Origin of the sequence: Burkholderia sp. WP9 (assembly GCF_900104795.1) — a bacterium.
In the GTDB taxonomy this organism is placed as follows: domain Bacteria; phylum Pseudomonadota; class Gammaproteobacteria; order Burkholderiales; family Burkholderiaceae; genus Paraburkholderia.
This window is the reverse complement of sequence record NZ_FNTG01000001.1, coordinates 2299766-2357436: the sequence shown is the minus strand read 5'-3', so window position 1 is coordinate 2357436 and position 57671 is coordinate 2299766. Positions and strand designations below refer to the sequence as shown.

Genomic DNA, 57671 nt, shown 5'->3' with positions numbered 1-57671 from the left:
GGGCGTCCGCGCTGCTGCTGCGCGCGAGGCTCACCCCGGCAAGGTCGGTCCAGCGGGCGGCGTTTTCAGCAATGCTGCGAAGCGTCTCCTGCACACTCGGAGGCGGCGTGACTTTCTGCGTCGTGGGCATAGGCCGCGTGAAGCTGGGCGGCGCCCGGCGCGTCGCCGACGCCGGCATGTCGTCGCCTGAACGCGGGGCGGCCGGGAAAGCCTGCCGGGGCGCCGCGGCGCGATTGACCGAAGCCGCCGGGGCAGAGGTGCCTTGGGCCGCCACCGACGGACGACCCGCGCCGGTGGTTGAGTTGCCCACGGACCCCGCAGTCGAGTGCGAGGCCGCGCCGGGGACGCCGCGCGCCATTGCCGCCGCGTGCGTCGATGTCTGAGCCACTCTGGTTGGCATAGCCGCGCGGCCCGCGGCACCTGCCGCGCCCGCCGCAGCTGCACCACCCACAGTACGTGCCGCACTCGCAGTGCCTGTCGCGGCTGCCGAAGTTGCACCCACTGTACCCACTGCACCAGCTGCAGCCGCACCCCGAGCGAAGGCCGCACCTGCCGCGAGGCCGGCACCGAACCCTGACGATCCGACGGCCCGCTGCTCGCCAGCCGACCGACGTCCAACCTGCGATGCGCTGTCGCGAGCCGCGGCACCGGATGCACCCGATCCGGCGACCGAATCCTCCGCCGGCGCAGCCATGCGTGATCCGGAGTCGCGCAACCAGCCGGTCGGTGCGACCGGCTCGGCCGGCATCCACGCGGCTTTGTCCGGGTTGAGTGATTGCGTTTGCATCGGTACATGGCGCGGCGATGTCGTCGCTGCGCCCGTGTGCAGCACCGGCTCGGACTGCGTCTGACCGCGCGGCGCCGCCGCCCCGCTGCGCCAGCTCGCGCCGACGCCACGCGCCGACGCATCCTTGCCCGCGGCAGCCGCAGCGGCGCCCGCGGCCGCGTCGCGCCCGCGCGCGGGCGGCCGCCACACCGTGGGGCGCGCGTAACGTCCATTGGTTTTCGGCGCCATCGTATTGGTGGTTGGCGAAACGTGCGACGGCAAGCCGTCGTCGACACTGCGATGACGGCGCGCTTCCTCGTCGCGTTTGGCGAGGCCGCGCGACAGGCCGAGGCCGAACGCGCCGTCGGCCCATGCGGCGAAGTCGCGCCAGCGGAAATCGATCAGCCAGGGCAGGCTGATCAGCAGCAGCGCGAGCGCCGCGAGAGGTGTGCCGATATGCCCGAGCAGATGACCGAAGCCCGCGGCCAGCGCGTGGCCGAAGCCATTCACACCGGCCACGCCGATCAGCGACGCTTCGAGTGTGCAGCTCGCCACCAGCACGCAGACGAAGCCGAGCCAAAGCCGGATCGTGCCGGGGCCGCGCAAGCCTGCGCCGCCCGGCAGCGCGGACTTCACGAGACGCCACACAAGAGGAATGAACCAGACGGCTGACCCGCCGAACCAGCCGAAAACTACCGTTTGCATACTAGACATCAACGAATGACGGACGCGCGCAAACGCAATCCGTCGAGTTTAAACCGGCGAAGCCCGACGCTTCGAAGGCAGACGCAAGTATGCTTGCGTCCCATTGGAAAGCAGACCGGCGCGCGGCCTGCCGTCGGTGAAAAACAACGGCTGTCGGGACAGCCTTCACCCTTCATGCGGACCGTTCCGACCGTGGCGCGCGCCGCAGGCCGGTTGGCCAGTCAGCGTGCCTTGCTCTCGTCCGGCGATCCGCGCCCCGCTCATTTCGTGCTGCTGTCGAAGGTCAGCGTGTCGCCGTTGTCGAGCACCAGTTGCATCTGCTGCGGCGCGCGCATCTGCACGCCGGTGCGATCGATATGCGTCAGCGCATTGAGATACGCGCCCTCGATCTGTCCGCCCGGCGTCATGCACGCCATGCGCGTGCCGCCCAGCGTGCCGAAGCTCAGCTTGCCGTCTTTCAGCGCATACGAGCCCATATAGCGGTTGCAACCGGAAAAGCCGCTGGCGTGCCGTTGACCGGTCGAGGTGGACAACGTGAGCGTAATCGGCGCGCCCTGGTTCGCGGACGGAATCGCGCGTGCGGTGCCGTCAGCCTGTTTCCATGCGCTCAGCACCCAGCTGGTGTCGTCAAGCAATTGCGCGGCGGCGGGGTTGAAGGGGTCGGGCGCGGCGGCTTCCGAGTCGGGATGTTTCGGGATCGCGCAGGCGCTCAACAGCGCGGCGACGCTCAACGCGGCGATGGCGGTGCGCAGATGCGGGGTGAAATACGGGGTAAAGCGCGCAACACGTCGCGCGGAGGAGCTTTGGAGCATGGCGTCGTTCCTCTTCAAACTGGCGAAGGCGTAAGGGTAACGCACTAAGCTCGCCGCACGCGAGAGCATTGGCGTGCCACGAGCTTATTCAGCGCGTCATGGCGGCCTTGTACGCCGCCGTTGTGAGCAAGTTGTGCGCAAGTTGTGCGCAAGTCGTGCGCAGTCGTTGCCCGTCACGCGCGGATCAGGATGTGGCCGCCGCGAGCAAGGTGCGGCGAGGGGTCCGCATGTTAACATCGTGCTCTACCCAATCCCACCCTCATCCGACTTTTATCTGGAGACCTCATGCAGATCGGCCAACGGATCGGCACGCCCCTTTCTGAATCCGCCACGCGTGTCATGCTGCTCGGCGCCGGCGAGCTCGGCAAGGAAGTGATCATCGCGTTGCAACGGCTGGGCGTCGAAGTGATCGCCGTCGACCGTTACCCGAACGCGCCGGGTCACCAGGTCGCGCACCGCGCGTACGTGATCGACATGACGGATCGCGCCGCGTTGCGCGCGCTGGTCGAACAGGAGCGCCCGCATCTGATCGTCCCCGAGATCGAGGCGATCGCGACCGACGAACTCGCCGCTATCGAGGCCGACGCGCTCGCCGAAGTGATCCCAACGGCGCGCGCCACGCAGCTCACCATGAACCGCGAAGGCATCCGCCGTCTGGCCGCCGAGGAACTCGGCCTGCCGACCTCGCCGTACGCCTTCGCCGACTCGCTCGACGAACTGCGCGCGGGCATCGCCAAAGTTGGCTACCCGTGCGTGGTGAAGCCGGTCATGTCGTCGTCGGGCAAGGGGCAGTCGGTGCTGCGCAGCGACGCCGACGTCGAACCCGCATGGCAATACGCCATGGCCGGCGGCCGGGTGAACCACGGCCGCGTGATCGTTGAAGGCTTTATCGACTTCGAATACGAAATCACGCAGTTGACCGTGCGCGCCATCGACCCGGCGAGCGGTGAAGTCAGCACGTATTTCTGCGACCCGATCGGCCACGTGCAGGTGGCGGGCGATTACGTCGAATCGTGGCAGCCGCAGCCCATGAGCCCGCTCGCGCTCGAACGTTCGCGTGAAGTGGCGCACAAGGTCACGGCCGCGCTCGGCGGGCGAGGTTTGTTCGGCGTGGAACTTTTCGTGCGCGGCGATGACGTATGGTTTTCGGAAGTGAGTCCGCGTCCGCATGACACCGGTCTCGTCACGCTGTGCTCGCAGCGCTTTTCGGAATTCGAATTGCACGCGCGCGCGATCCTCGGTTTGCCGGTGGATACGTCGCTGCGGGCGCCGGGTGCGTCGGCGGTGATTTACGGCGGCCTCGACGAGACCGGTATTGCTTTCGAAGGTGTCGCCGCGGCGTTGGCGGTGCCGAATTCGGACCTGCGCCTGTTCGGCAAGCCGGAGAGTTTCGTCAAGCGCCGCATGGGCGTGGCGCTCGCCACGGGCGACAGCACCGACGAAGCACGCTCGCGTGCGAAGCAGGCTGCGGCGGCGGTGCGGCCGGTGTCGGCGAAGTAAGTGCCGGCGGGGCGCGCTCGGCATGGTTGTGACGAACCGCCACGCGCCGCTGGTTTCGCGCGGCCGGCATAATCGGCGCGCGCAATCTGAAATGATTGGGCTCGTCGAGCTCATCGACGTTGAGGTACGTATGGCGCTGGAAATCGGCAACAACACGCGGCGCGGGGTGGCCGGCCGTCTCGGCACACTCGGCGTGCTGTTCGCGCTGTGTGCCGGTTTGACGGGGTGCGGTCTCGCGGCCGCGCCGTGCCGGATCGCTTCGGCCGGCTTGAAGATCGTGCCGGTGGTCGGGCACGTGGCCGCCGCGCCGACCGATGCGTGCGCCGACGTGATCGATCCATGATCGATTCGCGTCGACTGTCCTGAGCCGCAGCCACGAGGCGCGGCATACCTGGGGCTTGCCTGGCATCGCCCGTGTTTGACTGGCAGCAACGATCGAGGCTTCCCATGAAGAGATGGCTGGTTGCGTTAACCACGGCGGCGGGACTGGCGGCGTCATATGGCGTTGCATGTGCCGCGCCGTTGCAGTTTTCAGAGATTCAGGCAAAAAACCGTCAGACCCACAAATACACCTGTGCGACCGGCAAGATCCTGCAGGTCACCTACTGGAACACGGCGAACGGCCAGAGCTTCGCGCTCGTGCCGGTGAAGGGCAAAGCGCTGCTGTTCGTCAACACCATGTCGGCCTCCGGCGCGAAATATCAGGCCGGCAGCTATACATGGTGGATCAAGGGCCCGCGCGCCGACCTGTACGACGCCATGGACGGCGAAAACGCGCCGCCCATGCTGTCGGACTGCGTCACCATCAATCGCTAGGCATGCGGCGGCGGGTTATCCCAACTGCGCCGCTGATTGCCTCATCATGCTCCTGCCGCGCGGCATTGGCCGCCGGCCGCACATCATTCCCGTTCGAGTAGTAAGCTGTCTGGCGTGGCATCTGCAGCGCGCTCACGTTATGCCATCAAGCCATGCCGGGCGGTGTCCGCATGGCCGTCGTCGTCTTTCGATCGTCCGTTTCCGGACCCCGGCAAGGGGTCGCGGCCCGCGTCCGTATCATCAAGCGAGACCCTCAATGAAAGCATCGGACCTGTTCGTCAAATCGCTGGAAGCCGAAGGTGTCGAGTATGTGTTCGGTATTCCCGGTGAAGAAAACCTCGATCTGCTCGAATCGCTGCGCCGCTCGAAAATCCGTCTGATCCTCACGCGTCATGAACAGGCGGCCGGTTTTATGGCCGCCACTTACGGGCGTCTCACGGGGCGCATCGGCGTGTGCCTGGCGACCCTGGGCCCGGGCGCGACCAACCTCGTGACTGCCGCCGCGTACGCGCAACTGGGCGGCATGCCGATGCTGATGGTCACCGGGCAAAAACCGATCAAGGCGAGCAAGCAAGGGCATTTTCAGATCGTCGACGTAGTGCGCATGATGGAGCCGCTGACCAAATACACGCGGCAGATCGTGTCGGTCAGCAATATCCCGGCGGCGGTGCGCGAGGCGGTGCGTCAGGCGGAAGAGGAGCGGCCCGGCGCCACTCACCTCGAATTGCCGGAAGACGTCGCGCATGAAGAAGGCGACGGCAAGCCGATACCGAAGAGCTACAGCCGCCGTCCCATCGCCGAGGAAAAAGCCGTGGCGCACGCGGTCGAGGCGATCACCCGCGCGAAGCATCCGTTATTGATGATCGGCGCGGGCGGCAATCGCAAAACCACCACCAAGATGCTGCGCGAGTTCGTCGACCAGATCGGCATTCCGTTCTTCACCACGCAGATGGGCAAGGGCGTGATCGACGAATCGCATCCCATGTGGCTCGGCAACGCGACGCTCTCCGACGGCGACTTCGTGCACCGCGCGATCGACCACGCGGACTGCATCATCAATGTCGGTCACGACGTGATCGAAAAGCCGCCGTTTTTCATGCGCAGCGGCGAGGCCGGCGAGAAGACGGTGATTCACGTCAACTTCCTCGGCGCCGAGGTCGACACGGTGTACTTCCCGCAGATCGAAGTGGTCGGCGATATCGCCAACGCCGTCTGGCAGCTCAAGGAAAGTCTCAAGGAGCGCCAGGAGCACTGGGACTTCACGCGCTTCAAGGAAATCAAGGAGCACTTCGAGGCGCATCTGATCAAAGGCCAGCACGACGACCGTTTTCCCATGTATCCGGTGCGGATCGTCAACGACGTGTACGAGACCACGCCGGTGGACGGCATCGTGTGTCTGGACAACGGCATGTACAAGATCTGGTTCGCCCGCTACTACCGCGCGCACGAACCGAATTCACTGCTGCTCGACAACGCGTTGGCTTCGATGGGCGCGGGGCTGCCGTCCGCGATCGCCACCAAGATCGTGCATCCGGACCGCAAGGTCATGGCCGTGTGCGGCGACGGCGGTTTCATGATGAATTCGCAGGAACTGGAAACGGCGGTGCGTTTGAGGCTGGATCTGGTGATCCTGATCTTGCGCGACGACGCGTTCGGCATGATCCGCTGGAAGCAGGAAAACATGAACTTCCCCGACTACGGCATGACGCTGAGCAACCCGGATTTCGTCGCGTATGCGCAGAGCTATGGGGCAAAGGGTCACCGAATCGAATCGGCGGCGGAGTTCGCGCCGCTGCTGCGCGAATGTTTCGTGACGCCGGGCGTACATGTGATCGATCTGCCGATCGACTATTCCGACAATGAGCGCGTGCTGAATCGCGAGATCAAGCGGCTGTCGGCGCAACTATGAACGGCGGGTGGCTTCACCGGCGACTGACAGGCGAGCGGAAAATGGGCGCGGCTAGTGAGCGGCACGCGAACGGCACACTAGCGGCAAGTGAGCAGCCAATGAGCAGCCAAGGGGCATGCCCCTTGCTGGCAGTCTTGCTTTTACAGCTATCGGATCAAGGAGACGCGTCATGTTGAACAAGACCTACCCGTACTATCTCGCCAACGTTGCGGTGGCCGCCAACACCGATCTCGAAGTCACCGATAAATTCAGCGGCGAAGTCGCCACCCGCGTGGCGATGGCCGACGCCGCCGCGATCGACAAAGCGATCGGCCACGCCGTCGAGGCCATGCCCGCGCTGCGCGCCTTTCCGCCGTTCAAACGCCAGGCGGTGCTCGAACATTGCGTGAAGCGTTTTCGCGAGCGCTACGACGAACTGGCGCTCGCGCTGTGCATCGAGGCCGGCAAGCCGATCAACGACTCGAAAGGCGAGGTCACGCGCCTGATCGATACGTTCAAGGTGGCCGCGGAGGAGTCGGTGCGCATCGACGGCGAGATCGTCAATCTGGAGATTTCGCCGCGCGCCAAGGGCTACCACGGCTATGTGAAGCGGGTGCCGATCGGCCCTTGCTCGTTTATTTCGCCGTTCAACTTTCCGCTGAACCTGACCGCGCACAAGGTCGCGCCGGCTATCGCGGCAGGTGTGCCGTTCGTGTTGAAGCCGGCGAGCCGCACGCCGGTCGGCGCGCTCATCATGGGCGAGATTCTGGCGGAAACCGATCTGCCCAAAGGCGCATTCTCGATTCTGCCCGCGCATCGCGACGGCGCCGATCTCTTCACCACCGACGAGCGCTTCAAATTGCTGTCCTTCACCGGCTCGCCCGCGGTGGGCTGGGATTTGAAGAAGAAGGCGGGCAAGAAAAAGGTGATTCTGGAATTGGGCGGCAACGCGGCTGCGATCGTCGACGGCGATCAGGGCGGAAAGCTCGACTATGTGGTCGACCGGCTCGCATTCGGCGCGTTCTATCAGTCGGGGCAGAGCTGCATCGGCGTGCAGCGGATTCTCGTCCACGCCAGTTTGTATGACGCCTTGCGCGAGAAGCTCATTGCCAAGACCAAATCGCTCGTAATGGGCGATCCGAAAGACGAAAAGACCTTCGTCGGGCCGATGATCTCCGAATCGGAATCCAAACGCCTCGTCGGCTGGATGGAAAGCGCGGTGCAGGCGGGCGCGAAAATCATTGCCGGCGGCAAGGTCGAGGGTGCGATGTTCGAGGCCACGCTGCTCGAAGGCGTGAAACGCGACACCGATCTGTATCGCAAGGAAGCGTTCGGGCCGGTGGCGATTCTGGAGCGCTTCGACGATTTCGACGCCGCGCTCGCGACCGTCAACGACAGCGACTTCGGCCTGCAGGCGGGCGTGTTCACGGATTCGCTCGCGCATGCGCATCGCGCGTGGGACGAACTCGACGTGGGCGGTGTGGTGATCAACGACGTGCCGTCGTTCCGGGTCGACAACATGCCGTACGGCGGCGTGAAGGATTCCGGGTTGGGGCGTGAAGGCGTGCGCTACGCGATCGAGGACATGACCGAGTTGCGCCTGATGGTGATGCGCGAGACGTGGTAGGACGGCTGTCACGCAACTGTCGTCTGAGCCCACTACGCTGCGAGCGAAGCGCGACGGCGCATGGGGGTGCCCCGAGCGCCGGCGCCCCGGCTTTCGCCGGCGTAAGCAGAAAGCCGGCACATGCGCCATGAGTGTTTTTGCTGAAGTGCTACAATACCGGCCTTTCCGGCGGGTGTTTCCGCCGGCCGGAGCCGGCCGCATTTTTTCCCGCAATACTATCGGGTCCCGTGCGGAACGCCGTGGCTCCGCCTTCATCACAATGCCCTCTGCGGTTCCGACCGCTGCCGCGCGCACGCGCAAAGCGCATTTTTAGCGAAAGCCACCATGTCCGACACAGCCGTCACGCCCAGCACTGCGACTTTTGATCAATTCGGTCTCGCGCCCGACATCCTGAAAGCCGTCAAAGAATCGGGCTACACCATCCCTACGCCGATCCAGGCGCAGGCGATTCCCGTCGTGCTGGCCGGCCGCGACGTCATGGGCGCCGCGCAAACCGGCACCGGCAAGACCGCGAGTTTCTCGCTGCCGATCATCCAGCGCCTCTTGCCGCAGGCGAGCACGAGCGCGTCACCCGCCCGCCATCCGGTGCGCGCGCTGATCCTCACGCCGACCCGCGAGCTGGCCGACCAGGTCGCCGCGAACGTGCAGTCGTATGCGAAGCACACTGCGCTGCGCAGCGCAGTGGTGTTCGGCGGCGTGGATATGAATCCGCAATCGGAGCAACTGCGCCGCGGCGTCGAGATTCTGATCGCCACGCCAGGCCGTCTGCTCGATCACGTGCAACAGAAGACCGCCAACCTCGGCCAGGTGCAGATTCTCGTGCTCGACGAAGCCGACCGCATGCTCGACATGGGCTTCCTGCCGGACCTGCAGCGCATTCTGAACCTGCTGCCGAAAGAGCGTCAGACGCTGCTGTTTTCGGCCACGTTCTCGGGCGAAATCAAGAAACTCGCTGCCACTTATCTGCACAACCCGCAAACCATTGAAGTCGCGCGCAGCAACTCGACTGCGACCAACGTAACGCAGATCGTCTTTGAAGTCGCCGAAGGCGACAAAACTGGCGCGGTCGTGCAACTGATTCGCGAGCGCAGCCTCAAGCAGGTGATCGTGTTCTGCAATAGCAAGATCGGCGCGAGCCGTCTCGCGCGCAGCCTCGAGCGCGACGGCGTGGTGGCGACAGCGATTCACGGCGACCGCTCGCAGAATGAACGGATGCAGGCGCTCGACGCGTTCAAGCGCGGCGAGATCGAAGCGCTGGTGGCGACAGACGTCGCCGCACGCGGCCTCGATATCGCCGAACTGCCGGCGGTGATCAACTTCGATCTGCCGTTCAATGCGGAAGACTACGTGCACCGGATCGGCCGTACCGGCCGCGCGGGTGCTTCAGGCGACGCCTTGTCGCTGTGCAGCCCGAACGAGCGCAAGCAGCTTGCCGATATCGAGAAGTTGATCAAGCGTCCGTTGGACGTGCAACGCCTGACGGTGGAAGCGCCGGTGCGCCACCACCATGAAGAGCGCGCACCGCGTCGCGAGCGTAGCAGCGAGGGGCGGGAAGGGCGCGAAGGGCGTGAAGATCGCGGCAGCCGTCGGCGCACGGGTGCGTCGTCTGGTTCGTTCGACCGGCCGCATCATCATCGCGCGCAACCGGTGGATGATTTCTTCCTGAAGCCGTATGAGCCGTCGCCTGCTTCGGTTCGCAAGGTCGAGGAGGCCGACGCTGCTTCGGCCGCGCCGCAGAAGTCCGCTTCCAAGCAGCCGTTGGCGGCGCTGTTGGGCGGGTTCGGAATGCCGAGAAAGTCGCCGTCGTCTTCCTGATCCAGGCGCGAATCGCGGTTATCCTGCTGCGGGTAATCCCATTCGTTTTGCCCATGCCACCGTGGCGGCGGCATAAAAGCCGTCTAGCGTTGTATGGTCCGCAGCGCTTTCCAGCTTGAGCCCCAGATGCCGCGCCGCCGCGCTCAGCGCGTCGAGTGGCTTATCGCTGTCCAGCGCCGTGGCGCCGTTCTGCTTGCTGAGTTTTTCGCCCCGTTCGTTCATGACGACGGGCACATGCAAATATTCGGGCGTCGGCACGCCCAGGCAGCGCTGCAAATAGATCTGCCGTGCCGTTGAATCCATCAAATCCGCGCCGCGCACAATGTGCGTGATGCCCGCGTCCGCGTCGTCGACGACCACCGCCAGCTGATACGCCCATTGGTCGTCCGCGCGCTTCAGCACGAAATCGCCGACCTCGGTGGCCAGATTCTGTGTCTGCGTGCCTTGCCAGCGGTCCTCGAACGTGATGATCGCGGCGTCGCCATCGGGCACGCGCAGTCGCCATGCGCGCGCCGGTTTGCCATGCAGGCCTTCGCGGCAGGTGCCGGGATAGGCGAGGGTGGTGTTGCGCGCATGCGCGTGCAGAAGCGAGTCGGCGATTTCCTTGCGCGTGCAGCCACACGGATAGATCATGCCGCCGGCCTTCAATTCCTCCAGCGCCTGCTGGTAGCGCGCGAGGCGGGTGCTTTGCCAGACAGGCGGTTCGTCTGCCTGCATGCCGAAGCGTTCGAGGGTGGCGAGAATATCTTCGGCGGCGCCCGGCACGGTGCGCGGGCCGTCGATGTCTTCAATGCGTACGAGCCACGCTCCCCGATGCGCACGTGCGTCCAGCCAGCTTGCAAGCGCGCTGACCAGCGAGCCGAAATGTAGCGGGCCGGTGGGCGACGGCGCGAAACGTCCGCGGTAGGGCATGCCGGCCTTGGCCCCGGCCCGCAAGCCTCGGCCCGATTGTTGCGCCGGCTGCGCGGCCACCATCACGCGGCGCGTGCCGCCTTGCTGTCCGGATGACATTCCGGACACGTCTTGCCCGCCACGTACATGGGCGATTGTTGCGCTTCCGGCGAAACCACGGCGCGGCAGCCGAAGCATTGCGTCGTCTTGCTGGGCTCAAGTTGAGGATTGAGCGCGGTGCGGTAGTCGAACACGAAGCAGTCGCCGTGATAGTGGGCTCCGCCCACTTCCTCGAAGTACTTCAGAATGCCGCCTTCGAGCTGGTACACGTTCTCGATGCCCACGTCCTTCATGTGGATCGCCGCTTTCTCGCAGCGAATCCCACCCGTGCAGAACGACACAACCGTCTTGCCTTCCAGATCGGCGCGATTCTGCTCGATGACTTCGGGAAACTCGCTGAATTTCGTAATGCGGTAGTCGAGCGCGTTATCGAACGTGCCGACGTCGACTTCGAATGCGTTGCGCGTGTCGAGCATCACGACGGGGCGGCCTTGATCGTCGTGACCGCGGTCCAGCCAGTTTTTCAGCGTGGGCGCGTCGACGAACGGCGCACGGCCTAGCTCCGGCCGGATGGCCGGTTTTTTCATCGTGATGATCTCGCGCTTGAGCTTGACCAGCATGCGGGTGAACGGCTGCTTGTCCGACAGGCTTTCCTTGAACTGCAAATTCGCGAACTTGCCTTCGAACAGCGCGTCGCGACGGATGTAGTCGATGAACGCGTCCGTAGCCTCACGCGTGCCGGCGACGAACAGGTTGATGCCTTCCGGCGCCAGCAGAACAGTGCCCTTCAGGCCGAGCGCATTGCAGCGCTCCGTGACGAACGGGCGCCATGCGGCGGTATCTTCGATAGTCGCAAATTGATACGAAGAGAGGTTGACGATACTCATAAGTGTCCAGCGGTAAGAGGTGACCGGCGTTGCGGAAAACGGGGCGCATTGGGCTCCCGCTTTCAGGCGCCACGCGGTACGGCCACCTCGAATGGGGCGAAACCCGTATTATCTCTCAACCCGGCGCGTTCCCCGACTCGGCCGAATGGCCAGCGGGTTGCGGTAGCGCAAATCGTTCTCGAACTTGCTGTCGATTTGCCGCGCTCAGGCGGACGTCCGCATGCTCCGCCACCTCAGAAACGCCTGTGCACGCGGCTCGCGCGTTTGCGCCCTAAGCCGGACGGCCAACGCGCGGTTTTGGCCTGAAAACTCCGGAAGGGTGGAGTTACAATGTCGCCCATGTCAGATCCCCGCTTCGTTCATCTCCGCGTTCACTCCGAATTCTCGATTGCCGATGGCATCGTGCGCCTTGACGACGTCGTCAAGGCCGCCGCCAAAGACGGCCAGGGCGCGCTCGCCCTCACCGATCTCGGCAACGCATTCGGCCTCGTCCGTTTCTACAAGGAAGCCCGTGGCAAAGGAGTCAAACCCATTGCCGGCTGCGACGTCTGGATCACCAATCCGGACGACCGCGACAAGCCTTCCCGTTTGCTGCTGCTGGTCAAGGACCGGCGCGGCTACCTGAACCTGTGCGAACTGCTCAGCAAGGCGTCGCTCACGAACCAGTATCGCGGTCGCGCGGAAGTCGAGGCCGGCTGGCTCGAAACGGGTCTCGGCGAAGGGCTGCTCGCGTTGTCGGGCGCGCAGCAGGGCGACGTCGGCCTCGCGCTCGCGGCGGGTAACGAAGAAGCGGCAAAGCGCAACGCACTGCATTGGGCGAAGGTATTCCCCGGCGGCTTTTATATCGAGTTGCAGCGCTGCGGTCAGCCCGGCGGCGAGCACTACGTGCAGCAGGCGGTCGCACTCGCGGCGTCGCTGAAACTGCCGGTGGTCGCCACGCATCCCATGCAGTTCATGACGCCGGACGACTTCACCGCGCACGAAGCGCGCGTGTGTATTTCCGAAGGCGACATTCTGGCCAATCCGCGCCGCCCGAAGCGCTTTACGTCCGAGCAGTATTTCCGCACACAGGAAGAGATGGCCGCGTTGTTCGCGGACATTCCGTCGGCGCTCGCCAACTCGGTGGAAATCGCCAAGCGTTGTAACCTCACGCTCGAACTCGGCAAGCCGAAGCTGCCGCTCTTCCCCACGCCCGACGGCATGTCGCTCGACGACTACCTCGTGCATCTGTCGAAAGAGGGCCTCGAAAAGCGTCTCGAGCAGCTTTATCCGGACGAAGCCGAACGCGCGGCGCAACGTGCCACGTACTACGAGCGCCTCGAATTCGAGTGCGGCACGATCATCAAGATGGGCTTTCCCGGCTACTTCCTGATCGTGGCGGACTTCATCAACTGGGCGAAGAACAACGGCGTGCCGGTCGGTCCGGGCCGGGGCTCGGGCGCCGGGTCGCTGGTCGCATACGCGCTCGGCGTGACCGATCTCGATCCGCTGCGCTACAACCTGCTGTTCGAACGTTTCCTGAATCCGGAGCGGGTGTCCATGCCCGACTTCGACATCGACTTCTGCCAGCACGGCCGCGATCGCGTGATCCAGTACGTGAAGGAAAAGTACGGTGCGGACGCCGTGTCGCAGATCGCCACGTTCGGCACGATGGCGGCGAAGGCTGCGGTGCGCGACATCGGCCGCGTGCTCGATCTCGGCTATATGTTCACGGACGGCATCGCCAAGCTGATTCCGTTCAAGCCGGGCAAGCACGTCACCATTGCCGACGCGATGAAGGAAGAGCCGCTGCTGCAGGAGCGCTTCGACAACGAAGACGAAGTGCATCAGCTGCTCGAACTCGCGCAGCGCGTGGAAGGGCTGACGCGTAACGTCGGCATGCACGCGGGCGGCGTGCTGATCGCGCCCGGCAAGCTGACTGATTTCTGTCCGCTGTACACGCAGGGCGACGAAAGCGGCGTGGTGAGCCAGTACGACAAGGACGACGTTGAAGCCGTCGGCCTCGTGAAGTTCGACTTTTTGGGTCTGACCACGCTCACGATTCTCGACTGGGCCGAGCGCTATATCCGGCGTCTCGATCCGTCCAAGCAGGACTGGTCGCTCGGGCAAGTGCCGCTCGACGACCCGGCGTCGTTCTCGATCCTGAAGAAAGCGAATACGGTCGCCGTGTTCCAGCTGGAAAGCCGCGGCATGCAGGGCATGCTGAAAGACGCGCAGCCTGACCGCTTCGAGGACATCATCGCGCTGGTCGCGTTGTACCGTCCGGGCCCGATGGACCTGATTCCGAGCTTCTGCGCGCGTAAGCACGGCCGCGAAGTGGTGGAATATCCGGATCCGCGTGTCGAATCTGTTCTGAAAGAGACCTACGGCATCATGGTCTACCAGGAGCAGGTGATGCAGATGGCGCAGATCATCGGCGGCTATTCGCTGGGCGGCGCCGACTTGCTGCGTCGCGCGATGGGTAAGAAGAAGGCCGAGGAAATGGCCGAGCATCGCGAGTTGTTCCGCCAGGGCGCCGCGAAGAACGGTCTGACCGCTGAGAAGGCCGACGAAATCTTCGACTTGATGGAGAAGTTCGCGGGCTACGGCTTCAACAAGTCGCACGCGGCCGCGTACGCGCTGCTGGCGTATTACACCGCATGGCTGAAGGCGCACCATCCGGCGGAATTCATGGCGGCGAATATGTCGCTCGCCATGGACGACACGGACAAGGTCAAGATCCTGTTCGAAGACTGTCTCACGAACAAGATGGCGGTGCTGCCGCCGGATGTGAATCTGTCCGCGTATCGCTTCGAGCCGGTCGCCGAGCCTGACGGCAAGCGCTCGAAAACGATCCGCTACGGCCTCGGCGCAATCAAGGGCAGCGGCCAGAACGCGATCGAAGAAATTCTGCGCGCGCGCGAAGACGGTCCGTTCATCGATATTTTCGATTTCTGCAACCGGGTCGACCGCCGCATCGTCAATCGCCGCACGGTTGAAGCGTTGATCCGCGCCGGCGCGTTCGACACTTTGCATGCGAACCGCGCGCAACTGATCGCGTCCGTTTCGCTCGCCATGGAAGCCGCCGAGCAGGCGAGCGCCAACGCGCTGCAAGCGGGCCTGTTCGACATGGGCGACGCGCCGTCGCAAGGTCACGAACTGGTCGACGAGCCGGAATGGCCGGAAAAGAAAAAGCTGCAGGAAGAGAAGGCCGCGCTCGGCTTTTATCTGTCGGGCCATCTGTTCGATGCCTACAAGAACGAAGTGCGCCGCTTTGTGCGCCAGAAGATCGGCGAGTTGAAGGAAGGCCGCGACAAGCTGGTCGCGGGTGTGATCGCGTCGCTGCGCACGCAGATGACCCAGCGCGGCAAGATGCTGATCGCGCTGCTCGACGACGGCACCGGTCAATGCGAAGTCACGGTTTTCAACGAAACGTTCGAAGCGCACAAGCAGCTGTTCAAGGAAGACGAACTGCTGGTCGTGCAGGGCCAGGCGCGTAACGACGCGTTTACTGGCGGGATTCGCTTCACTGTCGACACGGTCATGGACCTCGGCCGCGCACGCTGCCGTTACGCTGAGGCCGTGAAGGTGCAGATGAACGGCAACGCGGACGCGCTGGCATTGCGTCGTGTGCTTGAAGCGCATAGCGCAGGCAAGGACGAACCGCAGGCGGCAGCGGCACCGGCGGCTTCATCGCGAGGCGGAAACGGCGGTGGCAACGGTGGTGGCCGCAATGGTGGCGGCTACGGCGGTGGTGGGCAGCGTCAGGCGGTACAGATTCCAAACGGGCTCGCCGTGCAGGTGGTGTATCGCAGCCAGAACGCGGAAGGTGAAATGCGTCTGGGCGACGCGTGGCGCGTGAAGCCGACCGACGAACTGCTCGCGGCGTTGCGCGGCGAGTTTGCCGGAAGCTCGATCGAGATCGTGTATTGATGGTGGGTTGATGCTGGCTTTTGCCGCGCCAATGGCGCGGCAAAACCTGACTGTGACTCGAAGCGGCGAATCCCTGCGACGCGGGCATAGCGAGTGCCGCTAAGCACGCCGCGTTATCAGGCGAGTGATCTTTCATGGGCGCGACGCAATCAGCCGGCTAGACCAACCGACGGTGATTGGCGACCCATGCCCCGCAAGCTAGCGCCGCGCCTTCTCCCCCAAGCGCGCCAGCTTCAAAAACCGGTAATACACCGTCTCCGCATTGAACACCGCGATCATGAAACCGGCGCGGCCGTCCAGAAAACCGCGACGCAGCAAATAAGTCCGCACGAACGCCCACGCGCCGCGCCCGAGCGCCTTGCCGAAGCTGCCTCGCTGGCCCGCCACGTGACGTTGCTGGGCGCCCGCGGTCGAATATGCGTCGAGCTTGCGCAGCACCCCTTCGAAGTCCTCGTACGAGTAATGCATCAGCTTGCCGGTGAGACGCTGCGCCGGCGTGTCGAACACCAGCCGCTCGTGCACCAGGTCGTCGGAGAAGCGCGCGGCGCCACGTTTGAACAGACGCGGAATCCAGTCCGGATACCAGCCGCTGTGATGAATCCAATGCCCGCAAAAACTCGACAGCCGGTCTACCGCATAAACGTCGGCGGTGGGGGCGGCCAGCGCCGCGCGGATCGCTGAGGCCAGCTCCGGTGAGACGATTTCGTCGGCGTCGATCGAAAGAATCCAACCGGTGCCGAGCGCGTCGACCGCGCGATTCTTTTGCGGGCCGTAGCCCGGCCAGTCGGTCTGTTCGATCACGCGAGCGCCGTGCGAGCGAGCGATGTCGGCGGTGCCGTCCGTGCTGCCGCCGTCGATCACGACGATCTGATCGGCGAACGCCACGGCTTGCAGGCATTCAGCCAGCCGCGCCGCCGCGTTTTTGGTGATGATGGCGACGCCGAGGGTGGTTTCTTGCATACCTGAGTAGCGTGAAGGGCAAAATGACGGAACGCTTCGCACCAGCCGGCGCCCCCCAGGCATGTTGCGCGAAGCAGCGGGCATAAGCGGGCTGCCGAAGCGAGTGGCCGAAGCGAGTGGCCGAAGCGAGTTGCCGAAGCGAGTTGCCGAAGTATACACAGCCGATCCCCAACCGCCGACGCCCATCCCCAACCGTTTACAATGCTCTTTTTTGATATTCCGCCCGGCCGGCATTCCGTCTGCCGCGCGGTTGCCGTCCCGCATTCTCAGAGGATTCCTTGAGCGCGAAGCCAACGTTAAGCAAACCCATCGGTACAGGTGAGGCGTCGTCGCCCTCCGTCGTCTTTAAAAGGCTGTGGCCGTATATCAAGCCGCTGATCTGGGTTCTCCTCGGCGCAATCGTTGCAATGGCCGTCAGCGCCGCGACCGACGCGGCGATCCCTGCGTTGCTCAAGCCTTTGCTGGACAAGGGCTTCGGCGCGCATGCCAACGACAAAACCAAGTGGTTCGTGCCGGCCGCGGTGATCGGCCTCGCGCTGGTGCGCAGCTTGTCGCAATATGCATCCGGGTATCTGCTTGCCTACGTGACGAACAAGATCCTGCTCGATCTGCGCCTGAAAATGTTCAGCCGCATGATTCACACGAGCGTGGCGTTCTTCCAGCGCGAAACCGCGAGCACGGTGATCAACGCGATCGTCTTCGAGGTGAACCAGATTCTCAACGTGCTGCTGAGTGTGCTGGTCACGCTGGTACGCGATTCGCTCACCGTGGTCTTCCTGCTCGGCTATCTGTTCTATCTGAACTGGCGTCTGACGCTGATCGTCGCGGTGCTGCTGCCGGCGATCGGCTGGCTGGTCGGCAAGATCAACCGCCGCCTGCGCCGTCTGAACCGCGAGCATCAGTTGCTGACCAATGAGCTGTCGTACATCGTCGAAGAGTCGGTGGGCGGCTACAAGGTCGTCAAGGTGCACAACGGCGAGCAGTACGAGATGGATCGCTTCGAGTCGATGAGCAAGCGTCTGCGCGGCTATGCCATGCGCATGACCGTGTCCGGTGGACTCGCGCAACCGTTGACGCAGTTCCTCGCGTCGATCGCGCTCGCCGTGGTGATTACGATCGCGGTGGTGCAGTCATCCTCGGATCAGACCACGGTGGGCGGCTTCGTCGCCTTCGTCACGTCGATGCTGCTGATCATCTCGCCGCTCAAGCACCTGATGGACGTGAACCAGCCGCTGCAGCGCGGCATGACGGCGTGCGAGCTGATTTTCGGCCTGATCGACGAGCCGTCCGAACCGGAAGGCGGCGGCAAGCCGCTGGAACGCGCGCGCGGCGAAGTGGAGTTCCGCGACGTCTCGTTCAACTACAGCGCGAACGCCACGCACAACCGCCACACGCTCGACCAGGTGTCGTTCAGAGTGGCGCCGGGTGAAATGGTCGCGCTCGCGGGCCCGTCGGGCAGCGGCAAGACCACGCTGGTAAATCTGCTGCCGCGCTTTTTCGATCCGAGCGGCGGTCAGATTCTGGTCGATGGCGTGGCGATCCCCGAATACGATCTGCACGCGCTGCGCAGTCAGATCGCGATGGTGAGTCAGGACGTGGTGCTGTTCAACGACACGGTCGCCAATAACGTCGCGTACGGGCAGGTCGCCGATCCCGACAAGGTCAAGGCGGCGTTGCGCGCGGCCAACCTGTGGGACACCGTCGAGGCCATGCCGAAAGGCATCGAAACGCTGGTCGGCGACAACGGCATGATGCTCTCGGGCGGCCAGCGGCAGCGTCTGGCGATTGCGCGGGCGATCTACAAGGACGCGCCCATCCTGATCCTCGACGAAGCAACGTCGGCGCTGGACTCCGAATCCGAACGCCACGTCCAGGCCGCGCTGGAAACGCTGATGAAGGGCCGCACGACGCTCGTCATCGCGCACCGCCTGTCGACCATCGAGCGTGCCAACCGGATTCTGGTGATGGAAGCGGGGCGGATCGTCGAGAGCGGCAGTCATCGTGAACTGCTGGCGAAAGACGGGCTGTACGCGCATCTGCACCGCATCCAGTTCCAGCAGAGCGCGGCGTAACGCGCGCGACACGTCGATCGGCCATTCGGGTCTCCATTCACGCGGTTCGCCAGCGCGGACCGCGCATGACTTGCCCCTTAACATTTGACGAGGCGCTGGCTCGCGCTGTCTGCTGAATGAAGAAACTTGGACTTTCCAGTAACGCGCTGCAGCACAGCGGCGGCCTAGAGCGCTACGCCATGGACCTGGTGCGCGGCCTTGCCGCGCGCGGCATCGAGCCGGCTTTCTTTGCGCGTCGCTTCGATGCGTCGCTGGCGGAATACGCGATGGTCGAGCCACACCGCATCAACGTGTCGTTTCTGCCGGGCAAGTTGCGCGACCGCTGGTTTTCATGGCGGCTGCGCGGCGCACGTCGCGCGGCGCAAGTCGATGTGCTGATCGGCTGCAACCGCGTCGACTCGTCCGATATGGCGATCTGCGGCGGCACGCATCTCGGTTTTTTACGGGCGACGGGGCGAGCGCAGAAGCGTTCGGACCGCTGGCAGATTGCGCTCGAGCGCCGTCAGTACGAGCGCTCGAAGGTCGTGGTCGCGCATTCGCAACTGATGCACGATGAACTGCGCGAACTGTACGGCGTGGACGAGGCGAAAATCCGCGTGCTGTACCCCCCCGTGGACGGCACGCGTTTCGCGCCGACCGACGCCGCGACGCGCGCCACCCTGCGTCGCAAATATGGTTTTGCCGACGACGAGATCGTCCTGCTGTTTCCGTCGAGCAGCCATGAGCGCAAGGGTTTGCCGCTTATCGAAGCCGCGCTGCGCGACACGGCGCTGCCCGTGGTGGTGGCCGTGGCCGGACGGCCGCCCGCGCGTACGTCCGGGCGGCTGCGCTATATCGGCTATGTGAAGGAGCTCGCCGAGTGTTACCAGGCCGCGGACTTCACGATCCTCGCATCCACGTATGAGCCGTTCGGTCTGGTCGGTATCGAATCGGTGATGTGCGGCACCCCGGTCATTTTCCCGTCGACTATTGGCTGCTGCGATGCGATTGCCCCTCACGCGAAATTCATTTTTTCGCCGGACGACGTGGCGGATCTGCGTGCCACGCTCGAGCGGGCGGTGGGCGCGCATCGCGACGGCACGCGTCGCGCGCCGTCGGAACGGGCCCGCGACGCAGTGCTTTACGACCCAGGCGTAGCCGCTCACGTGGACGCGCTGCTGAGGTTGGCCGAGCAACTCGACGCGACGCGTTAGGGGCCGCCGGACCCTTGTCGCACAAGGAGCGGGCGGCCTTGCTGGCGCGGTTTCGCGCCGTTCCGCGGCAGGGTCACATGTTATAATTTTTCACTCTCAACGCTCGAACTCAATTCGGGCCGAACACCCACTTATTTCATCGAGCTTTCCATGCCGGCCTGGACAGGCGGCGGGCGAGAAGCGCCGCATCCCGAGCCGCGCCGGCCCGTCGTGACGGGGCCGTAGCCGCTGCACTGGAGGCCTTCGGGAAGAATACCGCTGGAGATTGTGCATGGCGAACGCGACCTCGCGCCGGGTATCGGCGCACAGCAAGATCGCGGCGGGAACCAACGCGCCGATGAGCCTATGAGTCGGCTTGCCGGGCGTCTTCGTATTTTTGCGCGGGCCATCCCGCGACTGTTGATCAAGCCACTGCGCCGCGAGCCACGGCAACCGCGCAGCATTCTGATTGCACACCATTTGTTGCTTGGCGACACGCTGCTGCTCACGCCGCTGCTCGCCAAGTTGCGCGCGCAATATCCGCAAGCGCAGATCGTACTGACCTGTCCGAAGGCGATCGTGCCGCTGTATGCCGGTCGGCCTTTCAACGTCACGGTCTTGCCCTTCGATCCGCGTGATGCGAAGTCGGTGCGGGACGTTTTGCTTTCCGGACCTTACGACCTCGGCATGGTGCTCGGCGACAATCGTCACAGCTGGCTCGCGTTGGGCGCGGGCTGCCGCTGGATCGTCGGACACTCGGGCGATGAGCCGGCCTGGAAGAACTGGCCGCTCAACCGGAGCGCGCCGTATCCCGCGGCGCCGGCGGCCTGGGCCGACCTCGCCGCGGAACTGGTCGACGGACCGCCGCCGCGCGCTTACGCGCCCGCCGACTGGCCCGCGCCGCAGCATGCGGCGTTACCCGAGCCGTCGCTACTGGCGAAACCTTACGTCGTGCTTCATCCGGGGGCGAGCACCAGCGTCAAACGCTGGCCCAATACGCGCTGGCGCGAGCTTGCGCAACGTGTGGAAGCGCTTGGCTATCTGCCGGTCTGGACCGGCGGCCCCGGCGAAGCCGAGCTGATTCGCGCGATCGACCCGGACCCTCATCATCCCAACCTGGCGGCGCGGCTTGGCCTCGGCGAGTTGTGGCATCTGTTTGCCAGCGCGCAAGCCGTGGTTTGTCCCGATACCGGGGTCGCGCATCTGGGGCGTCTGATTGGGGTGCCCACGCTTGCGCTGTTCGGCCCGGGCAACGCTTCGATTCATGGCGCGGGGCGCTACTGGCGCGAAGTGCCGTTCGTGCCCATTACGATCGCGGAGATGCCCTGCCGCGATCAGCCTTTTATATTCCGCCGCAAGGTAGCATGGGTGCGGCGCTGTGATCGCAACGAGACGACCTGTGTGGCCTGGCGCGGCGACCATGCCGAGTGTATGGGCCGGCTGTCGGTCGAGTCGGTGTACAACGCATTGCAAAATGTTCTGGTGAAAGTGTAATGACTCACACGGCTGCGCGAGTGGAGCGCGTGTTATGGGTTGCCTGTCCCGTGATTCTGTTCGTGGTGATGTTCGGCCACATGACGGCGCTCGTCTTCAATGCGCTCGCACTGATGGCGCTCGGCGTCGTGGCGGCCGCCTGTTCGGCGAACCGGCCATCGCTATTGAAGTGGCCGCTGGTGCTGCCCATCGTGGGTTGGGCCGGCTGGAGCCTCGCTTCGGTCGCATGGTCCATGTATCCGATGATCAGCCTGCACGCGTGGTGCGACGAGGTGCTCTATCCGCTGGTGTCGTTCTGGGGCTTCTGGCTGTTCGGCACCGAACTGCGGCGGCCGGCGCCCGTGGTGCTCGTCAACTGGGGCGCCTGCGTGGTGCTCGCCGTGATCAGCGCGCTCTACTGGGGGCATCTGCAGCCGCCCACCGCCAATACTTTTCCGCTGCATTTCTATAATCGCGTCGGCCATACCAGCACGCTCGCGGTGTTTGCCATGCCGCTCTTCGCCGGCTTCCTGCTGAAGCCGCGTTGGCGCGTGATCGGCGCGAGCGGCATCGTGCTGTGCCTGTTCATCGGACTGGCGACCCTCAATCGATTCTTCTGGCCGGCGGCCGCCGTGACGCTTCTGGTCGCGTTGTTTCCGCTCTACCGGCGCCGCCTGTTGCTGGCGGTGCTGGTCGTCGCCGTGGTCGGCGCGGCCGGCGTCGGCACGCTCGAGTTCAGTTCCCGTCTGCGCACGGCCGGCACCGCGCCCGCCGCCAGCCAGTCGCGCGATGTCGCGATCGACGGTCATCAGGTCTACGTGCCCGGCTCGCTGTCCGCGATCGGCGACACGGTATCGGCTGACACGCGTCCGAAGCTGTGGGCGTTTTATGTCAGCGAAGCCGAGCGCCATAGGTGGGTCGGAGTGGGCTTCGGCAAGCCGTTGCCGGGGATCGTCTATCGTGGCGAAATGCCCGCCAGTTTGCTGGCGGTCGAACCGCAGGCGCTGACTCACGCGCACAACCTGTTCATCAACACGTGGTTGCAGACGGGCTTCATCGGCGTCGCGCTGCAGACGGCGTTGTTGCTGTGCCTCGTCGCGCGCTTCTGGCGGCTTCGGCGGGTCGAGCCCTGGTTGTGCGCAGCGGGCGTCGCGCTGGTGGCCGGCATGATCGCGAAAAATACCACCGACGATTTCATGTGGCAGACCACCATGCTCGCATTCTGGGCGTTTGCGGGCCTGCTGCTGGGTTGTGCGGAGCAAGTCGGCGCTTCCGGCGAAGCGTCGCTCGACACTGTACGCGGCAAGGTCACGGCAGTACGCAGTGAACAGCGGCGTGAAGCGCCAACAGCCAAGCTGGGCGAATAACCAAGGTGACCAACGCAAACCCGCACGCTACCGAAGCTGACCGCACGCCGCTGCGTATCCTGTTCCATATCAACGATTTCGGTAAAGGCGGCACCGAGACCGCGCTTCTGTCGTGGCTCAAGACGCTCGACCGGCGGCTGTTCGCGCCGAGCCTCTCGGTGGCGTATCCGACCGACGACCTGTTGTTCTGGCGCGCGCAGTCGATCCCCGACGACGTGCCCGTCCATGTGCTCGCCTCATCGAAGTGGATGTACTCGCTTCATCAGGAGGCCCGAAAGCGCAAGCTGGGCAAGGGCGAGAAGTTATTGCACAAGCTGCTGACCTATGGCGCGATCCGGCCGCTGGCTGCGCTGCGCATGCGGCGTCTCGCCAGGCAGCACGATCTGATCTGCGATTTCGATTTCTCGCTGCGCCACGTGGCGGGAAGCGGCCATGTGCCGTGGTTCGGCGTGAGCCATTTCAGCCTGGCGGCGCGGCTCGGCAGCAAGAGCGCGCGCTACATCGCCCGGCGGGTCAAGCATTATTCACGTTACTCGGCAATCGCCGTGCTGACGCCCGCCATGTTGCGCGAGGCGCAGGAACTCTTCTCGGCAACCGCGCTGGATATCGTCGAATTGCCGAACGTGATCGACGTCGATGCACTGCGGCGCGCGGCGCGCGCGCCGATCGAACGCCCGGCCGACTCGTTCATCGTTTCGGTGGCGCGTCTGGACGAAGGGCAGAAGGACCACAAGACGCTGCTCAGAGCCTACGCTCAGGTGCGCGAGCGTGGCCGTTGCAAGGCGGCGCTCGTTCTGATCGGCGAGGGGCGCGACCGGCGCGAACTGGAGCAGTTCGCCGACGAACTCGGGATCGGTACAGCGGTGCATTTTCTGGGTTTCTGCGCGAATCCAGCGCCTTATATCCGGCAGGCGGAACTGCTGGTGTTGAGCAGTCGTTACGAGGGTTTCGGCATGGTGCTCGGCGAGGCCATGGCGCTCGGCACGCCGGTGCTGTCGGCGGATTGTCCGACTGGGCCAAGGGATTTACTGGAAGGCGGCAAGGCCGGCCTGCTGGTGCCGGTCGGCGACGTGGACGCGATGGCGCGCGCAATCGAACGTCTGCTGACCGACACGGAATTGCGCCGCACGCTCGTGCAAGCAGCGCAGCAAAAGGTCGAAACGTTCACGCCGGCCAGCGCCAACCAGCGCATGCTGGAACTGGCGTTGCGGCTTTCGGCGCAACAGGATTCACAGGACGTGCAGGCGTTGCGCTGAAGCGCGCGCCAGGTTCACGCGCACTGGCGCTGTGCCGTTGCACGATGCAGGATTCGCCGGGCGCACCAACGTCACGCTGAACCGCGCCAGATTCACACGCCGCCAGTCACCAGTGGCAACACGGTCAGGTCTGGATGCGTGCCTTCCACAATGCTGCGTCCCACGTGCACACCTTCGTACAACGCCTCGTCCTCGCCCGCGAAGCTCTCTTCGCCGTCGGCGTGAAACGGCACCGCATGCCCTGGGATGGTCGGGTCCGCGCCAGGATGGCAAACATAGCCGACGTACGTATAGCGGTTATCCGCTGCGGCCGGCGCGTGCCCCTCGCTGGGCGGGTTTTTCGGACGAGGCGCCACGTGAATCTCAAAACCCTCGTATTCCACCATTTGCCAGGGTGCGGTTTCATCGGCCATGGCCGCCTCCGTCTAGGTCGCGCGCTTCTCAAAAAGTCTAGGTGATTTGAAGCTGAAGCGCGCTCCCAAACGGATTCGGCAAAACCACTACGGCTTGATGGCGCCGAGTTGCTTGAGCAGCGTCAGATTGTCTTCAAGGTGCCAGTTTTCGACGATGCGGCCGTCCTTCACGCGATACAGATCGAAGGCCTGGAAGTCGATGGTCTGGCCGTTGCCTTTGAGGTTCTGGAACTGTCCGGTGAAGTGTCCGTAGAAATGCAGATGAACCGAGGCCCGGTCGCCCGCCACGACGAGATCGTCGATCTCCGCGTGGAGATCGGGCACCGCCGCACGAAAACCCTTCGATGCCTGCAGCGGACCATCAGGACCTTGCGGGCGGCCGTCCGGCAAGGTGCGGTCCACGAAGGCCGGCGACAGCGCGAGTTTCGCGTAGGCCTCGTCGCCGGTGTTCCAGAAAGCGGCGTAGCGGCGTGCGCTTTGCACGATCGCGGCGGATTGCGCCGAGTTCGATGCGACAGCGAGGTGGTGCGGCGCGGGCAGGTCGGCGTCGCTCGCGGCATGGGCGCTCAGCGCGCCCGCGAGGCTCGCGACAACCAACAGATGACGGGCGATTCGGGACATCGGCGATGCGGACATGGTGCGCTCCAGAGAGAGTTGAAGTGGATGAAGCGCATTCTCTGGCCAATGGTCGTGTTTGATAATTGGTCTGTCGCTTAAAGGATTGTCTATCCATTTTTGAAAATGACCGCCGTTGTATGAGCGTTTGGCTGACGCAGCGAGTCAGTTCGGCCGGCCGCGCGATGTCTATCGTCAGATAGAATGGTGCGCTTTGCCCGTACACGACTCTGCCCATGTGGTTCAAAAACCTTCAGCTTCACCGTCTTCCCGCTCCGTGGTCCGTCACCCCAGAACAGATGCAGAAGTGGCTCGCGCCGCATGCGTTCGCGCCCGGCAACAGCGTCGAGATGCAAAGCCACGGCTGGGCACCGCCGCGCGAGAGCGACGCTAACGACTCGCTGGTGTACGCGCTCAATGGCCAGATGCTGCTGGTGTTTCGCGCCGAGAAGAAACTGCTGCCGGCTTCGGTCGTCACGCAAGTGACCAAGGCGCGCGCGCTCGAACTCGAGGAACAGCAAGGCTTCAAACCGGGCCGCAAACAGATGCGCGAACTCAAGGAGCAGGTCACCGACGAACTGCTGCCGCGCGCCTTCAGCATTCGTCGCGATACGCGCGTGTGGATCGATTGCAAGAACGGTTGGCTCGTGATCGACGCCGGCTCGCAAGCGGTTGCCGACGAAGTGCGCGGCCTGCTGGTGAAGTCGATCGATCAATTGCCGCTCGGCACAGTACGCGTCACGCATTCGCCGGTCGCGGCCATGACCGAATGGCTGCTTTCAGGCGAAGGTCCCGCGGGCTTCACGCTCGACCAGGACACCGAGCTGCGTTCGCCGGCGGAAGGCAACGCGACCGTACGCTACGTGGGACATACTTTGGATGCCGAAGATATGCGCCGTCATATCGAAGCCGGCAAGCAATGCATGCGGCTTGCCATGACGTGGAACGATCGTGTGTCGTTCGTGTTGACGCCGTCGCTCACGATCAAGCGCATTGCGCCGCTCGACGTGCTGAAAGAAGCAAGCGATCCCACCGCGCAAAACGACGACGAACGGTTCGACTCCGACCTCACGCTGATGACCGCCGAACTCGACCGCATGCTGTGCGATCTGCTCGACGCGTTGGGCGGCGAGCAGGGCGAAGCGGTTCCGCAAGCCGCGGCTGCATAAGGTTTCACTTGCCGGCACGCCGGCGTGTCTGAATAGGGCGCGCCGCGTGCGTGTGGCAGCCTCGTCGTGGCGAAGCATTGTGCGCCCGATCCGTGAACGTGTATAAGATGGCGATCGGCAGCAGCGCGCGTCAGTCACGGAGGGCTTGCGATGGTTCGTCTCGTCATGATTCTGCTGGGAGTCGATTACCTGCGCACACGCTGGCGGTCGCTGCGGCTCATCGGCTGCATCAGTGTGCTGCTCGGCGTTTTCGTGTTCATCGACGCGCTCGATAGCGCGCTTTACTTTCCGATCACACCGTTCGCGTTACTCCTGTTGCTGGAAGGTCTCGCCACGCTGGCCGTCGCCTGGACCGGCATGGGCGGGCAACGCACGCTGCGCTATGTGAAAGGCATTGCATTCGCCACTGCGGCGGCGTTGATTCTGGTTGGCCACGAGCACGGCAACTTCATTCTGTCGATGATCTTCGGCACGCTCTTTTTCGCCGATGGACTGCTGCAGATCGTCTCGGCCAACGTGGTCCGCTATCGCACGTGGCGGCTCGCGATGATCGGCGGTGGCGTCGAAATCGCGCTGGCGATTTTCTTCTATCAACCTTATCCGACTCACTACGTCGGCACGGTGCCTTACTGTCTCGGTCTCGGCCTGATCTTTGGCGGCTGGAACATGCTCCTGCTGAGCACGCGGGTGCGGCGGCTCGCTTCGAATCCTGCTGCCGCCGCGAGCCCCGGGCTCGCCGCGAAAGATTCCGCGGCGGATGCCGGCATCGCTGCCGCGAGCGAACTCGCTGCCAGCCGTGTGATCGCCCACGAATGGGACGGCCCGCCCGCCGCCGACGAAGCCGCATTGACCGTGCATGTGTGGACGCCGGTCGGGTCGGCCAAAGGCGAGGCGCGGCGGCAGCCGATCGTCGACCGTTATATCGCGGCGGTGGATCGCAATGGCGTGATATCGACCGGCCATGCCGCGCTCGAATCGCCCGAGGGCATCTACATCAGCCTTTATCCAGGTGTCGAGATCGATCGCTCGCCCGACGACTTCGCGCGGCTTTTACGCGCCACGCGCGAGAACGACGTGCCGGGTCTCTTCCAGCCCGATTACGCGACCGAGTCGAAAGCGTGGTGTCCTTCGACGGTGCAGGTGCGGATCCGCAACTACGATCCGGTCCGGCTGCGCCGCTTCTGGGACACGTATCGACAGGACACCACATACAACCTCACGCACCGCAACTGTTCGAGCACGGTCTCGCGCGCACTGGAGGCCGCGATCGAAGGGGCATCGGCGCGCGTGTGGGGTGGTCTCGGCGGATGGCGGCCGTTTCTGCGCGTGATCGCGACACCCGAGCTGTGGGTCGCGGCGCAAGTGCGCAAGCGAGCCGCAACGATGGCATGGACGCCAGGGCTCACGCTCGACTATGCGCGCGCCCTCAGCATGCTGGCCGATCCGCGGCCCTCGGGCTGGGTCAAGATGGCGCGCCTTGCGCTGCGCCGAATGGTTCGCTCGCGCCAGCAATGGCGTGAGGAAGCACGACATGCGCGCGGCGATGAGGATGCGGCGCGTGGCACGGTGCGTGAATGAGGCGCGAATGAGGCGTGCATGAAGCGAGGGTGAGCGCGCTCGCGGGCAGCGTTGCCCAACTTCGACGTCGCGGTAAAAATGGCAGTCACATCAATAGCTTGCAGTTTTTGCCGGTTAGTTATGCACAGATTTGCGAACAGATTCTGTTGATAACTCCGAGCGCGCGCCGTACAGCCCAAATGAGTGTTTTCAACCAATATGGCGGGTGTATGCTCAACCCGTCAGTTTGTCGTTGACACCGCTCGACCACACCGGAATCCGGCCGTCGCTCATTGAGGATCAAAACCGCGCGGCGCGTTCTTCGCCCGCTGCGGCTGTGGCTTTTTTATAAGCGTGAACGCGATGGACAGGACGAACCCAGCGGCATCCATCGGGTGGTCAGATGAATGAGCCGCAGCGATTCACGGTGCGCCACGTCAGCATCTACCGTTACTCCGAACCCGTGCGTTTCGGCGAGCATCGCATGATGTTCCGTCCGCGCGCGAGTCACGATTTGCGCCTCGTGACCAACCAGTTGGTAATCACGCCCACGCCGTCGCGGCTGCATTGGCTGCACGACGTATTCGATAACTCGGTGGCGGTCGCGAGTTTCGCGGACAAGGCGCGCGAATTGCGCTTTGACAGCGAAGTGACGCTCGAGCACTTCGAAGCGCCAATGCCCGATTACGCACTCGAACCGTATGCGGTGAACTGGCCGTTCGCGTACACCAACGAGGAAGCGTCCGATCTCGTGAACGCGCGCAGCCGCCCGCATCCGGATAGCGACGTCGACGAATGGGCGCGTCGTTTCGTGCCCACGGCGGGTGGCGCGGCTAAGGGCGGCAAAGGCGGCGCCGGCGGCACGATGGCGCTGCTACGCGCCATGACGCTCGAAATCAAGAGTTCGTTTTTCTATGTGCGCCGCACGGAGAAAGGCGTGAATCGCCCAGGCGAAACCTTGCGCAGTCGCAGTGGTAGTTGCCGCGATTTCGCCGTGCTGATGATGGACGCGGTGCGCTCGCTCGGTCTCGCGGCGCGTTTCGTGAGCGGCTATCTGTTCGTGCCCGACGTGCCCGAGCACGAGGCCACGCAAGGCGGCGGCGCGACGCACGCGTGGTTGCAAATCTATCTGCCGGGTGCCGGCTGGGTCGATTTCGATCCGACCAACAGCATTGTCGGCAACCGCCATCTGATTCGCGTGGCGGTGGCGTGGAACGCCTATCAGGCGTTGCCGTTGTGGGGCACGTGGCATGGGGCGCCGCATTCGTTTCAGGGTTTGCAGGTGGATGTGAGCGTGACCGAAGGCGCGTGAGTGTGACGCAAGGGCGAGTAAGGACGCGACGATGTCCCGGATGCTCGAATCGAAACGTGTTCGCACGTCAATTGAACGTTTCAACTGGAAAAGGGCGCCGCGATGAAATTGCGCGTTGGGTACGAGCTGGTCTATGAATGTGTGCAACCGACGCCGATGCTGCTGATGTTGAACACCCACTATTCGCATGCGAAAGAGGTGCTGGATCCCGATCTGCTGGTGGTCGATCCGGCGGTGCCGATCCGCCAGTATCGCGACAGCTTCGGCAACCTGTGCAGCCGGCTCGTGGCGCCGCCGGGAAAAATTTCCTTTGCGACGCGCGCGGTGCTGGAGGTGTCGTCGGAGCCGGAGACGCGGCCACCATACACCGAACAGCATCCGGTGGAAATGCTGCCTGACGATACGATGGTGTTTTTGCTGGGCAGCCGCTATTGCGAAACCGATCTGCTCTCCGAATTCGCGTGGCAGACCTTCGGCACACTGCCGCTTGGCCGCGTGCGCGTGGATGCGATTTGCAATTACGTGCACAACCACATCGTGTTCGGCTACGACTTTGCGCGGCCGACCAAGACCGCATGGCAAGCCTGGCAGGAGCGCAAAGGCGTATGCCGGGATTTCGCGCATCTGGCCGTGGCGCTATGCCGGGCCATGAATATTCCGGCGCGCTATTGCACGGGCTATATCAGCGATGTCGGCCTGCCGCCGCCTTACGCGCAGATGGATTTTGCCGCGTGGTTCGAGGCGTATATCGGCGGCTGCTGGCAGACGTTCGACCCGCGCAATAATGCGCCGCGTACGGGGCGTGTTCTGATGGCTCGCGGGCGCGACGCGGCCGATGTCGCGATCAGCAATGCCTTCGGGCCAACGCAACTGCTGAAGTTCGAGGTGGTGTGCGAGCCGGTTTAGAAGCGTGGCCGTTGAAGACAAACTTGATTCACAAGATGGCGCTCATGTGAATTGGCGCGGCATCATTCCCCCAGCGCGAGCCCGCGTTTCCTGCGCGCCAGCGCCGCGCCGATCGACACCGCCGCGCCGATACCACCCATTGTCAGCGACAGGATCACGATCAGCGGGCCGGCTTGCGTGCGTGCGGAGAACGCGCTGACCAGGAGCCCGGCAAGCGGCTGCGTCATGTTGTTCAGCAGGATCACCACGCCGGTTGTCTTGCCGTAATCCTGTGGCGGAATGATTTGCTGCCGTGCGCTGCGAATGTACACGTTGAACATTTTGTCGAAGCCGACGATCAGCAGGAAGCCGAGCGCATAACCCCAAGGAGCCGCGCTGGCGCCGGCGATCACGCCGCCTGCGCAGATCGAAACGAAGGCGACGAGACCCAGGCGACGGGCCGGCCATGCGGCGCGGGCGATCGTCAACAGAATCAGTACCGTTGCCACGGCGCCGGCCGTTTGCAAGCCGGCGTAGTAGTGACTCGATTGCGCATGAACGCCGGTCACCATTGCAGCGGACGTGGCGAGCGTCACGCCGATCACCAGATTTTCGGCGGCGGCGAGCAGTACGACTTTCTTCAGGCCGGGTAGAACCAGCACGTGACGCAGCGCGATGCGCACGGGCAGCGTCCAGTGGCCCGCGTCGGCGGGCGGCGGATCCGTGGCCCGAAAACCGCTCGTACGTTGCCATAGCAGCAGCGCGCCGTCGGCGAGCAGAAACAGCACACCGGTTGCGCCGACCACCCATTCCCAACGCCACAGGCCGAGCAGCAGCGCGGCGAGCATCGGACCGAGCACGAAACCCAACTGGTCGGCCAACTGCGAATAGGCGAGTACACGCTGGAACCGCTGCGTGCTGAAGATCTGCGGCAGCATGACTTCACGCGCGACGAGCCCCTGGCTCGTCAACACGCCGCAAACCGCCGAAAGTGCGATCAGCCAGCCGATGCCGCCGAACATGGCATAAGCGATCATGCCGCCGAAACACGTCAGCGCGCGCACGGTCTGGCTGACGCGCATCAGTCTGAGCGGCGAGACGCGGTCGCACAAGGCGCCGAAGAAGGGAAACACCAGGTAGCGGGGCAGCGTTTCGATAAAGAACGCCAGCCCCGACCACGAAACCTGGTGTGTCGTCTGGAAGACGACGAGCGGCACGAGAAACAGCAGGACCTGATCGGCGAGACGCGCGACAAACAGCGAGCAGAAAAAAGCCTGATGGTTGACGCGCACCGTTGATGTCCCGCCGTTTATGGGTCGAGACCGATCCTATCAAAGATGGCGGTCTCGCGCCGCAGCGCACCGTGTTGCGCCGGGGAGTCAAGGCAAGCTCGCGAGCCGTGCGGGCGGAGCGCCGAGCTTGCGCGGAACTTTGCGCCTACCGTACGGCGAATACGCTCCAACCGCACGGCTTATCGCAACCTGCTGCTAGCCGCGATAAGCCGCTTCGAGCGGCGCGATATCCAGCTTGACCATATGCATCATGGTGGACATCACACGGCTCGCCCTGGCGGTGTCCGGGTCACGCAGCATTTCGCCGAGCACGTCCGGCACGATCTGCCACGAGACGCCGAACCTGTCCTGCAGCCAGCCGCATTGCCATGGCTTGCCGCCGTCGGTGAGTCGGGTCCAGTAGCGGTCGATCTCCTCTTGCGAACGGCAGTGCACGAACAGCGAAATCGCCGGTGTGAAGGTGAACTGAGGGCCGCCGTTCAGCGCCATGAACTCCTGGCCTTCAACCTCGAACGTGACAGCCAGAACGTCACCCTTCGGCCCGGGGCCGGCGTCGGTGTAGTGCATCGTCGTGGCGATGCGGGAATCGGAAAACACGGACGTGTAGAAGCGGGCCGCTTCTTCCGCTTTGCCGTCGAACCACAGACACGGTGCAATCTTTTGCATGACGTAGCTCCTCCTTCTCACCGGACGAACCGCCCATTACTTCATGGCGGCCATGGCTTGCTGGATTTCTTCCACGCTCAGGTCGCGCTTGTGCGTGGCCAGCGACCAGCTATGGCCGAACGGGTCTTTCAGCTGGCCGTAGCGGTCGCCCCAGAACATGTCGGTGACGGGCAACACGACAGTCGCGCCGGCCTCGACGGCCTGCTTGAAGCTGGCGTCGACATCTTCCACATAGTGGTGAATCGTGACCGGCGTGCCTTTCAGCGAGTTCGGGCCGAACGAGTGGTGCTCAGGCCATTCGTCGGTCAGCATCAGCATGGAATCGCCGATCTTCAGGGTAGCGTGCATGACCTTGCCGCCCGGGCCGGGCAGGCGGATCTGTTCGACGGCGTTGAAGGCCTTGGTATAGAACGCGATGGCGTCCGCGGCGTTGGCGCAGATCAGGTACGGGGTGAGCGCGTGCATCCCGTCGGGGATCGGTTTGACAGCGTTGCTGGACATGACGGCGACTCCTTGAAGTAACAGGTTCGTGAGTTGAAAGACCGACTGTGCGAGTCAGGCCTTCAACGTTACGACGAGTGCATCACCGTTGAATCGACACTCCGGAAAAAATATTTTTTGCGCCGGGCGCGCTATGAACGCCCGGTCGGCCGTTTCAACCGGCGGAGTTGTCCTCCTCCGGCGGTGCGGTGGACGGCGCCGGAACGCCGCCATTCGGCGCGCCGAGGATGCTGATCTGGAAGGTCGGCGTGGCGGCCAGCGATTGCAGCGTGGCGTCTTCGGGGATGTGTTCGAAGAGCGGCAAGATCACCGAGCCGCCGATCACCGCGCGCCGGCTATTGTCGGCGGGCCGCAAGCCCCACACGTCCTGATAGACGACCGGCACCGCGCTGCCGTTGCGCGTGGTGTTGCCGATATACAGCATCACATGGCCGCCGATGTAGATCAGCGTGCGCAACGGCTCGCCGTGCTGCGCCAGATAGTCGAGCCGCTGGGCGGGCGTGGACGACGACAGGTCGATCAGGCGCCCGGCGCTCATCTGCGTGGACGAATGGCGCGGCAGCCAGACGCCGAACGCCGCGAAGATGCTTTGCAGCTCCGACGAGCAGTCGTTGTAGATGCCGCTATTGCCCCATCCGTAAGGCCGTCCGATCAGCGTTTTCATCAGCGTCGCCAGATGGCGCGGCGTGGCGGCGAGCGGTGTCGGCGCGATTTGCGCGTCGCTCAGGGCGGCGGTGCGGATCAGCGCCTCGCCGTCCGCGTTGCGGGCCGGAACGAGCACCCGGCGCGTCACCGGGGTCTTGCTCGTGCCGGTCTTGTCGCTTGCTTCGCCCGTGCTGCCCGGGTCGCTAGGGTCGCTTTTCGGGCTCGCGTTACCCGTGCCGCTGGCGACGCGTTTGCCCGACGCCGGCCGTGCCGCATCGGCTGGCACGAGGGGCAGCAGCGTGCCGGCCGGCGCGTCGAAGCGGAACACGCCGCGGCTGTCGCGTACAGGCGCCGACGCGACGATCACCGCACCGAGCGATTTGCCGGTCGCGGCGCGCCATGTGTCGACGAAGCGATCGTCGGTCATGCCGACGGCGTCGCTGCGCACCCAGCCCTGCACATCGGGCGTCTGCACATAGAGCCACGCACCGTCGACGCTGCCCCCGAGCACGTACAGCGGCGTGCCCGGCCGTGCGGCGGAAATCTGCAGGTTGTCGAACGGATAGCCTTCGCCGGCCAGACGGTGGTCGTAGAACGAGGGGTCGGTGGTCGGCAGTTCGCGCACCATCAGGTTGCCGGTGGCGATCGCGCGGCGCTCGGGCCGGTAGACGGGCGTCTGAGTGAACTGCCCGACGTTCATGTTTTGCGCGATTGCGTCGATCCACGCCTTGTCGTGCGGCCGGAAGTTTTCTCCGTAGCCGATGTTCCCGCCAGGCTTGCCGGTGTTGTCGAACTTGTCGATGCGCCGCTGCTGCAATGCGGCAATATCCGCACCTTGCTGGCGATAGACGCGCATCGTCACGAAGCTGGCATTCCACGGCGAGGACGCCGCGGTGCCGGTGCCGAAGTAGCGCGCGTAAAGCACCTGGAAATGGGCCTGCTGATCCGCGGGGCTCAGGAACGGCTGGTCGTAGCCTGGGCTGTCCGGTTCGAGCCAGTGATCGACGTTCTGGTCGTAGCCGGCGATCGGGAACAGCGAGACTGTGTCGACCGGCGCGTGCGCGTCGCGCGTCGGCGACGGGTTGCTGCAGGCGGTGGCCGCCACCAGAGCCGCGCCCAGTGCGGCGGCGCGGCAGGCGTTCGGCCATGCGGCGGCAAGACGGGATAGAACGACAACGGGCATGAGATTCAGCGGAGTAGGTAGAGGACACGATGATACGGTGTCGGCGCGTCGTGGCGCATGTCGTGCCCGCGCCGCATGATGGCGGCTCGTATGCAACGCGTATGTGGTTTCATTGGGGTTCGTATCGTCAATAGCGGCTGCGCGATAGTGTGCTTTACGCGCGGGCTGCCGCAATCGGCGAGCGTTCCACTACACTCTCTGCCTAACCAAACGCATCGCCTCGAAACATGCTCGAGAGGCGGCTTGACCAGGAGAACACCATGCAAACCAGCGCACGTAACCATTTCGCCGGCGAAGTCATCGGACTCACCCATGGCGCCGTGAACGACGAAGTCACGCTGCGCACTCAGGAGGGTCTCGAGATCGTCTCGATCATCACGCATGGCAGCGCGACCTCGCTCGGCCTCGCGGTCGGCAAGAAAGCGTTCGCGCTGGTCAAGGCTTCGTCGGTGATCGTGATGGTCGACGTGACGAAGAACCAGGTGTCGGCGCGCAACTGCATCGCCGGTACGGTGTCGGCGGTCACGAAGGGCGCGGTGAACTCGGAAGTGTCGATCAGCGCCGGCGGCGCGCAGATCGCCGCGATTATCACCAACGAGAGCGTCGATCGTCTCGGTCTCGCGAACGGCAAAGCGGCGACGGCGATTTTCAAGGCATCGAGCGTGATCATCGGCGTCGAGTAACGGTCGATCGCCACCGGATTCATTTTCGTCGGCTTGCGCGTTGAACGACAGCCGGCGGGCAGATGGAGCCGGAAGAGCGAGGCCGTGTGCCCAGCGCGCGTCGTGAAGGAAACGGCAGCTTGCTTTAAACTTCACGACTCGCTATTCCTCTTTCCGCTTTCATCACGGACGCCGTCATGTTCGAAGTCTCCTCCGCCTCGCATCTGCCCAAAGCCGCGCACTACGAAGAACTGGTCGGCCAGGCGCGCTCGCTGCTCGCCGGCGAAACCGACTGGATCGCCAACGCCGCGAATTTTTCCGCCTTCGTGTTTCATTCCCTCAGTGATCTGAACTGGGCCGGCTTCTATTTCCACGACGGTCACGAACTGGTCGTCGGGCCGTTTCAGGGCAAGCCCGCGTGCGTGCGCATCGCGCTCGGCAAAGGCGTATGCGGCACGGCGGCGCAAACCCGTCAGACGCAGGTCGTGCGCGACGTGCATGAGTTTCCCGGGCATATCGCGTGCGATTCGGCCTCGCAATCGGAAATCGTCGTGCCGCTCGTCGCGCCGGACGGCACGCTGATCGGCGTGTGGGATGTCGACAGCCCGGTCGTCGCGCGCTTCGACGAAGAAGACGCGAAGGGCATGGAAGCGCTGTGCGCGGTGTTCATCGAGGCAGCGTTGCCGCGCGCCGCGTCGGCTTCCTGAGGATAAAGCGGCGGTGGTGCCGAAGCACCCCATCTTTTTTCATCCGTAGAGTAGCTTCAGCGTTCCCCGCATTACCCCGCAATTGCACTTTCGATAGCCGCGACTGCGACAGTCTCAGCCGCTATCGGCATCCGGTGGCGTTCGCCACCGAGATCGCCGACGAACCCATCAGCGTGACGCTGCTCGACACACCGCTCGTGGTGTTCCGCTCGAACCGTCAACTGGCGCGCATGCGATATCTGCCCATCACGATCAAGACGCCGGCGACTTCCTCCGTTGCCGTCATGCCCGAAGGCGAGCGCGCGTTACAGATTGAGATCGCCACCGATACAGCAACGAATCGGGGATTACACCAAGGGAAACGATTGGCGCGACGAATGCGAAGCCTGCGAGGTCGGCGGGGGCGCGAAAGCCGTTATCATACGCACGGTCCTCCAGTACATCGGACCGTAGTTTCAGGGCCTTACAGTTTGCGCGCGCGTCAAGAACACGTTCGATCACATCCACTACTCAGGAATATCAAAAGGCTGGCGCGATGCACGACCACCTCTTCGCCGAATCGCGCACGCGCGACGCCGCGCTAGCCTCGGCGCCTTGCGGTATGTTCATCTGCGCCGCGGACGGCACCTTCGAGTCCGTCAATGCCGCTTTCGAAAAGCTAACGGGGTTTGCGGCAGAACACCTGGTCGGCGTGCGTACCTTCGAGTCGTTGTTCGATCCGGCCGAATTCGCGAGGCGCCACACCGAACTGCCGCCGCTCGCCATGGTGACCTCGCGCTATGAAGGCGAATGGAGTTTCCTGCGCCGCAATGGCACGCCGATTCGCGTGGTGCTCGCGTTGGCGCCGCTCGTCCAGGGTTCGGCGCATGCTGGCGGAATTGCCGCGCGTCCGGCGCGCTACGTGGGCATGGCCTTCGACATGACGCGTTACGCGCAGTCCGAAGCGCGCCTCTGGTACGTCGCACATCACGACGGCGTGACCCGTCTGCCGAATCAAACGCTGTTTACCGAACGGCTGGAACTGACGATCGCGCGTTGCCAGCGTAACGGCAGCGGTTTTACCGTGCTGATCGCCGAGCTCGACCATCTGCGCAAACTGCGCGATGCGCTTGGATTGCACGCGGCCGAGCTCGTGCTGCAGATCGTCGGTGAACGGTTGCGCGGTCTCTTTCCAAACGACGGCACGATCGCCTCGATCGGCGGAACGCAGTTCGCGTTGCTGGTCAACGAAACCGGTGCGGCCGCCGACGCCTTCGCCGCTGAAGCATTAGGCCGTATCGCCGAAGCGATCGATTACGCCGGCACGACGTTGAACATTACCGCGAGCATCGGCATCGTGGCTTATCCGGCCGACGGCGGCGATGCGCCTACGCTGATGCGTCGCGCGGGCGTGGCGTTGTCGGCGGCCTCGGCCGTGACCGGCAATGCGGTGCGGCGTTTTTCCACTGCACTGGAAGGCCAGGCCGCGCGCCGCTTCGAACTGGAGACCATGCTTCGCGAAGCGATCGAGCGGCAGCAGTTGCATCTCGTGTATCAACCGCAGGTGACGCTCGCCAACGGCCGCATCGCGCAAGTCGAAACCCTGCTGCGCTGGAACCATCCGCAGCGCGGCCTGATCAGCCCCGTCGAATTCGTGCCGGTCGCGGAGGAGGCGGGTTTGATCGAGCAGATCGGCGAATGGGTGATCCGGACCGCATGCCGCGACGCCGGCAAATTGCTCCGGCTGACCGGCACGTTGCCGCGCTTCGCGGTCAATGTGTCGCCGCAGCAGTTCCAGCGGCAAAACCTGTTCGAGACGATCCGCGAGGCGCTGGAAGAGGCCGCGCTCGACCCCTCATACCTCGAGGTGGAAATCACCGAGGGTGTCCTCCTCGGCGACACCGAGCAAGCTTTGCAGACGCTCTTTGCGTTGCGCGATCTGGGCGTGGAAGTGGCGGTGGACGACTTCGGCACCGGCTATTCGAGCCTCGCGTATCTGACGCGTTTTCCGCTGAATCGCCTGAAAATCGACCGCTCGTTTGTGATGCGCATGAGCACCGATCCACAGTGCGAGGCGCTGGTCGGCGCGATCATCGCCATGGCGCATGCGCTCAAACTGCGCGTGACGGCCGAAGGCGTCGAAACGGCGGAGCAGGCGGCGCAACTGGAAGCGCTCGGTTGCGATGAAGCGCAAGGCTTCTGGTTCTCGCGTCCGATTACCGTGGGCGCGCTGCGCAATCTGTTGAGGCCGTTGGGCACACACTGAGGCGCGCGCTTGACGGCGGGTTGCTAACGGGCCAGCAAGCTTTGCCGATCGCGGCGCCATAGTTCGCAGGTCAATCAATGTGCTTAGCCATCCGTATTAAATGACGCCTGGCGCACGCGTTTCATTCATTTCCCGATCCGATGCAATGCGTCGCCGCGATGAACGGCTCGCTTGCCGCTTTTCTCACTTTCCACTTCGTAATGCGGATCGGACTTCGACGCATTGACGGTTCTGCCTTCCACAGTCGTATGGGAAGAAATGACACGCACGACCTTGCCATGCGTGACGCCTTGCGGCGTATTCCAACTTACGCGATCTTCCGGCTTCAGATGTTGAGACATGAGGCGCTCCTGTGCGTGGGCTAACGCGGCTTGAAATCCCCTTGCTTACAGGGCTTTGCGTGATTGCACTGCTTTGGTTCGCAACAAGGAGCAAACAGCGTGCCTCCGCCCACGAAACGAAGGGGGCAGGAACATATCCTGCTTCCTGCGTCAGGATATTTCTATCGCAACGGAACGAAGACTCAAGATGAATGATCTCCTTACCCGACTCTTTCACTTCCAGCCGTCGTTGCTCGTCACCCTGACTCACGACGCCCTTCATATCGTGCTGGCTGTGCTGATCCTCGTAGTCGGCTGGTGGCTGTCGAATCGCGTCGGCGCGATGTTCGCGCGCGCGCTCGCGCGTACGCATGCCGACCCGACGCTCGCGCCGATGCTGGCGGCCATGAGCACCTGGGCCGTGCGCGTGCTGGTGTTCATCGCGGCGCTGAGCGAGGTCGGCATCGCGACCGCCAGCGTGCTCGCGGTGCTTGGCGCGGCGGGCCTCGCGATCGGACTCGCGTTGCAAGGCACGCTGCAAAATATCGCTGCGGGGATGATGCTGTTGATGTTGCGGCCGTTTCGCGTCGGCGACGTGATTGAAGGCAGCGGCGCGGCAGCGGGTATCGTTCGCGAAGTGGGGCTTTTCACCACGCGGATCGAGCGCGGCGACGGCAACGCGGTGTTCGTGCCGAACAGCCAGATCTGGAGCAATCCTGTGATCAACTACAGCAGCGGCGGCACGCAGCGTATCGAGGTCGAAGTGGGGCTCGCGCAGCGTAAAGACGTCGACGCCGCGATCGGCCAATTGAAGAAACTGGTCGCCGACGAACCGCGTGTGCTGAGCGGCGCCACGCTCGCGCCGATCGTCACGGTGGCGGATTATCCCGACGATGGCGGCGCGACGCTGCGCATCGCGGCATGGGTTCGCACGCCGGATGCGTCGCTCACCAGCGACGACCTGCACGACCACGCGCAGGCCGCGCTCGAGCAGGCCGGTTGCCCGGGTTGCGGCCTAGTTTGCGGCGCGCCTGGATCGTGCCACCTGGTGCTCGCTCAACGAGTGCCTCGCGGCTGGAACACGCCTCAACGCGCGAGGCACCCCGTGCAAAACGCGTCTCGCGCCACCAGACAGCCGCCCCTATAATCAGACCCTGCTCATTCATGTTGAACCGGACCCGTTTGATCGACACACCTGAATCCGCCAGCCGCTCACCGAGCGGCGAGGACGGCGCAGTCGGCGCAGTCGGAGTGCTGGGCGCGCTGCGCGCCGCGACCGCGCAACGCCATGAACTGCTGCACGAGATCATGCCGCTGTCGGTGGACAGTGTGGCGTTGCGCGACTACCTCGCGCATCTGGCGATTCTGCGTGACTGGCTAGCGCCGCTCGAAGCCTGGCTCGACACTTTCAGCGACGGTCCGCAATCGCCGGCGTCGCCGGCACGCATGAATCGCCTTGCGCTGATCGACGCTGATCTCTCGCACGAATCGGTCGAACCGCAAGACCGGGGCGGCACGCTGTCATCGAACACCACGAGCAGCTGGCTCGGCGACGCCAGCGCGGCTTACCGCTGGGGCGTCTGCTACGTGATCGAAGGGTCCCAGCTAGGCGGCGCGGTGTTGTACGCGCGTCTGCAAGCGCGCCTCGCTCCGCATCCTCTCGGCTATCTGAACGCGGGGCGCGAGTCGCTCGGCGCGCGCTGGCAAGTTTTCCATCGGGCGATCGCCGCTGAAGTCGACACACCCACCCTGATTGACGAAGCGTGCGGCGGCGCGGCCGATGCGTTCGACCGTTTGATCGAGCTCGCTCGGCTCCGTGTCACGGCTGCCTGCGTGAGCGCCGATTGAAGCGCGACCGGAACACGCCTATGGATAGCCGCCACCAGGATTCTTCCTCGCCGTCTCACCAGTTCGACGCAGCGGTCGCATTCGAGGCGCTGCCCGATGCCTATCTGATTCTCAACCATCGCTACGAAATCCTGCTCGCCAACGCGCGCTATCTCGACCTGACGGGGCAGTCGTTGAGCGATCTGCAAGGTAAATCGATTCTCGACGTCAATCAGTTCGGACCGGCAGAACAGCGGGAAGCGCGGCGCGCATGGCTGATCGGCGCATTGCGCGATCTGTCGCCGGGCGGCTCGAAATGGTCGCCGCTGTTTCGCTACGAAATGCCCGAGCACCGTGACGCCAAGCCCAATGGTGAGGCAGCAGGCGAGCTACGGGTGCCGCGCTACTGGAAAATCAAGGCGAGCCTGCTGGGTGCGCGTCACGGGCAAGGCGGCACGATCGCGCTGCGCGTGAGCGAAGTGACCGAGCGGGTCTCCGATTACGAACGCGATCAGCGCGAACGCGCGAAGCTGCGCTCGCAGGCGCAACTGCGGCAGCTCCTCGCCGATGAAGCCAAAGCGCAATTGCGCGAGCATCAGGAACGCTTTCAGATTGCCATGGCGTTTTCGCAACTGGGCGCATGGGAACTCGATCCGGTGACCGGCGCGATTGAATGCACCGATCAATGCAAGTCGAACCTGGGTCTGGATTCGAACGCGTTGCTCACTGAGCAGCGCCTGTTCGGCGAAGTCGTGCATCCCGAAGACCGCAGCCGGTTGCGCGACGCGATGAATCATGCGCTGGCGGCTCACGACCATTTCGAAGTCGACTTCCGCATTGGCTGGGCGAGCGGCGCGGTCCGCTGGATTCTGGTGCGCGGTGTCGGACGGTTCCTGCCGGATGGCACGTTGAGCTCCGTCATTGGCTTCACGCTCGACATCACATCGCGCAAGGAGGCGGAGCTCGAGCAACGCGAGATCGCCGCGTCCGAGAAACGCGCGCGCGAACACAGTGAGCGCCTTGCCATGGCAATGGATCATTTCGTCACCACGGTCAGCCACGAACTGCGTTCGCCGCTGTCGGCCATCATTTCATGGACCGACCTGTTGCAGCGCGCGGCCGATCCTTCGCATCTCGCACGCGCTACCGGCGTGATCAGCCGCAACGCACGGCAGCTCTCGCATATGGTGGACGATCTGCTCGACAGCGGCGCGATCGTGACCGGAAAACTGTCGGTCAATCTGCAGCCCGTCGATCTCGGCGCGCTGGCCGGGATTGTCGTGGAAGATATGCGCATGCATGCCGAAGCCAAGGGCCTCCGGCTGATCGCGGACGATTTGACCTCGGCCATGGTGCTCGCCGACGAAGGCCGGATGAAACAGGTGGTCTGGAATCTCGTGTCGAATGCGGTGAAGTTCAGCGCGCAAGGCACGATCGAACTCTCGGTGCGGGCGGACGGCGAGCGCGTCGAACTCGCGGTGCGCGATACGGGACTCGGTCTGGATGGGGAGTCGCTGGAGCGGATATTCGACCGCTTTCAGCAATTCGGCGCCGACGGGTCGGGACGCGTGGCGGGTCTCGGGTTGGGACTGTGGCTCGTCAAGAACCTGGTGGACCTGCACGGCGGCACGATCACCGCTGAGAGCCCAGGCTTGGGGCAGGGCGCGACGTTCCGCGTCAGGTTGCCGGCATACCGCTAGGCGGCTTCGCTTCGCGCGGTGTGCTCGGTGTGCTCGGTGTGCTTTCCACGCCGGCAAGCGCCGGCGCTTCGATGAATTCGCCCGGTGCGCCGGTCAACGTGGGTAAGGCGGCGGTTCGTTCAGCACAGCCCAGAACATGCCGAGGTCGTTGATGGCAGCCATGAAGTCGTCGAACGCGACCGGCTTTACCACGTAGGCATTCACGCCCAGATCGTAGCTGCGCAACAAGTCGCTTTCTTCCCGCGACGAAGTCAGCATGACCACCGGAATACGCTTGAGTTTTTCATCGCTGCGCACGGCCTTCAGGACTTCGTGACCGTCGATTTTCGGCAGCTTCTTGTCGAGCAGAATCACGGCGGGATTGTCTTCCGAGCGATTCGCCCATTGCCCTTCGCGGCGCAGATATTGCAGCGCTTCCTCACCGTCGCGCAGCGACACGACCGGATTCGCGAGGCGGGTTTTCTCCAGCGCGATCAGCGTGAGTTCCACGTCGTTCGGATTGTCTTCAACCAGCAGGATCGGTCTTAGCACGCTCTGTCCTTCATTTCGGTTCATCTTTCGACTCTTTCGGCACGGGGCGAAAGCGCTTGCCCGGTGACAATGCAGTCAGCCGTGCCACTGCCGCCGCCGCGGACTCTTCGCCCTGGCTCGCGTCGGCAATGAATACATGAGGCAGCGAGAAATACACGGCCGCGCCTTTGTCGATCTCGCCGGTCGCCCAGGCTTTACCGCCGTGCCGCTCGACAATGCGTTTAACGCCAGCAAGCCCGATGCCCGTGCCGTCGAATTCTTCAATGCGATGCAGCCGCTGGAACACGCCGAACAGTTTGTCGACGTAGCGCATGTCGAAACCGACGCCGTTGTCTTTGACGAAAAAGACGTCCTGGCCGGCCAGTTCGCCTTCACCCGCATAGCGGCCAATTTCGATTTCCGCGTTCTCGCGGGTCGCCGTGAATTTTACCGCGTTCTCGATCAGGTTCCGAAGCACCACGTGCATCAGCACGGCGTCCGCGTTGACGTGACCCAGTGGGCCGACGCGCCATGCAATGTTGCGCGAGGGCGCATCTTTGACTTCGTCGGCGATCAGCGCGTCGGCCATGACTTGCAGATCGACCGATTGTGGACGCAGCGCCGCGCGTCCCATCTGCGAAAAAGCCAGCAGGTCGTCGACCAGTTTGCCGCCGAAGCGCGCCGACGAAATGATTCGCTCCACGAAATGACTGCCGCGCTCCGACAGACGCTCGCTTTCCATTTCGCGCAGCAGATCGGCAAACCCGACGATGTGCCGCAGCGGGGCACGCAAATCGTGCGACACCGTGTACGAGAAGCCTTCGAGTTCCTTGTTGGCGCGCCCGAGTTCGAGCGCCAGTTGCGCGAGTTCTTCCGCGCGACGCAGCACGATGCCGAGCAGCGCGGTGCGGAATTCGACGGCGATTTCGAGTTCGGCAGGACGCCAGGCAAGTGAGCGTCCACGCACGGTATCGGTCCAGACGTCGAAGCTCTGGCGCGGCGAGAGCGAGGCGGACAAGCCCGCCAGCTTCGCGCGCGGATCGCCCGCCCATTTGATCGTTTGAACGACTTCTTCGCGAAACCACAGCACGTAATTGCGAAACAGCTTCGAAATCGACACGGCGAGCAGGCCCGCGTAGTGCGGATTGGCCGGCAGGACGGGGCAGGCCGTGGCAAGCGAGTCGGTGTCGAAGGTGTCATCCACTCGCGTGTCGAGCCACTCGACGAGCTTCGCGACTTCCGGCTCGGAAGGCGTGGTGCCGACCAGCAGCACGCGCCCGTCGAAGACGATCGCCGCTCCGTCCGATGCGGTCAGCCCGAGCAGATCCTTCGGGTCGTTGGCGAGCGCGTCCGTGAAGCTTTCCGTGTTGGCCATCGCGGCCAGCAGGCGCGCGAGCGTGCGACGCAGTTCGAGCCGGTATTGGGCTTGCGCGTGTTCCTCTTTCGCTTCGATCTGCAGCGACAGAATCTGCGCGATATGCTCGCACGCGGTGCGCACCTCGAAGGGCGGCACGCGCGCGCTGTCGTGATGGCAGGAAATCAGCCCCCACAGTTTGCCGCGCACTACGATCGACATCGACATGGACGACAGCGTGCCCATGTTCTTCATGTATTGCACGTGTACCGGCGAGACGCTGCGCAGCGACGCGTAGGTCAGATCGGTCGGTTTGCCTGTCGAGGGATGCAGCGGCGGGACCAGCGGCGAGGGCCGATAGTCGGCGTCGGCGATCAGGCGAATGCGGTTGCGCACATAGAGGGCGCGCGCTTGCGCGGGGATGTCCGAGCCGGGAAAGTGCTGGTCCGCGTAGGAGGCGTAGCCCGGTTCGGCGTGCTCGGCGATCACGTGGCCGCTGCCCGTGCTGTCGAAGTTGTAGACCAGCGTGCGGCCGTAACCGGTGATGCGCTGGACTTCGTCGGCTGCGAGTTGCGCGAGGCCCTCGACGGTCTGCACTTCCTCGAGACGGTTGATGAACGTGCGCACCAGCGGGTACATCGACGAGAACACGTCGAGCGTGCCGCGCGCGGGCTCCAGTTCGACGATCGCGATGCCCTCATGACGATGCACGATGACCGCGAACGGCGTGGCGCGCGCGCCGGTGGCATTGGCGCGCGGATCGCTCATCGAGCCGATATAAAGCGGGATGCCGTCTTCCTGATGCGTGGCCAGTGCCTCGACGATGAGCGCTGCCCATTCGTCGCCGACGATCCGCGCAATCGGCTGGCCTGGCGCTTGCTCGGCGGGCGAGCCCGTCAACGCGGCGACGTTGGCGCTGACTTGCAGCAGCGTGCCGTCGGCCGCGATGCTGAACAGAAAGCCGTGCGGCTGGATGCCGCCTGGAATGTGGATGGGTTCTCTCGCGCAGTCGGCTTCGACTGTCGAAGACGCGGAAGATGTGAGGTCTGCCATGCGTGCTCCACGAACGGTACGCTGCATTTTCGCATAGCAGGCGTGCGTTCGTGGTTCGCTGCTAACAGCGTGACTCAATCGCGGCGCGGATGGGCGAGAAAGAATTTCAGCATTTCATCGGCGGCATCGGGGCCCGACGGGTCCGTGTACGAACCGCGCTGACTGCCTCCGGACCATGCGTGACCCGCGCCGTGAATCGACCAGTACTCCGCTTCCACGCCGTTCGCCGCGACATGCCGTTGTCGCGTATAGGTGCGCTGGCTGCTCGCCGCGCCGGATTGCGCGCTGACGGTGGTGGTGCCGGCGTCGAAGGAGGCCACGATCTCGGCCGCATTCGACGGATGCACCGTCGCGTCCGCATCGCCATGAAACACGATGAGCGGACGTTGCGGTGCGCCGCGCGCCCGATTGCGTTGCGTCTTGCCGCCTTTCATCGCGCCGAGCGCCGAGGGCAAGTCCTTCGCGCTGCCGTAGGGGAGACCCGAATGCACGCCCGCCGCCGCATAGAGATCGGGCGAAGTCTTCAGCATGATGTCCGCCATCGCACCGCCTGCCGAGAGACCTGCCACATAGACGCGCGCCGGGTCCACGCGATACCGTCCCATCACCTCGCGCGTGATGCCGGCGATCAGCGACGGCTCGCCCTGATCGCGCTGCTGATCGGTGGGCTTGAACCAGTTCCAGCATTTCGAGTGATTGGCCGCATGGGTCTGATTGGGATACACGACGATGAAGCCGTGACGCTCGGCCATTTCGTTCATGCGCGTGCCGCCGGCAAAGTCGTCGGCGTTCTGCGTGCAGCCGTGCAGCATGACGATCAGGGGCAACGGTTCAGCGCTGTAGACAGCCGGCACGTACAGCTTGTATTGGCGTTGTCCGGCCGCGTTGCTGAACGTATGCGTGCTGAAGGTGCCTGGCGTGTCGGCGTCGAATGCCGGTGCGGCAGGGGCGTGCGGAACGGGGCTCACTTGCGTTTGCGCCTGCGTCCACGCTTGCGTCCATTCGTTCACGTTGGGCGGCGTGTACGGGGCTTGTGCGTGGTCCGCGTGGGCCTGATTCGCGTTGTTGCCCGAGAGCGCGCGTTGAACTGCCGCGGTGGCTTCCTGCGGGCCCTTCGTGCGCAATAGCTCGAAGGCGTCTTTCATTGATTTCAGGAAATCTTCGTTCATCTTCATGATGGTTTGCGTTGACCTGTGTGGGGCGTGAAAGAGCAAGGCGACCGATGGGTCACTGCGTCAGTCACGGTCATGAGTCGAGTGTCGTGCCTAGCTGATGCGGCCGGCAAGCGCCGCCTTGACCGCGGGCGATGCGTGAAAGGCGCCGAGCACCACCACCGATGCAATCGTGGCCGCCGCGAGTTCCGGTGGCACATCGGCTGCGATGCTGGCGAGGCCGAGCACATGAATGTCGAGTTGTTCGTGCGCGGCTTGCGCCGCTTCGAGATCCTGCCGGGAGAAATGTTGCAGCCCGAGCACGAGGGCGCGTCGCGTCACCGTTTCCGAGACCACCTGCGCATGGATGGCGAGCTGGTTGCGAATCGCCGTGCGGATCAGATCGGTGCGGTTCGAGTAAAAGCCTTCTTCAACCAGAAGATCGATCTGGCCGAGGTCGATCGGACCCAGGTTGATGGTGATTTTTTCGGTCTCGCCGCCTTTGGGGCGGGAGGTGTCGATGAGGCTGAGTTTAGTCATTTGCACTCCGGGAGGCATCTTGAGGCCATCCAATTAACATCCAATGGGATGGTTATACGCCTTTTAGCCGGAGGGGGTCAATGAGAATAAAGGGGGTTCGTTCGGGGGATGGCGATGACCGAGTGGAGGCGAGCGGCGCGTTTTGCGGCGCCGAGCGAGATTGCGGGAGGGAGTGGTTTCGGGGCCGATTGCTGCTGTCTGTGCAGAATCGGCCATTCCGACAGTGGCGCGCGTGTTTGAATGGCGCGCGGCGGGCGCTACCGGTGCGCTCGAACTGGCACCGGTAGGGTGATGCGGTTTTTAAGGGGTGTTGAACGAAACGACGGAGTCTGGCGGAGACTTTTACATCAAAACAATATCGTATTGTCTCGGTCTAACGTTTACCCCATATCACCCTGTATCACGCAAAACCCGCTGAAGCCCTTGCCACAAAAGGCTTAGCGTTTCTATTGTCTCTTGTCGTCGCTTCGTGCATCATCCAATCTCACTGAAAATTAGTAGCTAGATTAGTAGCTAGACTCAGGAGCAATGCGCGATGGCGAAACGCGAAGCAAACATCCTTAGCGACGTGCAGTTACGTAGGTGGGTCAAGGCAGGCGAGCCGATGGCAAAGACGGACGGCGGCGGCCTGACATTCACGCTGTCCGCAGCCGGCACCGCGACATGGATTCTCCGGTTCAGCCATGGTGGGCGCCAGCGCGAATTGTCGATTGGCCGCTACCCCGACATGTCGCTGTCGGCGGCGCGTGACATTGCGCGTGAGCGGCGCGTGGAAGTTCAGAAAGGGATCGATCCGGCTGCCGAAGTGAGAAAGATCAAGGCACGCAAAAACTGGACAGTGCGCGAGCTCATCAAGGATTACCGCGAGAGGGTGTTATCCGGCCTTGCCGACAGCACGCAGCGCAGCTATGGTCGCAACCTCACGCGAATCCAGAACGGCATGGGATCGCTCAATCTGCGCGACGTTACGGCGGCGGACGTGATCGCGCAGATCGAGCGGGTAAAGGCTGGTTGGTCGGAGCTATTCACGCTGTGGTGCGTGCTGCGGGCGCTGTTCGATCATGCTGCGGGCAGGAAGATGATCGACGCCAGCCCATGCGCCGGCATCAAGCTAACGTCAATCATCGGAGACAGGCCCGAGGTGCGCAAGCGCCTGATGCTGACCGAGGCCGAGATCGGCGTACTGATGAACGCGAAGATGCGCGACGTGAACCTCTACGCACTGCGCATCTCCCTAGCCACTGGCGTCCGTAGCAGCGAGCTGTACACAGCATTGCGCGCAGACGTACACCTCGACGAAGCGCGTTGGCATATCCCCAATAACAAGACTGGCTCCGAGATGGATATTCCCCTTGCTCCGGCCGTCGTCGAATGGTTTGAGCGTCTGCTCGAACTCGCAGGCGGATCAGCCTACGTGTTGCCAGCGCGGCTCAGCAATCGCATCGACCGGCACGACGGCGACACGCACGTGTCGAAGGATGCGATCCGCGAGGCTATCGACTACTGGATCGCCAATCACAAACCGGCGATTCGCCGCTTCACGCCGCACGACCTGCGATCCACGATGAAGAGCCACATGCGCAAGCTCGGTGTGTCGCGCGACATTAGCGAAATGTGCCTGAATCACAAGCTGGCGGGTGTTGAAGGCATCTACGATCAGCACACTTATTACGAAGAGCGGCGGGGCGCGCTCGAACTGTGGGCGTCGTTTCTGGTGACATGCCAGGCGGGGGAAATCTGGAATGTCACGCCTATCAAGCGGAGCGCGTAGGGCGGCAAAGTGCCCTTTGGCCGCCCCGTTTCCACTTTATTTTCGCATGTAAAGGGAAGTTAAACGGCTTTGTGCTTACGCCGTGGTAAGCGCTGCGATATCTTGAGTCTCATTGCAAACCCATGAGACTCAGCCATGACCAATCCCGCATACCGCATGCTTCGCCTGCCCGAGGTCGCGAAGCTTACTAGCCTCTCCCGCCCGACTATCTACCGATGGATCGCCGCCGGCACCTTTCCCAAACCGGTGAAACTCGGCCCCAACTCCGTGGCGTGGCGCTCCGATGTCGTTCAAGAGTGGATGGATGCCCGCACTAGCACGGCGGTCGCAGCATGATCGCGCTCGCACTGCTGCTCGCTCTCTACTTCCTGCCGGCCATCATTGCACTCAGTCGAAAGCATCACAACGCTGGCGCAATCATCATCGTGAATCTGTTCTTCGGATGGACGTTCATCGGCTGGGTATGGACCCTCGCCTGGGCAGCGATGAACCCGCCGCCGTCCGTTGTTGTAATGGCATCGAGTTCGAAAGGAGAGGCGTGATGGACAAGGCCGGAGAACAAGCGGCATTGGAGGCGAGCCGCGCGACCTGGGGTTGCATCCGTTACTTCCCTTCCGCTAGTGGGCGCGCGACCATGCACCACCACAGGGTCTGGAAAACGTTTCTGGAGGTCGCGCAAGCAATCCCTGTGCCGCCGGGTTTTGACGCGTACCAGCTGTCGCGGGTCGGCACCAGCATCGGCGCGACGTTGCGAGCCGAGATTCCCGCGATTGTGATCGATGAGTTTTGGCAAGCCGAGCAAGCCCGCATCAAGACGAACGACGCCCGTCTGTGGAGCGTCGTGAACATCGCCGTGGGCGTCGTCCGCCAAGGGTAAGGGGGCCGCATATGAGAGCGCTTGAAACGCAGCAGAACGGCGCAGGCGGGCTTGCCCGCCCATCCCGTATGCAGCGCGCTTGGGAACATTTGCACGCCGCCGCAGCGCCGCTGCGGGCCACGTCAGACTTTGCGCTCATCGCAGCCGTCGTCGTCGCGCTGTTCGCGCATTACCTCCGATGACTCGCGCATTGAAAGCGCGCCGCCAGCGACCGGCGCGGCCGTTGCGGATCGCCTATGCACCGCTGCGCGAGCAAGCGGCGGCACGGCGGCGCGAGTATGTCTGGCAGCACGGTCGCATCGGCGGCGCGTGTCGCGCGGCTGGCCAGCTCGGTTGGTCGGTCGCTGAGCCGGCCGCATCGATCGTTGCGCCGGTCGTCCCGGCGCTCGTATGGTTCGCTCGCGCGACCGTCGCACTCTTCGCGGTATTCGGCCGTCTGCTCGTTGGCGTACCGCGCGTACGTTAGCGGCTGCTCGCGCTCGCGGCATCGCATCCGTCCGCGCAGTCTAGTCACTGCTGATTGTTGCCGGCGGTACCCCATGCGCTGCACGCGATGCTAGTCGTAAAGGCACCTCCCGGAACGTTCGGCTCAAGTTGATGCACGACGACGGCTGCTAGCCACGCGGTCTGGTTGACGTATGTGAATTCCGTCTCTACTTCGATCGCGACGCCTTGTCGGATACGAGGATTAAAAATCGTTGCGAGCTGCAAGCTGCTCGACGAGAACGCGGGGCCGCCCATCATTCCATTACGCGGGGATATCAGTATCGGGTCCGCCGTAAAGGGCTGGCCTACCGCAGTAACGACCAGGCGCTGTAACTGGAACGCGAACCGCAGTTGCGGATAGTGGCCGATCGCCTGCGTGATCTGTTCGAGCGGAGAGCCCGTTAGTCTCACGTCGTTCATCAGCGGGTTAATCGCTGCGGAACTGTAATCGAGCGAGAACCCGGCTGGCGTGATGACGCTCGTCAGCACATCTTGTAGCGCGACAGGTCCAGGATTCGCGTAGGGCGAAACGGCCATGTTGCCGAGCGCAAAAGACGCATTCGCCTCAACCACGAGATAGACATTCGGAGGCTGGCGGGCTTCGATGGTAGACCATGAAATGACGCCAGCAAACAGAGGAATGTAATTCCATCCGTCCCATACGTCAATTTGAAGCGTGTCCGTGTTTTGCGGCGCCATGGCGATATTCCAGAGCCTCGCAATCTGATTCATCGTGTCGAGCGGAGCCCCGTAGATTTCCACGCGGGCAGAGTTAAACTGCGCGCCGCCATTACGCACCGTGATCTTCTGCCGGTGTGAGGCAAACGTATAAACGTCCGGCGTCGCTTCGCCTGACGCATCCGGCCGCACCACGGTGATCGTGGTTCGAACTTTGCGCTCTAAAAGCGTATTGAATGTCATGCCGTCCCCCTCCTTAGCGCACAGCCGAGTTATACGGTGCGGTGCCTGACTGACGCTGGATAGCATCGGAAAGCTGTTGCGGGTCCTGCACGCCGCTCACGTTCAGATTCTGCACGTTGTACGTTGCCCCAGTCTGCGTGCCGTTCGCGCCCCCGGAGGAAGCCTCTAGCTGGCTCGCATATTTGAGGCGGTCACGAAGCGACGACATATTGCCGTGCGCCTCGAAAACGTCGCTGATGCCCCGCGTATAGTCCGAGACCGTAGACGCGCCTGCGACAGCTTTGTTGAGCCGCGCGCGCTCGCTCGGGACGTTCAGAACGGCGTTGCTCTGCTCCTGCCATGACATGCTCGTAATCGGCTTGCCCGACCATCTCTCGACGGCCGCCACGCGATCCTTGCTCAACCATTGAAAGAGGCCGCGAGCGCCTGATTGCTGGTTCACTCGGGCAGGGTCGAGGGATGACTCGCCAAACGCGTTGGCCGTCAGGCCAATCGCCTCGTTCAGCGGCACGCCCCGTGCGACAAAAAACTGTGTGAGTTCCGCCGCTGTCGGTTTCACGCCAGCGCCAGCCTTTCGCGCGGACGCGCTGATAACGGTCTCGCCCGGGTCCAGCGAGGGGTCTGTAGCGTATTGCCGCGGCGCCGTCAGCCGCGCCGCGCCGCCATGGTCGCCCAGCGTGCCGCCAACGATGTCGGGACCGTTACGCCGCGCCTCGGGGACGGCCGTACTCCACGCCCATTTGACCGCATCGGAAATCGTGCCGAACGCGCCGCCGATTTTCTTGACGTTCTCCTGCCCCGTACCGCCTAGTTTGGGGAACAGCCACTGACCAGCCGTTTTTAAAAGCCCTCCGAGCAATTGCAGACCATAGGCCGAGAGGTCTACTGCCTCCCCCAACGTCCTAAGGGCTGTGCCGAGCAGTGCGAGGTTGTGGGCGAGTTCGGGCGAGCGTTCAGACAGCGCTTTTTGAAAACCATCGAGGCCGCCGCCTGCTGCGTTCACATCGTCCGCAAACTTCGAAAGCTCCACGGCGCCCGAGTTCAGATAGTCGGCCATCTGTTGCACCGCGGGCGCGATGAGCGATGCAAGCGTGCTGCCGAACGACTTCAGCGAACTCTCTGCGCTAGCGGTCGCGTCATTGAACGCGTCCAGCGTCTTCGATGTCGTATCGGTCGCCTGCGAGAGCGAGGTAGACCATTCTTCGGTGATGTCACGATTGCTTTTGATGGCGACGATCAGGTCCGTTGCGATTCCATGCAGGGCGAGAAACGATTCCATCGTCGCCTTCTGGCCGGGAGGGGCGGCGCGGTAAATCTGCTGTGCCTGTGCAAGCTGCTGCGTCGTCGTGCCTGCCAGATTGACGCCGATCATCGACAGCGCCTGGAGGTGCGGAGCGGCTGCCGGTCCGCCTACCTGAAACGCCTTGGCCTCTTTCGCCAATTCCGCATACGATGCCGCGCCGGCATCCGCGTCGGCGCCGAGCCGCTTGAACATGATCGACGCCGCCTGCATCTCGCGCCGGGACAGCCCCGTCGCGACCGTTGCGCGCGTGAGACCATTCTCGTAGGCGACAAACGCGTTACCGGCTGTGAATGCCGCAACCCCTACGCCTACGATAGCGCCAACTGCGGCCGTGAAGGCCTTCACGCTCGACGCCAGTTCCTTGAACGCCAGGGTCTGAGATTTAGTTCGCTTCAGTTGGTCGGTGTCGCGGCGTTTGCGCTTTGTATCGGCCGCCACAAGTTTCTTTTCCGTACCATCGACCATGCCGTCGATTTTCTTCGACTCACGTTTGTAAGGCGTCGAATCCAGCGTGAGCTGGACAATAAGTTCTGAGACGACCTGTTGGTTTGACATTACGCACCCCTTTCATTGTTCGCGGGCGTCGCGCGCACCCGCTCAAGGTATGCCGCGACGGCTTGCCGGATCAGTTCGCCCACTGACGTATCACATTGCTGCGACAAGGCCCTGAGGTCGGCGCGAATCGGTGCCGGGAGAAAAACGTGTGTTCGCTGCATACGGATCCTCACTTGATCCGCGTCGGCGTGACGGGAAGGGTCTCGCGCATGTCGGACTTGTGCATGTGTTCCATCTCCTCGCGCGTAGGGAGGTGGTCATTCGCGCCATTCGGTTTGCCAATCAGCGCATCAGCTAGCTTTCGGAGTGCAGCTAGTTGCGGCGGGCGGCGCGGCGGTTGTTTGCGGGCATCCATTGCGTTTGCTCCTTTGTGTGTTCGATCAGTTCGACGCCGCGAGACCGAGCGACGTGCGCGCGCACCGGGGTGCTTCCGCCTGCGCGACCGGAGCGACCGACGACACGTCATCGCCCGCAACGAGTCGCAACGCCCACTCGCGAAGAGCGTCCTCATGATCGTCGCGCACCTCGTCGGCAGTCATCCGGATAGCGCGCTGGACGAACTCCGCGCGAACTGCGTCTGACGTTGCCGGGAGTGCGGCGGTCCATTGGTCGGCAGGCGTCCAGCACCAGGCGTGCGCCGTGACGCGCGCACTGTCGGCCGAGCCGCAACTCTCCTGCACGCGCCACACAAGCTCGAAAAACTCGCCGGCAGACTTGGCACTCAGGCGGGACGCCGGGCGCCACGCCTGGAATGCCACTGCGTGGATGCATGCCCCGCGCACTCGCACGGCGACATGCCAACGCGTACAGGATTCGATCGTTTCCAGCGCGGCGCGCCCATACAGGTCAACAGCGCCGTGTGTAGCCGTATTTATTGACATTGCGTACTCCTTATGTTGTGTGCACACGAGACACACACTATCATTGATATGCGGCAATAGCCATGAACTATCAGAACGCCCAATGAATGACGTTTTTGGCGGCGCGACTGCCGGTGAATGTCTTGTCTACACACGCTTTGCAGGTGGTCAGCGAGTCGTCAACAGGTGGTCAGAACGCAGGCGATTCTATATGCCACTGCGCAGATATATTCGACGCATATCATTACGAATGTGTCTTTAATGAACGACGGCTAACGTGCTGCGCAACGTTGGCGCGGCCCAACATGTAGGAATACTGATGTCTGAACGAAAACACCCGCTGCGACTGTCAATCCTCGCTCTGGCGGCTCGCCGGGCTATCGGCGGGCGGATAGTCGTGCGCGCCGCCGCGCGGCCGTCTGAGGCCGTTCCTGCGGTTGCAAAGCGACCAACGGCGAAGCGCCCGGCACCGCCAACGTCGGCAACGGAGCGGATCGAGCGGGGCTCTCACGCCGCACGTGTCAGACTGCGGCAACGGTTTGCGAAAGAGAACGTGCAAACGGTCCCGACTTCGCCGTTTCGTAAGCCGCGACCACTGTCCGATGAACTCGCCGCGACATTCGGGCCGGCGCCCGAAACGCGGCCGGCGTCGGCGTCAAAGCCGGAACGGGCTTCGAGTGGCGACCCGATGGCACCCGAGGCGCGCATTGCTACCCTATGGCGGAAAGGTGTGCCACTTCGCGAACTGCGCGGCGAGTATGGAACGCTGGCCGATGCCGTTGTGCGCTCCCTGCTGCCCTCGCTCGACTGGCGTGCGGCGTGAACATCTACACGAACAATGCGATGCAGACCTGCCCGGTCAATGGCGCCTTGCGCTACTGGCTGAAAGAGCAACGCGCGCATGAACTCGCGGATGCGCTCGACGTTCACGCCGCGGCGACTGCCGACGAGTTCGCGGAGCGCCTCGAAGCGCTGGGCGCCTTCGCGCTTGGCATGGCGTCGTTCGCGCAGGACCTGGCCGACGGTCTCTACGAGGTCGAGCCGATCGACCGCAGTTACATGGCCGTAGGAGACGTTTGCGGGCGCATGGCAGGCTTGGCCCGTCTAGCGGATGCCAATGCACGTGACGCAGCGGCGCTGGCACTGCGCGCCGCTGATGCGGCGCATGAAGGCGATCTGGCCGGCGCGTTGCGACTGGCGAGCCACGCGGTCGAATTCGCAATCTATGTCGCTCGGGATGCCCTCGCCGTGTTACGTCTTGCGCCACTGACGACCGGCGAGCGCAGCGTTGCCGGCGGCGCGCTGTGGACCGTTGGCCATCTGCTATGCACGATCGATCGCGTTTAAGGCGGTTTAGAGAGCAATGTTTGCTCTCTGTTTGCTCTCTGTTTGCTCTCGATAAACGAATGTCAGCAATATTTAATCTGATATTCGCTATATTCTTTTTTGATTATAACTATTATGTTAATAAAATGAGAAGTAGTTAGAGAGCAGAGAGTAAAAATAAAAAAAAACTCCTACAGTGCTACGAATAGCCGCAATAGCGAATTAGCGCTCTTTTTGCATTTATACAGATCTAATTCGAACTCGTGCTCTCTACTCACTGACCGGGCTCAAAAGACCACCCAGTATGGGTTTGCGCCAGAGAGAGAAAAAAACAGCTTTTTTTGCTCTACAAAGGATTGACTATCATTTAACTAACATCGGGGGCGACTGCTCAGAACTGTTCGTCTACGATGTAACGGTTTGGTAATTTGCAGAAAGCAATCTGCAAGATATCGTCAATAGCTGTATTCAATCGAAACGCTTGACCGATTATTTGACGCTCAGTATGATGAGCCTATTCGATTCCGCCATAAAAGGCTCATTATGCACGAGTTAAATCCGATGAGCGAAGTTCTCGACGCTCACGCAGTGGCCCGCTCTTTGCAGGTATCGGTTGGCATGTTCCGACTGCTTTGCTCGCGTGCCGAATTTCCCGAGCCCGACGTGAAGCTGGACAAAGATCGAGGCTATCGCTGGAAGGCATCGACGGTCGCGCCGTGGGTGGAGGCGTACAGGCTGCGGCGCGAAGGTGACAACATGCGCCGCGCATTGATAGCTGCTTGCCGCGATTCGTGGGGTGGGCGAGGAGAACGCTACCGCACGACACAGAGCGCCGCAGGCTGAACTACCCTCAGCGGGATTGGTGCGCCGCACTAGGCGCCGGCAAAAAAAACGCCACCTAGCGGTGGCAAGAGTTTCTTAACAACGCATCGCGCCAAAGCCCGGAAAGCTGTCCGCGATGCATCACAAACTGGAAATCAGTATGCCGATGCAAGCCGAAAATGTCAACGTTTTCTCAGCACTTGAACAAAACGTGCCCAGCACACTGCGCATCCTCGCTCTTGAGGTATGCGCATGAATATCAAACTCACGCAGATCAGCGCAGTGGGCTGCGCGATGGCGAAATCGTATTCGCGAGGCGCCGATGGCAAGATCGAAAAGACGGCCATTGCGAACATGACGGAGGGCGTCGCCAAGGTAGTCGAACTGGAGAACCTCTCGCAACTCAAGCAGGCATTATCGCTGCTGCAATCGAATCAGGCGATTACGTGCGGCGTGCCCATCGTGGGCGACACACCACTCACGACGCGAGCCGGTGCCGAGTTTCGTCCGGACGCCGTTGCACGCACCAATGAGGCATTCAAATACCCACAAGGCCCGGCACTGTTCCCGATCGACGTCGATATTGACGACGAGCGGCGTAACATCTATCTGAGCGTTGACGACGTGCTAGACGCGCTCGAAGTCTGCTCGCCCTGGCTCAAGTACGTCTACCGCGTCGCGCGCCCGTCTTCATCGTCCTTTGTGGACGGCGAAGGCCTGCGCGGCGTACACGTCTACCTGGCCGTCACGCGCGGCACAGACATACCGGCACTCGGAAAGCGAATGCAACGCGAGCAATGGGCGGCCGGACTCGGGTACATGTACGTCAGCAAGTCCGGTGCGCTGCTCACGCGCCAGCTATCGGATGCGCTGGTTTATCAGCCGTCGCGGCTTCTGTTCGAAGCGAGCCCGGTACTCAGAGACGGTGTGGCACGCACTGTTCCGGCGGATCAGGCGTTCAGGGAGCGTCCGCCGATCGTATCTGCTGGGCACCCCGTCAAATACAAGGTGGGTGATGGGATGCTGGACGCACAGGCACTGCCGGCAGAATCCGCGCTGGCTGAGCGCAAGTTCGACACTGCCGTGCGCGCCGAGAAGGATAAGCAGCGCCGGGAGGCAAAGCGCGTCGCAATCGCGTATCAAACTGCAAACGCCACTGCTAACGGACTCGACGCGCAGCTGGGCGAGCGGTTGGGCCTGCTGGCGATTCGCGCGCTCGGCGACCGGAAGCTCCCGCCGTCGTGGGAAATCGCGGTTAAAGACATTGGCCGGGTGAAAGTCGCGGACATTCTCGCGAACCGCGGCGATGCAATCGGCCACCAATGCGCTGACCCGTTCGATACGTGGCGGCCCAATCTCAAACCGGAGGGCTACGGCAAGGCTGAGATCGTGGCAATGGGCGGCAAGCTCGGTGTCTGGTCGCACAAGTTGCAGACGTTCTTCGAGTTCACGGACGACAGTGCCGCCGACCTGGCCAGCCCACTTGAGCAGGCCGCCGAAAAACTCTGCGGGACGCTGGAATACCCGGAGCGCGTAGGAAAACGGGTCGCGCCGTTCGTGAATGTCAAATTTGCGCTGGCGTCGTTGCTCGAAAAGATCGACGCCGTGCCGCGTTATAACGCGGCGACGTACACGACAGAGACTGCTGGCCTGCCGAGCGAAGGTAAGCTGATTGACGCACTATCGCGCGTAGGTTGCGCGGGCGTGGTGCCGGGCGTGGTGGAGCGAGCGATCGAAACGCTCGCAATCGAAAATCAGTTCGATCCGTGGCGCGACGCGGTGCTGTCGCTACCGCAGTGGGACGGGCGACCGCGACTCGACACGTTCTTTCCTGATCTCTGCGGCGCAACCGATAGCGACGCTTTGCGACTGACGGGACAGGTAATGTTTGCGGGCGCACTGATGCGACAGATGGAGCCGGGCATCGACTGCCATGTCGTGCCGGTTCTGATCGGCGGAAAGGGCGCGGGTAAGTCGCACTTCGTTACAGATCTGGCGGCGGCGCTGGGTGTCCCAAAACCTGCCGCGCTGGCTTTCAGCGACCCTATCCGCATGAGCATGGCGGCGTGCGGCTCTGTCTTTGCCGAACTGGGGGAAATGTCCGGCATGGGTAAGCGCGACGTGGAGGAAATTAAGCTCTGGATCGCCGACGGCGTGGACAAGTACCGCGCCCCGTATGAGCGAAAGGCCGAACCCCACCCGCGCCGCTTCGTCCTGATCGGCACCGCCAACAAAGATGAGCTCAACCACGATGAAACAGGCAATCGTCGTTTCATGCCCGTCCAGTTCGCCCGCAGGCCCGAGCCGAACTGGGCAGTAGAGTGCAGACAAATTTTCGCGGAAGCAAAGGCGCGGTTTTGCCAGTCCAGCGCCGATTACCTGGCCTTGCACCGTGCCACTACAGACGCAATCGGCGCATTCAACGATGCGCGTATGCGACATGGCGGGGGCACGCCGCAGACCG

The 57671-nt window shown here is 63.5% G+C and carries 50 protein-coding genes (2 of these 50 running past the window's edge); 30 read left to right on the top strand and 20 right to left on the bottom strand.

What is annotated here, in order from left to right; translation table 11 throughout:
- On the bottom strand, positions 1–1471 hold the beginning of the coding sequence (locus BLW71_RS10510; RefSeq protein ID WP_091796109.1) for a DNA translocase FtsK. 2972 nt of this gene lie to the left of the window's left edge; the window shows 1471 of its 4443 coding nt (coding positions 1–1471); the start codon lies at positions 1469–1471; its stop codon lies beyond the left edge, outside the window.
- A 260-nt stretch (positions 1472–1731) separates the two neighbouring features.
- The gene (locus tag BLW71_RS10505) at positions 1732–2283 is read right to left on the bottom strand and encodes an META domain-containing protein (RefSeq protein ID WP_091796106.1); all 552 of its coding nucleotides are present in this window, start codon (positions 2281–2283) and stop codon (positions 1732–1734) included.
- A 285-nt stretch (positions 2284–2568) separates the two neighbouring features.
- Here BLW71_RS10505 and purT point away from each other — a divergent pair, with 285 nt between their 5' ends.
- The 6 genes from purT to BLW71_RS10470 all read left to right on the top strand — a co-directional run bounded on the left by purT (position 2569) and on the right by BLW71_RS10470 (position 9929).
- Positions 2569–3783 carry a formate-dependent phosphoribosylglycinamide formyltransferase gene (gene purT, locus BLW71_RS10500; RefSeq protein ID WP_091796103.1) on the top strand — a complete coding sequence of 405 codons (1215 nt, stop codon included), beginning with the start codon at positions 2569–2571 and terminating at the stop codon, positions 3781–3783.
- A gap of 130 nt (positions 3784–3913) precedes the next feature.
- Positions 3914–4126: a DUF6726 family protein gene (locus BLW71_RS10495; RefSeq protein ID WP_091800697.1), complete on the top strand. Its 213-nt coding sequence runs from the start codon at positions 3914–3916 to the stop codon at positions 4124–4126.
- Positions 4127–4230: 104 nt separating this feature from the next.
- Entirely contained in the window at positions 4231–4599 is a 369-nt protein-coding gene (locus BLW71_RS10490) for an MliC family protein (RefSeq protein ID WP_091796101.1), read from the top strand.
- Positions 4600–4855: 256 nt separating this feature from the next.
- The gene (locus tag BLW71_RS10485; protein ID WP_091796098.1) at positions 4856–6508 is read left to right on the top strand and encodes an acetolactate synthase large subunit; all 1653 of its coding nucleotides are present in this window, start codon (positions 4856–4858) and stop codon (positions 6506–6508) included.
- A gap of 169 nt (positions 6509–6677) precedes the next feature.
- A complete protein-coding gene (locus BLW71_RS10480) occupies positions 6678–8114 on the top strand; it encodes an aldehyde dehydrogenase family protein (RefSeq protein ID WP_091796095.1) in 1437 nt (478 codons plus the stop codon).
- A 324-nt stretch (positions 8115–8438) separates the two neighbouring features.
- Positions 8439–9929, top strand: coding sequence for a DEAD/DEAH box helicase (locus BLW71_RS10470; protein WP_091796089.1), 1491 nt, complete (start codon positions 8439–8441; stop codon positions 9927–9929).
- 18 nt (positions 9930–9947) lie between these two features.
- Here the strand turns inward: BLW71_RS10470 and gluQRS are convergent, their stop codons facing one another.
- Both gluQRS and BLW71_RS10460 read right to left on the bottom strand, forming a co-directional pair.
- The gene (gene gluQRS / locus BLW71_RS10465; protein WP_091800694.1) at positions 9948–10841 is read right to left on the bottom strand and encodes a tRNA glutamyl-Q(34) synthetase GluQRS; all 894 of its coding nucleotides are present in this window, start codon (positions 10839–10841) and stop codon (positions 9948–9950) included.
- 62 nt (positions 10842–10903) lie between these two features.
- On the bottom strand, positions 10904–11767 hold the full coding sequence (locus tag BLW71_RS10460) for a sulfurtransferase (protein ID WP_091796086.1): 864 nt from the start codon (positions 11765–11767) through the stop codon (positions 10904–10906).
- 330 nt (positions 11768–12097) lie between these two features.
- On the opposite strand from BLW71_RS10460, the gene dnaE reads away from it, so the two are divergent.
- Entirely contained in the window at positions 12098–15679 is a 3582-nt protein-coding gene (dnaE, locus tag BLW71_RS10455) for a DNA polymerase III subunit alpha (protein WP_091796082.1), read from the top strand.
- A 198-nt stretch (positions 15680–15877) separates the two neighbouring features.
- Here dnaE and BLW71_RS10450 read toward each other — a convergent pair whose 3' ends face one another.
- Positions 15878–16639, bottom strand: a complete 762-nt coding sequence (locus BLW71_RS10450) for a glycosyltransferase family 2 protein (RefSeq protein WP_091796079.1) — start codon at positions 16637–16639, stop codon at positions 15878–15880.
- Between the two features lie 278 nt (positions 16640–16917).
- Here BLW71_RS10450 and msbA point away from each other — a divergent pair, with 278 nt between their 5' ends.
- The 5 genes from msbA to BLW71_RS10425 all read left to right on the top strand — a co-directional run bounded on the left by msbA (position 16918) and on the right by BLW71_RS10425 (position 23979).
- Complete coding sequence (gene msbA, locus BLW71_RS10445; RefSeq protein WP_091796076.1) at positions 16918–18711, top strand: lipid A export permease/ATP-binding protein MsbA; 1794 nt, start codon at positions 16918–16920, stop codon at positions 18709–18711.
- A 116-nt stretch (positions 18712–18827) separates the two neighbouring features.
- Positions 18828–19904 carry a glycosyltransferase family 4 protein gene (locus tag BLW71_RS10440; protein ID WP_091796073.1) on the top strand — a complete coding sequence of 359 codons (1077 nt, stop codon included), beginning with the start codon at positions 18828–18830 and terminating at the stop codon, positions 19902–19904.
- 345 nt (positions 19905–20249) lie between these two features.
- A complete protein-coding gene (locus tag BLW71_RS10435; RefSeq protein WP_091800691.1) occupies positions 20250–21377 on the top strand; it encodes a glycosyltransferase family 9 protein in 1128 nt (375 codons plus the stop codon).
- Positions 21377–22723 carry an O-antigen ligase family protein gene (locus BLW71_RS10430; protein WP_091796070.1) on the top strand — a complete coding sequence of 449 codons (1347 nt, stop codon included), beginning with the start codon at positions 21377–21379 and terminating at the stop codon, positions 22721–22723. The genes BLW71_RS10435 and BLW71_RS10430 overlap by 1 nt, the downstream gene beginning before the upstream one ends.
- Positions 22720–23979: a glycosyltransferase gene (locus BLW71_RS10425; RefSeq protein WP_502686826.1), complete on the top strand. Its 1260-nt coding sequence runs from the start codon at positions 22720–22722 to the stop codon at positions 23977–23979. Before BLW71_RS10430 ends, BLW71_RS10425 begins: the two co-directional genes overlap by 4 nt.
- A 92-nt stretch (positions 23980–24071) precedes the next feature.
- On the opposite strand, the gene BLW71_RS10420 is transcribed toward BLW71_RS10425, so the two are convergent.
- Complete coding sequence (locus BLW71_RS10420) at positions 24072–24392, bottom strand: hypothetical protein (RefSeq protein WP_091796065.1); 321 nt, start codon at positions 24390–24392, stop codon at positions 24072–24074.
- A gap of 87 nt (positions 24393–24479) precedes the next feature.
- Positions 24480–25028 (bottom strand): ester cyclase, encoded by a 549-nt coding sequence (locus BLW71_RS10415; RefSeq protein WP_091796062.1) that lies wholly within the window; start codon positions 25026–25028, stop codon positions 24480–24482.
- Between the two features lie 215 nt (positions 25029–25243).
- Here BLW71_RS10415 and BLW71_RS10410 point away from each other — a divergent pair, with 215 nt between their 5' ends.
- The 4 genes from BLW71_RS10410 to BLW71_RS10395 all read left to right on the top strand — a co-directional run bounded on the left by BLW71_RS10410 (position 25244) and on the right by BLW71_RS10395 (position 29951).
- Positions 25244–26176, top strand: a complete 933-nt coding sequence (locus BLW71_RS10410; RefSeq protein WP_091796059.1) for a recombination-associated protein RdgC — start codon at positions 25244–25246, stop codon at positions 26174–26176.
- A 150-nt stretch (positions 26177–26326) separates the two neighbouring features.
- On the top strand, positions 26327–27754 hold the full coding sequence (locus BLW71_RS10405; RefSeq protein ID WP_091796055.1) for an HdeD family acid-resistance protein: 1428 nt from the start codon (positions 26327–26329) through the stop codon (positions 27752–27754).
- Positions 27755–28136: 382 nt separating this feature from the next.
- Positions 28137–29045 carry a transglutaminase family protein gene (locus tag BLW71_RS10400; protein ID WP_091796053.1) on the top strand — a complete coding sequence of 303 codons (909 nt, stop codon included), beginning with the start codon at positions 28137–28139 and terminating at the stop codon, positions 29043–29045.
- A gap of 102 nt (positions 29046–29147) precedes the next feature.
- Entirely contained in the window at positions 29148–29951 is an 804-nt protein-coding gene (locus tag BLW71_RS10395) for a transglutaminase-like domain-containing protein (RefSeq protein WP_091796051.1), read from the top strand.
- A 62-nt stretch (positions 29952–30013) separates the two neighbouring features.
- Here the strand turns inward: BLW71_RS10395 and BLW71_RS10390 are convergent, their stop codons facing one another.
- The 4 genes from BLW71_RS10390 to BLW71_RS10375 all read right to left on the bottom strand — a co-directional run bounded on the left by BLW71_RS10390 (position 30014) and on the right by BLW71_RS10375 (position 34217).
- Positions 30014–31222, bottom strand: coding sequence for an MFS transporter (locus BLW71_RS10390; RefSeq protein ID WP_091796047.1), 1209 nt, complete (start codon positions 31220–31222; stop codon positions 30014–30016).
- A gap of 195 nt (positions 31223–31417) precedes the next feature.
- The gene (locus tag BLW71_RS10385; protein ID WP_091796044.1) at positions 31418–31888 is read right to left on the bottom strand and encodes a VOC family protein; all 471 of its coding nucleotides are present in this window, start codon (positions 31886–31888) and stop codon (positions 31418–31420) included.
- Positions 31889–31924: 36 nt separating this feature from the next.
- Positions 31925–32389, bottom strand: coding sequence for a VOC family protein (locus tag BLW71_RS10380; protein ID WP_091796041.1), 465 nt, complete (start codon positions 32387–32389; stop codon positions 31925–31927).
- 154 nt (positions 32390–32543) lie between these two features.
- Complete coding sequence (locus tag BLW71_RS10375; RefSeq protein ID WP_091796038.1) at positions 32544–34217, bottom strand: SH3 domain-containing protein; 1674 nt, start codon at positions 34215–34217, stop codon at positions 32544–32546.
- Between the two features lie 260 nt (positions 34218–34477).
- Between BLW71_RS10375 and BLW71_RS10370 the strand changes: the two genes are divergently transcribed.
- From BLW71_RS10370 to BLW71_RS10360, 3 genes are all read left to right on the top strand, one after another.
- Positions 34478–34900, top strand: coding sequence for a TOBE domain-containing protein (locus tag BLW71_RS10370; protein ID WP_091796035.1), 423 nt, complete (start codon positions 34478–34480; stop codon positions 34898–34900).
- A 176-nt stretch (positions 34901–35076) separates the two neighbouring features.
- Positions 35077–35586: a free L-methionine (R)-S-oxide reductase MsrC gene (msrC, locus tag BLW71_RS10365; protein ID WP_091796032.1), complete on the top strand. Its 510-nt coding sequence runs from the start codon at positions 35077–35079 to the stop codon at positions 35584–35586.
- Between the two features lie 535 nt (positions 35587–36121).
- Entirely contained in the window at positions 36122–37831 is a 1710-nt protein-coding gene (locus BLW71_RS10360) for a putative bifunctional diguanylate cyclase/phosphodiesterase (protein WP_091796029.1), read from the top strand.
- 125 nt (positions 37832–37956) lie between these two features.
- Here BLW71_RS10360 and BLW71_RS10355 read toward each other — a convergent pair whose 3' ends face one another.
- Positions 37957–38172 (bottom strand): hypervirulence associated TUDOR domain-containing protein, encoded by a 216-nt coding sequence (locus tag BLW71_RS10355; RefSeq protein WP_091796025.1) that lies wholly within the window; start codon positions 38170–38172, stop codon positions 37957–37959.
- 187 nt (positions 38173–38359) lie between these two features.
- Here BLW71_RS10355 and BLW71_RS10350 point away from each other — a divergent pair, with 187 nt between their 5' ends.
- From BLW71_RS10350 to BLW71_RS10340, 3 genes are read left to right on the top strand one after another with little or no spacing between them, the layout of a single operon-like run.
- Positions 38360–39298 (top strand): mechanosensitive ion channel family protein, encoded by a 939-nt coding sequence (locus BLW71_RS10350; protein ID WP_286161970.1) that lies wholly within the window; start codon positions 38360–38362, stop codon positions 39296–39298.
- A 17-nt stretch (positions 39299–39315) separates the two neighbouring features.
- Complete coding sequence (locus tag BLW71_RS10345; protein ID WP_177204999.1) at positions 39316–39999, top strand: biliverdin-producing heme oxygenase; 684 nt, start codon at positions 39316–39318, stop codon at positions 39997–39999.
- 20 nt (positions 40000–40019) lie between these two features.
- Positions 40020–41678, top strand: a complete 1659-nt coding sequence (locus tag BLW71_RS10340; RefSeq protein ID WP_091796023.1) for a sensor histidine kinase — start codon at positions 40020–40022, stop codon at positions 41676–41678.
- A gap of 93 nt (positions 41679–41771) precedes the next feature.
- Here BLW71_RS10340 and BLW71_RS10335 read toward each other — a convergent pair whose 3' ends face one another.
- The 4 genes from BLW71_RS10335 to BLW71_RS10320 all read right to left on the bottom strand — a co-directional run bounded on the left by BLW71_RS10335 (position 41772) and on the right by BLW71_RS10320 (position 46286).
- Positions 41772–42209: a response regulator gene (locus tag BLW71_RS10335; RefSeq protein ID WP_091800684.1), complete on the bottom strand. Its 438-nt coding sequence runs from the start codon at positions 42207–42209 to the stop codon at positions 41772–41774.
- Positions 42210–42219: 10 nt separating this feature from the next.
- Positions 42220–44595 (bottom strand): ATP-binding protein, encoded by a 2376-nt coding sequence (locus BLW71_RS10330; RefSeq protein ID WP_091796019.1) that lies wholly within the window; start codon positions 44593–44595, stop codon positions 42220–42222.
- Between the two features lie 74 nt (positions 44596–44669).
- Positions 44670–45770 (bottom strand): extracellular catalytic domain type 1 short-chain-length polyhydroxyalkanoate depolymerase, encoded by a 1101-nt coding sequence (locus tag BLW71_RS10325; RefSeq protein ID WP_091796016.1) that lies wholly within the window; start codon positions 45768–45770, stop codon positions 44670–44672.
- Between the two features lie 90 nt (positions 45771–45860).
- Complete coding sequence (locus BLW71_RS10320; RefSeq protein ID WP_091796013.1) at positions 45861–46286, bottom strand: ribbon-helix-helix domain-containing protein; 426 nt, start codon at positions 46284–46286, stop codon at positions 45861–45863.
- 535 nt (positions 46287–46821) lie between these two features.
- Between BLW71_RS10320 and BLW71_RS10315 the strand changes: the two genes are divergently transcribed.
- The 5 genes from BLW71_RS10315 to BLW71_RS10295 all read left to right on the top strand — a co-directional run bounded on the left by BLW71_RS10315 (position 46822) and on the right by BLW71_RS10295 (position 49400).
- Positions 46822–48057, top strand: a complete 1236-nt coding sequence (locus BLW71_RS10315; RefSeq protein WP_091796010.1) for a tyrosine-type recombinase/integrase — start codon at positions 46822–46824, stop codon at positions 48055–48057.
- Between the two features lie 135 nt (positions 48058–48192).
- Positions 48193–48393, top strand: a complete 201-nt coding sequence (locus tag BLW71_RS10310; RefSeq protein WP_091796008.1) for a helix-turn-helix transcriptional regulator — start codon at positions 48193–48195, stop codon at positions 48391–48393.
- Positions 48390–48599 (top strand): superinfection immunity protein, encoded by a 210-nt coding sequence (locus tag BLW71_RS10305; RefSeq protein WP_091796005.1) that lies wholly within the window; start codon positions 48390–48392, stop codon positions 48597–48599. Before BLW71_RS10310 ends, BLW71_RS10305 begins: the two co-directional genes overlap by 4 nt.
- Positions 48599–48934 carry a hypothetical protein gene (locus tag BLW71_RS10300; RefSeq protein ID WP_091796003.1) on the top strand — a complete coding sequence of 112 codons (336 nt, stop codon included), beginning with the start codon at positions 48599–48601 and terminating at the stop codon, positions 48932–48934. The genes BLW71_RS10305 and BLW71_RS10300 overlap by 1 nt, the downstream gene beginning before the upstream one ends.
- Positions 48935–49112: 178 nt before the next feature.
- Positions 49113–49400 (top strand): hypothetical protein, encoded by a 288-nt coding sequence (locus BLW71_RS10295; protein WP_091796000.1) that lies wholly within the window; start codon positions 49113–49115, stop codon positions 49398–49400.
- Between the two features lie 44 nt (positions 49401–49444).
- On the opposite strand, the gene BLW71_RS10290 is transcribed toward BLW71_RS10295, so the two are convergent.
- The 4 genes from BLW71_RS10290 to BLW71_RS10275 form a co-directional block, all read right to left on the bottom strand.
- On the bottom strand, positions 49445–50341 hold the full coding sequence (locus BLW71_RS10290) for a hypothetical protein (RefSeq protein WP_091795997.1): 897 nt from the start codon (positions 50339–50341) through the stop codon (positions 49445–49447).
- A 13-nt stretch (positions 50342–50354) separates the two neighbouring features.
- Positions 50355–52199: a phage tail tip lysozyme gene (locus BLW71_RS10285; protein ID WP_091795994.1), complete on the bottom strand. Its 1845-nt coding sequence runs from the start codon at positions 52197–52199 to the stop codon at positions 50355–50357.
- Between the two features lie 169 nt (positions 52200–52368).
- A complete protein-coding gene (locus BLW71_RS10280) occupies positions 52369–52554 on the bottom strand; it encodes a hypothetical protein (protein WP_091795991.1) in 186 nt (61 codons plus the stop codon).
- Between the two features lie 25 nt (positions 52555–52579).
- Positions 52580–53080 carry a hypothetical protein gene (locus BLW71_RS10275; RefSeq protein WP_091795988.1) on the bottom strand — a complete coding sequence of 167 codons (501 nt, stop codon included), beginning with the start codon at positions 53078–53080 and terminating at the stop codon, positions 52580–52582.
- A 798-nt stretch (positions 53081–53878) separates the two neighbouring features.
- Between BLW71_RS10275 and BLW71_RS10265 the strand changes: the two genes are divergently transcribed.
- From BLW71_RS10265 to BLW71_RS10255, 3 genes are all read left to right on the top strand, one after another.
- The gene (locus tag BLW71_RS10265; RefSeq protein WP_091795983.1) at positions 53879–54406 is read left to right on the top strand and encodes a hypothetical protein; all 528 of its coding nucleotides are present in this window, start codon (positions 53879–53881) and stop codon (positions 54404–54406) included.
- A gap of 540 nt (positions 54407–54946) precedes the next feature.
- Positions 54947–55228, top strand: coding sequence for a hypothetical protein (locus tag BLW71_RS10260; RefSeq protein WP_091795980.1), 282 nt, complete (start codon positions 54947–54949; stop codon positions 55226–55228).
- A gap of 231 nt (positions 55229–55459) precedes the next feature.
- Positions 55460–57671, top strand: the 5' portion of a protein-coding gene (locus tag BLW71_RS10255; RefSeq protein ID WP_177204998.1) for a VapE domain-containing protein. It continues 290 nt past the right edge of the window; 2212 of the gene's 2502 nt are visible here — the first part of the coding sequence; the start codon lies at positions 55460–55462; the stop codon falls past the right edge of the window.

Bases quoted from the DNA above. Each gene is read 5' to 3' on its own strand.
- BLW71_RS10505 (WP_091796106.1), bottom strand. From the start codon at position 2,283: ATGCTCCAAAGCTCCTCCGCGCGACGTGTTGCGCGCTTTACCCCGTAT.
- purT (WP_091796103.1), top strand. From the start codon at position 2,569: ATGCAGATCGGCCAACGGATCGGCACGCCCCTTTCTGAATCCGCCACG.
- BLW71_RS10495 (WP_091800697.1), top strand. From the start codon at position 3,914: ATGGCGCTGGAAATCGGCAACAACACGCGGCGCGGGGTGGCCGGCCGT.
- BLW71_RS10490 (WP_091796101.1), top strand. From the start codon at position 4,231: ATGAAGAGATGGCTGGTTGCGTTAACCACGGCGGCGGGACTGGCGGCG.
- BLW71_RS10485 (WP_091796098.1), top strand. From the start codon at position 4,856: ATGAAAGCATCGGACCTGTTCGTCAAATCGCTGGAAGCCGAAGGTGTC.
- BLW71_RS10480 (WP_091796095.1), top strand. From the start codon at position 6,678: ATGTTGAACAAGACCTACCCGTACTATCTCGCCAACGTTGCGGTGGCC.
- BLW71_RS10470 (WP_091796089.1), top strand. From the start codon at position 8,439: ATGTCCGACACAGCCGTCACGCCCAGCACTGCGACTTTTGATCAATTC.
- gluQRS (WP_091800694.1), bottom strand. From the start codon at position 10,841: ATGCCCTACCGCGGACGTTTCGCGCCGTCGCCCACCGGCCCGCTACAT.
- BLW71_RS10460 (WP_091796086.1), bottom strand. From the start codon at position 11,767: ATGAGTATCGTCAACCTCTCTTCGTATCAATTTGCGACTATCGAAGAT.
- dnaE (WP_091796082.1), top strand. From the start codon at position 12,098: ATGTCGCCCATGTCAGATCCCCGCTTCGTTCATCTCCGCGTTCACTCC.
- BLW71_RS10450 (WP_091796079.1), bottom strand. From the start codon at position 16,639: ATGCAAGAAACCACCCTCGGCGTCGCCATCATCACCAAAAACGCGGCG.
- BLW71_RS10440 (WP_091796073.1), top strand. From the start codon at position 18,828: ATGAAGAAACTTGGACTTTCCAGTAACGCGCTGCAGCACAGCGGCGGC.
- BLW71_RS10435 (WP_091800691.1), top strand. From the start codon at position 20,250: ATGAGTCGGCTTGCCGGGCGTCTTCGTATTTTTGCGCGGGCCATCCCG.
- BLW71_RS10430 (WP_091796070.1), top strand. From the start codon at position 21,377: ATGACTCACACGGCTGCGCGAGTGGAGCGCGTGTTATGGGTTGCCTGT.
- BLW71_RS10420 (WP_091796065.1), bottom strand. From the start codon at position 24,392: ATGGCCGATGAAACCGCACCCTGGCAAATGGTGGAATACGAGGGTTTT.
- BLW71_RS10415 (WP_091796062.1), bottom strand. From the start codon at position 25,028: ATGTCCGCATCGCCGATGTCCCGAATCGCCCGTCATCTGTTGGTTGTC.
- BLW71_RS10410 (WP_091796059.1), top strand. From the start codon at position 25,244: ATGTGGTTCAAAAACCTTCAGCTTCACCGTCTTCCCGCTCCGTGGTCC.
- BLW71_RS10405 (WP_091796055.1), top strand. From the start codon at position 26,327: ATGGTTCGTCTCGTCATGATTCTGCTGGGAGTCGATTACCTGCGCACA.
- BLW71_RS10400 (WP_091796053.1), top strand. From the start codon at position 28,137: ATGAATGAGCCGCAGCGATTCACGGTGCGCCACGTCAGCATCTACCGT.
- BLW71_RS10395 (WP_091796051.1), top strand. From the start codon at position 29,148: ATGAAATTGCGCGTTGGGTACGAGCTGGTCTATGAATGTGTGCAACCG.
- BLW71_RS10385 (WP_091796044.1), bottom strand. From the start codon at position 31,888: ATGCAAAAGATTGCACCGTGTCTGTGGTTCGACGGCAAAGCGGAAGAA.
- BLW71_RS10380 (WP_091796041.1), bottom strand. From the start codon at position 32,389: ATGTCCAGCAACGCTGTCAAACCGATCCCCGACGGGATGCACGCGCTC.
- BLW71_RS10375 (WP_091796038.1), bottom strand. From the start codon at position 34,217: ATGCCCGTTGTCGTTCTATCCCGTCTTGCCGCCGCATGGCCGAACGCC.
- BLW71_RS10370 (WP_091796035.1), top strand. From the start codon at position 34,478: ATGCAAACCAGCGCACGTAACCATTTCGCCGGCGAAGTCATCGGACTC.
- msrC (WP_091796032.1), top strand. From the start codon at position 35,077: ATGTTCGAAGTCTCCTCCGCCTCGCATCTGCCCAAAGCCGCGCACTAC.
- BLW71_RS10360 (WP_091796029.1), top strand. From the start codon at position 36,122: ATGCACGACCACCTCTTCGCCGAATCGCGCACGCGCGACGCCGCGCTA.
- BLW71_RS10355 (WP_091796025.1), bottom strand. From the start codon at position 38,172: ATGTCTCAACATCTGAAGCCGGAAGATCGCGTAAGTTGGAATACGCCG.
- BLW71_RS10350 (WP_286161970.1), top strand. From the start codon at position 38,360: ATGAATGATCTCCTTACCCGACTCTTTCACTTCCAGCCGTCGTTGCTC.
- BLW71_RS10345 (WP_177204999.1), top strand. From the start codon at position 39,316: ATGTTGAACCGGACCCGTTTGATCGACACACCTGAATCCGCCAGCCGC.
- BLW71_RS10340 (WP_091796023.1), top strand. From the start codon at position 40,020: ATGGATAGCCGCCACCAGGATTCTTCCTCGCCGTCTCACCAGTTCGAC.
- BLW71_RS10330 (WP_091796019.1), bottom strand. From the start codon at position 44,595: ATGGCAGACCTCACATCTTCCGCGTCTTCGACAGTCGAAGCCGACTGC.
- BLW71_RS10325 (WP_091796016.1), bottom strand. From the start codon at position 45,770: ATGAAGATGAACGAAGATTTCCTGAAATCAATGAAAGACGCCTTCGAG.
- BLW71_RS10320 (WP_091796013.1), bottom strand. From the start codon at position 46,286: ATGACTAAACTCAGCCTCATCGACACCTCCCGCCCCAAAGGCGGCGAG.
- BLW71_RS10315 (WP_091796010.1), top strand. From the start codon at position 46,822: ATGGCGAAACGCGAAGCAAACATCCTTAGCGACGTGCAGTTACGTAGG.
- BLW71_RS10310 (WP_091796008.1), top strand. From the start codon at position 48,193: ATGACCAATCCCGCATACCGCATGCTTCGCCTGCCCGAGGTCGCGAAG.
- BLW71_RS10305 (WP_091796005.1), top strand. From the start codon at position 48,390: ATGATCGCGCTCGCACTGCTGCTCGCTCTCTACTTCCTGCCGGCCATC.
- BLW71_RS10300 (WP_091796003.1), top strand. From the start codon at position 48,599: ATGGACAAGGCCGGAGAACAAGCGGCATTGGAGGCGAGCCGCGCGACC.
- BLW71_RS10295 (WP_091796000.1), top strand. From the start codon at position 49,113: ATGACTCGCGCATTGAAAGCGCGCCGCCAGCGACCGGCGCGGCCGTTG.
- BLW71_RS10290 (WP_091795997.1), bottom strand. From the start codon at position 50,341: ATGACATTCAATACGCTTTTAGAGCGCAAAGTTCGAACCACGATCACC.
- BLW71_RS10285 (WP_091795994.1), bottom strand. From the start codon at position 52,199: ATGTCAAACCAACAGGTCGTCTCAGAACTTATTGTCCAGCTCACGCTG.
- BLW71_RS10280 (WP_091795991.1), bottom strand. From the start codon at position 52,554: ATGGATGCCCGCAAACAACCGCCGCGCCGCCCGCCGCAACTAGCTGCA.
- BLW71_RS10275 (WP_091795988.1), bottom strand. From the start codon at position 53,080: ATGTCAATAAATACGGCTACACACGGCGCTGTTGACCTGTATGGGCGC.
- BLW71_RS10260 (WP_091795980.1), top strand. From the start codon at position 54,947: ATGAGCGAAGTTCTCGACGCTCACGCAGTGGCCCGCTCTTTGCAGGTA.